Source organism: Minwuia sp. (assembly GCF_048263705.1).
GTDB lineage: Bacteria > Pseudomonadota > Alphaproteobacteria > Minwuiales > Minwuiaceae > Minwuia.
Genome location: NZ_JBLXDV010000008.1, coordinates 112,080 through 169,750, shown reverse-complemented (window position 1 = coordinate 169,750; position 57,671 = coordinate 112,080). Strand labels below are relative to the sequence as shown.

Sequence of the window (57,671 nt, the reverse complement as noted above, 5' to 3'; positions counted from 1 at the left end):
AGGCGCTTCATGGTCTGGCAATGAACTACTGGAGAAATCCAGAAAGGCACGTTGTGCAAGCTGTACCTGACAGTCGTCAGGTCGCTTGCTCACTCACCTCACGGTTCGTTCGAGGGGGACGCTAGGCGCTCCCCCGTTTTACCCCCTCGCGGTTGCCGCTTCGCGTCAATAGATCGTCTTGCCGATCAATCACGTTTCCCACAGCTCACCAAGCCCATCAACAACTACACGATCTGGCATACAATCTCTTGGTGAACCATCGGCCATTGAGCGCTAGCACGGCATCCTCCCTACGCTAGCGAGCAGCATCCGAGGACATTGCTTTGGCCTATACCGTTAGTCGAGGTAGGTTTAAAGTCAGGGTGGATTCTAACCGTCAGTTCGATAAGTCAGATTAAATCATGCCAGATATAGTCACCCCAACCGCTGCTTCCATCTTAGAGCAATATGAAAACCTCATATTGCACGATGCGAATGAAGCTGACACACGCGTAAAACTAATCACCGACATCCTCTATCATACTCTCGGTTGGACGCACGCAGATGTTCACAATGAAGAAAGGGTGTCCGAGGATGGAAAAACGACTTGGGCTGATTATACAATTCGAACAGGAATGACTGCGCTTGTCGTGGAAGCCAAACGAGTCGGCGCGGCCTTTCACGAGGTCCCTGATGCCCGAAGGACTCGGCTACAAGGCAAAATTATGTCCGGCGCAACCGGTGAAGCAATTATCCAAGCACGCGACTATGCCCGCAAGCTGTCTCTTCCGTTCGCGATAGTGACCAATGGGAATAGCTGGATAATTTTCCCAGCCAATCGCATTGATCAAGTGCGCTTTTCTGACTCTTCCGCAGTGATATTTCCAGATCTGAAATCTGTTTTGGACACGGATTTCGCCGAGTTTGTCGATCTTTTATCACGCGATGCGGTTATCAATGGCAGCCTGGAAAATGAATTGTTGGGTCGCATAGAAAATCAAATAGAAGATCGAAGGCTCAACCGATTTTTTCCAACTGGATTTTCCAAAATCACACGACATAGCCTTTATCCATTAATAGAGGATGCGATAGTAACAGCATTTACAGAAGATATTGTTAACTCTGATGCCGATCTATTGTCAAAAATGTATGTACAGACGCCAGACCGCAGACGCTTCGATAATCGTGTGCGCATCCATATTTCGAAGCGTGAAGCGGTTTCCAGAAAAGCACCTGTTCGTGCGATGCGCGCCCAGGAAGCAAAAAGAGTGGCGACGATTATCACTGAAGCAGGGAACCGTGCACGCCCGATCGCTATGCTTGTTCTGGGTCAAGTGGGCGCCGGCAAAACCACATTTCTCAATCATACTCGCCAAGTTAGCGCAGCTTCGATATTTGAGCCCAAGCCTGATCGCCCCTACCCTCATTGGTTTCAAGTAGATTTCAGGCCATTCTCGCCACAAGAGTCCCCACTCGAATTCATCATCGCACGCCTACTTGAAGGAATAAACGCAGATCCTTTCCTGTCCGATTTTGAGCGATGCGTGAGGCATGCCTACAAGGATGAGATTGATGCCCTTTTTCGAGGTCCATTGTTTTTGCTTCGTGACGATGAGGGAGAAAGAAAACGGCGCATAAGTCAACTGCTAATGGACGACTTTAGTAAGGGCCTTCCATATGTGGAGAAACTACTGGCATATGCTGCGAGAACAAGAGGTGTGTTTCTGGTGATCGATAACATCGATCAGTTTGAAAATTCAAACACTCAATCAAATATTTTTTCGGATAGCATGGCTTTAGCTCAGAAAGTTGGTGCCAGCTTAATTTGTTCAATGCGCGAAGCGACATACATTCAACACAAGCACAGTCCAGTGTTTGATGCGTTCGATTTCGACCCAATTAGCATCGAACCACCGGTGGTAGAAGCGGTACTGGCCCGGCGCTTCTTTGTCGCGCGGCAGTTATTGGAAGGCAAAAACGGCGAATTCACTGCAGAAAATGGTGCAGAAGTAAAAGTTGAGAATCTTTCCGTAATCATTGACCTTGTTCAAAATTCGGTGCTTGGTTCCGCTGTTGGCAATCTGATTGACGTTCTTGCAACATCAGATATTCGATTGGCGTTGCGTATGACTCGTGAATTCCTTCAGTCGGGGTGGACTGCATCGGGTAAAGCACTGCGCATTTATGAAAGTACCGGCAAGTATGTGATGCCACAACATGAGGCACTTCGTGCAATCATGATTGGAACTGAAAAGCAATATCACGAAGAATTTTCTGTTGTTGGGAATCCATTTGACAGTCGCCTTGCCAAAACTGAAGCGCAAATGCTTCGACTCTTTCTGCTTTCTGCTATTGTCAATATGAGTAGTGATAGCAGTTTCCGATATTTGGAAGGCACAGAAATTCAGGAAAACTTTCGTCAATTGGGCTTTGGCGATGAATTGACAGCGCGAGTTCTCGAAGATTTATGTCGATTTCGATTTATCCACACTACGTCACATACACCACCAACATTTGAGTCGAGCTACATTGTCAGCCGCTTAGGGGCGTACATCGTCCGTTACCTGACGTCAGATATGATGTTTCTTGAGAATGTAATGATGGATACTTTTGTGGCCGATACGGACACTTGGAAAACGCTTCGTGCCCAAACTGAAGAGGTTTACTCAACACGTAATATTGTTGAGCGTTTAGTGTTGCGGCGTAAAAGGGTGGAAGATTTTTTCGATTACATCACTAGTCTTTATACACCCTTGCGCGAAGAAGCAATTCGCCGTGGGCTCTCTTCTGCATGGTGCACTCATCCGCTTGAAAGTGCACGCAATCAACTAATTTCAAATCTCACACGCGCGACTCGTAGTGCCGAGAGAAACTACGGACCGACACCTGATACCAACCATAGCTGACCTCTAAGGCATTCTTCTATGACAGTAGACAACAGTGAATGAATTTGGGTCCAATTTCGTTTCATCAGAAGCCGTCCTTTTGCGCCCGTTCCTGGCCGGGCTTTCGTGAACCAAGCCCGCCAAGGCGGTCTCGGCCATTCGGCTTCAATCCCTCGCGCGAGACTTAGGGGACTCCCCCTCAGCGCACTTCGATAAAAATAGACGGTCTCCCGAGGCTCAGGCTACCGCCCTGCGCCCGCCGTCGATTTTTCTCTCCGCTTGCACACCCCGTTTTCGCCAAAGGGCAGAGGTTGCAGACGCAACCCTCAACCAAAGGAGAAAAGGGAAATGACAAACATCATGCTGTTCGCCCAGCCATACGACATATCGGCTACGGGCTTCTATTTCGAGACAGTCGAGCAATACGACGCACAAGCCGCAAAAGCGGTAAACGCCTACGGCCAGAGGGTCGAAGAATTTGAAATCCAGTTCATTGACGGTGAGCGTATCGACTTTGCGCTGTCGAGGGCTTGGGAACTCTGTCAGGTCAATTTTGCGGCGTTTTTGGAGGCTGCTCAATCGTGGGACGAGGAGAAAAAGCACCTATATATCATCGCGGTCGGGGATTGTGGTTATGGCCACTTCGATGTGGTTGATGATCCCGATGGTATCGAGATCGATCTGTATTCCGTCGAAAGCCTGCGCGAGCTTGCCGAAAATTTCGTGGACGAAGGGCTGTTCGGCGAAGTGCCGGACTCCCTTGCCAGTCATATCGATTACGACTCCATCGCCCGTGACCTCGCCGCCGATTTCTCCGAAACCGAGATCGCCGGAGAAAAGCTCGTCTATGCTTACCGCTGATATCAATCTGGTTGACCCACAGAGGTTCGAATCTGGACAATGGTGCGAGCGCAGGCAGCGCTATACTGGCGAAGGTGATATCGCCGCATCCTACAGCGGCGATTGTATCGCCTTGGGTAAACCCATATGCAAACCCTTCATCTGGCATGGCAAGAAGCTGGTGAACACGGGATGCCGGAACCAAGGCAAAGATCGGTTGGTTACGGCCTTTCAGGTGCTTCATCTCAGCCTGTTCGAAGGCAATACGTTCACCTATGCCGAGTTGGTCAAAGACGGCCATCGCGCCCGGAAAGACCCGATGGGCTTCTATCACGGCGTGAAGGTTCTTCATGCCGGAGAGACATTCGTTCTCAGTGGCAAGCCGATATTCTTTGCGCCTGGACAGACCGAACAACTCAGCCTGTTCTGATATCTGACGATGTTTCGTTCCGGCCAGCCGTCAGATATCCGGCATCGGCAGTTCTGGGCCGTCACGTAACTCCGTGTAGGCGTCGATATCCCGATCCAGTTGCCGAATGTCACGCTCAGCCTCTTGCGCGACTTCCAGCTTGAACACATCAAGGCGCTGACGCTCCTCCAGATGTTCAAAAGTCATGTCGTCTTTTTCAGACTGATCGCGCTTCAAGGCTTCCAGCACCTCAAGCTCATTGGCCTTGCGTAGTTTTGCATGACGCCCCCGCAAGCCGTCCCACAGGCCTTTCAGGCCAGTGCTGAACCGCGACTGACGGGTTGATACCTCTTCCCGCCATCGCGCTTTTTGGCGCTGATCCAGCGCGAGCCGTTCGCGCTTCTGCGCGCCAACGAGGCGCTGCCGTCGTTGTGCAAACTCTGACCGCGCTTCACGTTCCCGCTTGCCCGTTTGTTGTTTGAATTGTTGCAAGCAATCAACCATCAGCTTTGCCATATCGGCCTTGGCCTCTGTGACGCTGGAGAACAGCTCAGGGCTTTCGCGCTCATTACCAATTCTGGCGCGTACGTCCTTCACGCGCAGGCCGAGCGCCTGACGCAGCCCGTGGACTTCGCCGAACATGTCCACGCACACAAACCGCGCCCGATCCCCAAGGGCGAGCTTGAGGCCGCGCTCTTCGAGGGCGCTTGTGAAAGCCGCCCGCGAATCCGAGATCGCCCAAGCGGTTTGAATGGCGGCTTTCGCAGCCTTCGGGTTTCGGCCATGTCGCTTGGCCTGGTGATATTCCTTCAATGTGAAATTGCGCGGATCGCGGTTGCTCCGATCCATCAACCCCGCAGGCATGTCCCATCCGTGCTGGATGAACAGCCTCCGCGTGACGGGCTGCAACTTTTCGCGGTCAAAACGCAGGCGCACCGCCTTCATGACCTTGGCATCGATCAGCGACCAAACGACATGCGCATGCCTGCGCCCGTTCTTCTCGTGAAACACGATAGCGCGCGGCTGACCTTCGAGTTTCAAAGCTCTCTCGGATTGGGAAATTGCGTCTAGGATCGCGTCTGTGCTGACGCGTTCATTCGGCGGGGCGTTGACGGACAGCGAGTACATGAACATCTGGCAGCGCGTTGCCTTGCTCAACCCATAGGTCTCGTTCAACGCGCCCATCAGCGTGTCGCTGACGAATCCCTTGAGCTCGTGCAGCTCCACATGGTCGTTGTCGTCCTTCATGAGGTGCACGGCCAGGTCTTTCGCGCCACCGCGTCGATTGCCTTTCAGGATCACCGCGCCTTCACCCCCAGCGCCGCGATCAGGCGCTCCCGCATATCCATGATCGCCGCACAGGCATCGCCAACCGCCGCGAGATCATCGGCGGCAAGGGGAGCTGCCCCCGTCTCAGCGCCCTTGGCGATGCTGCGTAAGTTGGCGGCAATGTCAGACTCACCCAATGCGCCAAGCATCTTGCCGAGCATGACCAATTGCGACGACGGTGATGTCTTCTTGCGCGTATAGGCTTTGCGCGATGGCGGCGCTTCGCACTCACCGAACAGCTTCAGCCGGATATGTGCGGCCATCGCCATTGAGCCAGCGTCATTCCGTAGGCGGTCATATTCGTCCCAAGTCAGACGCACCGAAACAGGCGGTGGCGCTTTGCGTCGTGATGCAGGTACGGGCGCGGCATCGTTGAAGGCGTTGCGGCTCGAAAGCGCCCTCATGGCGAAGGCTCCTCAGGCGTTGTCACGCTCTGACTGGCATCAACGCCTTGGAGTTGTTGGAGCTGATTTTCCCAATCAGCAAGGGCATCGAAAACAGCGTTCAGGTCGGTCTCGGAGTTCGAACTATCTCCCTCCGTCTCCGCCAGCGTCGTTTCGCGAAGCGATAACGATGAGAACATGTTCTGAGGCGTACCCAACGCGGCAGGGGTTTGCGCAGCAAACGCCCGAGAGCGTTCAGGGTTCGAACTATTTCACTCCGTTTCCGCCACGAATTTTTGTCTCACGCTAAACTCGCTGCGCTCGCCCGCTCCGATGGGGCGGCGAACGGTCGCCGGGCCGCGGTCGCGACCTGTTGGAGAACTCGAGATATCTCCCTCCGTTTCCCTGTCCGCCAGAGCCTTTTCGCACAGCGAAACGGCTGAAATCTGCTCCGATTTCGATGTTGCGGCAGGGGGTTGCGCAGCAAGCGCCCGAGAGCAGCCAGGGTTCGGACTCTCCCGCCCCCTCTCCGCCGGCATCCATCAGGGTGGCAGCAGTGCCTTCAGGCTGTCGACGTCATCAATGCGAATTTCCCGACTGGATCGGCTCACCGAATGATCCGCAAGGCGGGCAAACGCGCGCGACAGGGTTTCCGGTGTCAGTCCCAGCTTCTTTGCGAGAATCCCCATGGCGAACGGCAGCCTGATCGTCGTCTGCTTGCAATCCGGCGGACAGCTTTGCAGCAGGAATGCAGCCAGCCGTTCGTGGGCGACGAGCAAGGTCGCATCCGCACTCCTGTTGACCAGATCCTCGAGATGGCGCGACGTCGATTCCGACAGCGCCTTCGCCAGATCGGGATCCCGTTGCAGGTCCTCGGCGATCCGGCTCCATCTGAAGCAGGCGATCTGGGCCGGCGTCATGGTTTGCGCATTGACCGGATAGCCCTGCATGTGCCGCGCGGCTTCGGCAAAGCTCTCCCTGGGGCCAAACACGCCGATTTCCACCCGCTTGCCCATGTGATCCTGCTTGAAGAGGCTGATCCAGCCCGACGCAATGATGAAGAAGGACTCCGGTGGATCCCCTTCGTGAAACAGGAACTGATTCTTGTCCAGGTTGATGATCGACGCAGATTTCAGAAGTGCATTCCGGCTCTCGTCCGCGAGCATCTGCAAAAGCGGCGCCTGGGAAACGGACATTCGCGGATCTGAATCCTGAAACATGACGGATGTTCACTTCCGATTTCATGGGCCTGTGCAGGCAACGCCACAGGGTAGCTGAAGGTTGATCAGCAGCCAGCGCCGTGTACCGGCAGTCTAGCAGCAAGTTCGACCTGCGGGCAATTTGGCCACAGCCTTCGATAGCCGGGCATGTTCCTTCCCGGCGCCACCAAGCGTCAGGGCATTCGACAAACTGCCTTCTCACGGCTCTTGACCCGGGTCAACGAACGGCGGCCCCCTTCTGCCTAGGGTTCAGGCCTTGAAGGGGAAGCCATGCAATCCTGCCGAATCCTGTTGGCCGTCATTTTCATTCTGTCGGGTGCAGCTCTCGCGCCGGCATCTGCGCAGGATGGCCCGCTGATTGACACCTATCTCACGGACGTTCAGCCAGCCGATCTGGTGCCGGGTGCAACATCGTTCGGTCCGGTGCGCGATGATGTCCCGGTGGCCGCCGTGTTCCGGGGTAGCGAAACCGTCGGCTGGGCATTCCTGACGTCGGATTTCGTCGGCACCACCGGGTATTCCGGAAAACCCATTCACATCGTTGCCGCAATCTCGCCGGAAGCCGTCATCACCGGCGTCAAGCTGGTGAAGCATTCAGAACCGATCGTGCTGATCGGCATACCGGATTCGAAAGTCCAGGCGCTGACCGGCAGCTATGCCGGAATTGACCTTCGGGCGGAGGCCGAAAGCAGTGGCTCGGCGCACGAACTGGACATCATTTCCGGCGCGACTGTCACCATCATGGTGATCGACGATTCCATCATTCGCGCGGGATTGAAAGTCGCCAGAGCACTTGGCCTGGGCGGCCTTGAAGCACGGGTCGCGTCGGGACCCCGACGGCAGATCGATATGGCGCGGGTCACCGAATCCGACTGGCAGACACTGGCCGGAAACGGTGCCGTTCGAAGCCTGACACTAGATGTCGGGCAGGTGAATGCGGCCTATGAAGCGGCCGGTGACGCCAGGGCGATCGCACGCCCGGAACGGGGAGAGCCGGCAGACACCTTCATCGACATGAAGGCAGCCCTCGTGAGCGTTCCGTCCATCGGCATCAGCCTGTTGGGCGAAGCGGAATATGCCAATCTGAAAAGCTGGCTGAAGGACGGTGAACACGCCATCCTGGTTGCCGGGCGCGGCCGATATTCGTTCAAGGGATCGGGCTATGTCCGGGGCGGCATATTCGACCGGATCCAGCTCATTCAGGGTGACAGTTCTGTCCGGTTTTTCGATCGGGATCACCAGCGGCTGGGTCATATCGCGGCCGAAGGTGCGCCGAGTTTCGCCGAACTCGACCTGTTCAGAATTCCCGCAGATGCCGAATTCGATCCTGCCGCACCCTGGCGGCTGCAACTGCTTGTCCAGCGCTCTGTCGGTGCCATCGACAAGAGTTTCCTGACGTTCGATCTCGGCTATCAGTTGCCGGACTCATATCTGGTGCCGCAGGCACCGCCTGTCCTGCACGATGATGAGGAAGAAGCAAACGCCAAGTCCGCGCTGTGGCAGCGCATCTGGTATGACCGGCGCTTCGAGATCGGCGGGCTGGCTGTCATGCTGCTGGTGCTCACGGCGATCTTCTTTTTCCAGAAACAGTTCACCCGCAACGAACGCGTGTTCGGCTGGATCCGGATCGGCTATCTGACCGTCACGCTGGTCTTCCTGGGATGGTTCGCCAACGCACAATTGTCCGTCGTCAACCTGATGGCCCTGGGCGGTGCCCTGAAAGAGGGCTTCACCTGGGACGCATTCCTGCTGGACCCGATGGTGTTCATCCTCTGGTTCTCGGTCGCGACATCCCTGATCTTCTGGGGTCGCGGTGCCTATTGCGGGTGGCTGTGCCCGTTCGGTGCCCTGCAGGAACTGACAAACAAGATCGCCCGTGCATTGAAAGTCCCGCAATGGACCCTGCCGTGGGGCCTGCATGAACGACTCTGGCCGCTGAAATACATCATCTTTCTCGGGCTGTTCGGCATATCGCTCGCCTCGATTCCGCTGGCGGAAACCTTTGCCGAGGTCGAACCCTTCAAGACCGCGATCATTCTGAAATTCGCCCGCGAATGGTGGTTCGTGCTGTTCGCGCTGTCGATCCTGACCGCCGGGCTTTTCATCGAGCGCTTCTACTGTCGCTACATGTGCCCGCTTGGCGGTGCGCTGGCCATCCCCGCGCGGATGCGGATGTTCAACTGGCTGAAAAGATATCACGAGTGCGGGAACCCCTGTCACCTGTGCGCCAAGGAATGCCCTGTCCAGGCCATCCACCCGACCGGCGAGATCAATCCCAATGAATGTGTGAACTGCCTGCATTGCCAGGTGCTCTACCAGTCCGGCGACCGTTGTCCTGTCGTCATCAAGAAACTGAAGCGCCGGGAAAAGCTGGCGCGCAGCGCGCAGGGGCTGGCCGCGGCGCTGGCGAAGCGTGAGTCCGAGCCCAAAACAAACATCTGATCAGGGAGAGAGAAAATGTCCGATGATGTAAAGAACGACGGCAAACAGTTTGCGGTGACGCGACGCGGCCTTCTGGGTGCGACGGCCACCGGCGTGGTCGCGGCCGCTGCCGGCGGCGGTGCGGTTCTGACGGGCAGTCGGCCCGCTGTGGCGGCAGCGTCGGATGCGGCGCTGGCACCAGGTGAACTGGACGACTACTACGGCTTCTGGTCGTCGGGTCAGGCCGGTGAACTGCGCATCATGGGCTTTCCCTCGATGCGTGAACTGATGCGCGTTCCGGTCTTCAACCGCTGCTCGGCAACCGGCTGGGGGCAGACGAACGAGAGCCTGAAGGTCCTGAACGAGAACCTGCTTCCGGAAACGAAGCGCTTTCTGGCCGCCCGGGGCATGAAGACATACGACAACGGCGATCTGCATCATCCGCACATGTCCTTCACCGACGGTACCTACGATGGCCGCTATCTCTTCATGAACGACAAGGCCAACACCCGTGTCGCCCGCGTCCGGTGCGACGTCATGAAATGCGACAAGATCATCGAGGTGCCGAACGCTTCAGATATCCACGGTCTCAGGCCGCAGAAGTATCCCCGCACCGGCTATGTCTTCTGCAATGGCGAGCACGAAACGCCGCTGGTCAACGACGGCAAGATTCTGGATGAGCCGGACAAGTACGTGAACATCTTCACGGCCATCGACGGCGACACGATGGATGTTGCCTGGCAGGTCATCGTGTCCGGCAACCTGGACAATTGCGATGCCGACTATCAGGGCAAATATGCGTTCTCGACCAGCTACAACTCCGAGATGGGCATGAACCTGGCGGAGATGACCGAGAGCGAGACCGACCATGTCGTGATCTTCAACATCAAGGAAATCGAAGCGGGCGTCGCAGCCGGCGACGGTCAGATGCTGAACGGCGTGCGCGTGCTCGACGGGCGCAAGGGTTCGAAATACACCCGCTACGTCCCCATCCCGAACAGCCCGCACGGCTGCAACACCGCGCCTGACAAGCGGCACGTGGTGATCAGCGGGAAGCTGTCGCCCACCGTCTCGATCATCGACGTCGAAAAGGTCGATGCGCTGTTTGCCAGCAACGCCGACCCGCGCAGCTGCATCGTCGGCGAACCGCAGCTGGGTCTCGGTCCGCTGCACACGGCCTTCGACGGCAAGGGCAATGCCTTCACCACGCTGTTTCTGGACAGCCAGGTGGTGAAATGGGACATCGCAAAGGCCCTTCGGTCCTATGCGGGTGAGGATGTGGATCCGATCATCTCGAAGGTCGATGTACATTATCAGCCGGGACACAATCACACGTCCATGGGCGAGACCGCCGAAGCCGACGGCAACTGGCTGATCTCGATGAACAAGTTCTCAAAGGACCGGTTCATCAATGTCGGACCGCTGAAGCCCGAGAACGAGCAGCTGATCGACATTTCCTCCGATGACATGAAAGTCGTGCACGACGGTCCAACCTTCGCCGAACCGCATGACTGCATCATCGTCCGCCGCGACATCGTCAACCCGAGGAACGTATGGGATCGCAATGATCCGATGTGGGAGGATGCCCGAAAGCAGGCCGCTGCTGACGGCGTCAACCTGGACGACGGTGCGGACGAACCGATCCGGGACGGCAACAAGGTCAGGGTCTACATGTGGTCCGTGGCACCGGCGTTCAGCATGGAGAAGTTCACGGTCAGGGAAGGTGATGAGGTCACCATCTACGTCACCAATCTGGATGATGTGGATGACGTGACCCATGGCTTCTGCCTGTCGAACTACGGGGTCGCGATGGAAGTGGCTCCGCAGGCAACGGCGTCCGTCACCTTCACGGCGGACCGGCCGGGTGTGCACTGGTTCTATTGCCAGTGGTTCTGTCACGCGCTGCACATGGAGATGCGTGGCCGGATGCTCGTCGAGCCGCGGGTGACCTGAGCCATGCTTCTGCGCGCCGGGGTATTGCTGGTGCTGCTTTCGTCGTCTCTCGGGGCGGCAGAAATAACAGTGCCTGCGAAACCCGGTGCGTTGAAGGCGGCCGTCGGGCGGGCCGCAGACGGAGATGTCCTGCGACTCGCCCCCGGCACGCACTTCGGACCGATCACCATCCGGCACCGGATCGTGCTGGAAGGCGACGGTGCTGTGGTCGACGGCAGGGAAACGGGAAGCGTGATCACGGTGGAAGTGCCGGACGTCATCGTCCGGGGTCTGACCATCCGCGGCTCGGGCTCTTCTCATGAAACCAGAGACGCAGGCGTCAGATTGGGCAAGAAGGCGACGCGGGCGCGCGTCGAGAACAACCGCCTCGTCGGAAATCTGTATGGTGTCGACGTCCACGGCACGCATGACGCGCTAGTGACGGGGAACGTGATCGAGGGGCGCCGGGATCACCGCGTCAACGATCGCGGCAACGGCGTGTATGTCTGGAACGCGCCGGGAAGCGCGGTCGAAGGCAATGATATCCGTTGGGGCCGCGACGGAATCTTCGTCAACACGTCCCGCAGGAACACCTTCAGAGGCAACCGGTTCCGCGATCTCAGATTTGCGGTTCACTACATGTACGCCAACGACAGCGAGGTATCCGGGAACCTGTCGGTGGGCAACGATCTTGGCTATGCGGTCATGTATTCGAAGAAGGTTCGCGTGATCGGCAATGTATCGATCAACGACCGCGAACATGGCGTGATGCTGAACTACACAAACCAGTCCGTGGTTCAGGGCAACCTGGTTCAGGACGGCGGCAATCGCTGCACCTTTCTGTACAACGCCCACAAGAACCGGATCGAGGGCAATCGGTTCGAACGCTGTGACATCGGTATCCATTTCACGGCGGGATCCGAACGGAACCGGATCACGGGGAATGCCTTTGTCGGCAATCGCACACAGGTCAAATACGTCGGTTCGCGCTGGCTCGACTGGTCGGTCGATGGCCGGGGGAACTACTGGAGCGACTTCGCGGCCTATGACATCGACGGCGACGGAATAGCGGATGCGACCTACCGCCCGAATGACAGCATGGATCATGTGCTGTGGAGTCAGCCCGCGGCAAAGCTGCTGCTGGGATCACCTGCGGTACAGCTGATGCGCTGGGCGCAGTCGGAGTTCCCTGCCCTGCTTCCCGGTGGCGTGATTGACCGGCATCCATTGATGCAGCCGGCGGAAATTCCGGCGACCGGCTGGGAAGGGTCCTGAGATGACCGGGGTCCTCGCAATCGAGCGGATCGGGAAATCCTACGGGAAGCATGTGGCACTGGAAGACGTGTCGCTGGGCGCCGGTGTCGGAGAGCGTATCGCCCTGCTGGGACACAATGGTGCCGGCAAGAGTACCCTGATGAAGCTGGTGCTGGGTCTCAGCCAGCCATCGTCGGGACGTATTTCCGTTCTCGGTTCGCTACCCGGCACTGACGTCGCCAGGTCCGTGACTGCCTATCTGCCGGAATCCGTATCGTTTCACCGGTCCCTGACCGGCCGCGAGCAGTTGGGCCTCTTCTCCCGCCTGGCTGGCACGCCGGACAGCGATGTCGCCGACCTGCTGGACCGTGTCGGCCTGAAGGATGCCGCCGACCGCCGCATCGGAACTTGGTCGAAGGGAATGCGTCAGCGCCTTGGCCTGGCGCAGGTTCTTCTCGGATGCCCGAAGCTGGCGTTGCTGGACGAACCTGCGAGTGGTCTGGACCCGATCTCCAGAGCCGAACTCTACGGTATCATCGATGAGATGGCGGCAAAAGGCACGACGGTCCTGATCGCCAGCCACGCCCTGACCGAGGTCGAAGCCCGCACCGACCGGATCGCGATCCTGAACAGGGGTCGCCTGATCGCCGACGACAGCTTGTCCAACCTCAGGAAACAGGCCGGTTTGCCGATCCGGATCACGGTGACGACGACCGGCGACACGGCGGGAGAAATTCACCTGAAGATGGGCGGGCGCCGGATCAATGGCGCGTCGCTCGAACTCACCTGCGAACCGGCCCGGAAAATGGCCACGCTCGCCCGGATCACCAGTTTTGCCGACCGGGTATCCGACATCGAAATGCACGAACCCAGTCTTGAGGAAGTCTACCGGCATTATTCGGGAGACGCCCTGACATGATCGCGCGCATCCTTGCCATCTCATCCATCGAATACCGTATCGCCATGCGGAACCGCTGGGCGCTGATGGCAATCCTGATCATGATGCTCTTCTCGCTGGCGCTCACCTTCGCAGGGGCGGGTCCCACGGGCGCGTTGGGTGTCGACCTGCTGACGGTATCGGTCGCGTCGATGACCACACTGGCGGTCTATCTGACACCCCTGCTGGCGTTGCTGATCGCCTTCGACGCGATTTCGGGCGAGGTGGAGCGCGGCAGTCTTGCCCTCCTGCTCACCTACCCCGTGCGACGCAGCGAGATCCTGCTCGGCAAGTTCGTTGCCCATCTGGCAGTCCTGTCCGTGGCCATGCTGATCGGCTTCGGTGCTGCTGGCATGGCCGCATTCGCTTTCGGCGGCGCGGGTTACGAAAGCCTCATCGCCCTCGGCAGACTTGTCATCGGGTCGATCTTGCTCGGCGCGACCTTCCTGGCCATCGGATATGCCGTCTCCGCCCTGTCCAGAAGTGTCGCCGGTGCCGCGGGAACGGCGATCGGTGTCTGGCTGGTTCTGGTGGTGCTCTACGATCTCGGGTTGCTTGGTGCCGTGGTCTTCGATGACGGGGGCACCTTCACCCGGGACATCTTTCCCTGGCTTCTGGCATTCAATCCGGCGGATGCCTTCCGGCTCTGGAGCATTTCCGCATCGGCCGATGTCGCACTGGCCACCGGCATGACCGGCGCAGGTGCCGCCCTGCCTTCGTGGGTCGCACCGCTCTCACTCGTCTCATGGCCCGTCGCGGCACTAGTGGCGGCGCAACAGATTTTCAGGCGGATCGATCCATGAGAGTGCTTCTGCTCATGGCGCTCATCGTGCTGTCAGCCTGCCAGGAAGATGACGCCGAAATACCCGGTCCGGCAGCCCTGACCGAAGAAACGCTCAGCCATTTCTGCCGGATGCAGGTCATCGACCACGGAGGACCGAAGGCACAGATCCATCTTGAGGGCTACTCCTATCCGATCTTCTTCGCCCAGGTCCGCGACGGACTGGCCTTTCTGAAGGGACCCGAAAAGTTTGCGCCGGTGGTGGCGATCTACGTTTCGGATATGGGGACCGCGCCAAGCTGGGAAAATCCGGGCGCTGACAACTGGATAGATGCGAGGGACGCGTTCTTCGTCGTCGGTGCGCGTGTCACCGGCGGAATGGGAGCCCCTGAGGTCACCCCGTTCCTGACACGCGATGCGGCCAGCGCCTTTGCTGCAACGAAAGGCGGCACGATCATGACTCTGGAGCAGATTCCTGACGAAGCCGTGCTGTCGCCCGTCGAGATATCCCTGCCTGGAAAGGATGCGTCATGACCGTGACCCGAAGGAGATTCATCGCGATTTCCGCTGCCGCGATGGTGGCGCCCCTGGGCGGTATCGCTGCATCGGCAGCCACTGAAACAGTGACGTGGCGCGGTATAGCGCTCGGCGCGCAGGCTTCCATAACCTTGAAGGGATCGCACCTCGCAAAACTGGATCACGTCGTGAAATCGGTGGAGAGCGAGATTTCACGGCTGGAGGATATATTCAGCCTCTATCGGTCGAATTCGGTGATCAGCCGCCTGAATCGGGAGGGCCAGATTGCCACCCCGCCACCGGAACTGCTCCAGGTGATCAGTCTTGTCAGTTCCGTTCACCGACAGTCATCAGGTGCGTTCGACCCCACGGTGCAGCGGCTGTGGCGGCTTCACGCCAGGGCCGGACAGGAAGGACGGCAACCGGATACGGGCGAGTTGGATCAGGTGCGGCAACTGACGGGCTGGCAGCATGTTCGATATTCAACAACCTCGGTCCGCTTTCGACGTCCGGGCATGGAAATGACCCTCAACGGCATTGCACAGGGGTTCGTGGCGGATCGTGTGGCGGACCTTTTGCGACGTGAGGGCTTTGCCGATGTGCTGATCGACATGGGCGAGATCAGCGCGCAGGGACAGCGTCCGTCAGGAGGTCCATGGCGGGTAGGCGTTGCCGATCCCGCCGGTCGCGTCGTGACGGATATCGACCTCTCCAACCGGGCGCTTGCGACCTCCTCCCCCGGAGGCGGCCTGCCGGAAGACAAGCTTCACAGTCGGCATATGATCGACCCGCGGACCGGCGCGCCGGGCGGCGAATGGAACCTGGTTTCCGTTTCGGACGCGCAGGCGGCGGTTGCAGATGCGCTGTCGACGGCGATCAGTCTGCTGGATCGCAGGGCCGCTGAGGCTCTGATGCATGGATTCCCCGGAGCGCGATTGGAACTGCTCTCCTGATCTCCGCGAATGCGACAGATGCTCTCCCAGCAAGATTGAAAGCGCAGGAATATCGGCCTGCGTTCGATGCTTGCCCACTGCTCGCCGAACTCACATCATGACGGTCGCGCATTCGCCTTCGTCATCGGGAGTCCTTCATGAAACAGGTGCGGCTGGATACATACGAAACGCTGGACCTGAGCGAGATTCCGGGCACTGTCGGCGCGATCCTGACGGACGGTGCCCGCGATCGTCGCGGGGTGGCGCATACACCGACGGTCGCTTCCGTCGGGGCCGATGGTGCGCCCGCCATCCGCACGGTGGTGTTGCGCGACTGCGACTGGCCCGAACGCCTGCTTCGATTTCATACCGACCGGCGCTCGCCCAAGGTGACGGATTACTCGACGAACCCCGAAGTCGCATTCCACCTCTATGACGCGGAGCGAAAGCTGCAGTTGCGGCTGCACGGGCAGGCCCGGATCGAAACCGCCGGCCCGCTGTTCGATCTGGCCTGGAAGATGACCCAGAAAATGAGCCGCGAGTGCTATCAGATGACCGTCGCACCGGGTGCCGCCGTGCCCGACCCCGGCGCGGTACCGTATGACGCGGCCGGCAGTGCGGAAGGCCGCCGGAATTTCGCGATCGTGCTGACCCGGATCGAACGCTTCGACTGGCTGTATCTGTCCGCGTCCGATCACCGCCGCGCCCGCTTTGAATGGCAGCAAGGCCAATGGAGCGGCGGATGGTGCGCGCCGTAGACGACCCCTATGTGAAGATCCTGTCGAATTCCCTGCGCAGCACCCGATCCAGATCATCCATGCCTGCATCGACCCCCAGATCGGCCAGTGACGTCACGCCATGTTCCTGAATGCCGCAAGGCACGATACCGTCGAAATGCGTCAGATCGGGGTTCAGGTTGATGGAGATGCCGTGGAAACTGACCCATCGGCGCAGGCGGATGCCCAGCGCCGCGATCTTCTTCTCGCTGCCATCCGGCATCACCACCCAGACGCCGACGCGGCCGTCCCGGCGCTCCCCCGTGACATCAAAGGCTTTCAGTGTGTGGATGATCCAGGCTTCGAGATCCCGAACGAAGCGGCGGACGTCGGGTTCCCGCGCCTTCAGGTCCAGCATCACATAGCCAACGCGCTGACCGGGTCCGTGGTAGGTGTATTCGCCACCCCTGCCCGTCTCATAGACCGGAAAGCGATCCGGCGTCAGCAGGTCCGCGGCGTCGGCGGACGTTCCGGCCGAATAGAGCGGCGGATGCTCCAGCAGCCAGACACATTCGCTCGCACGGTCCTGGCGAATGGCCGCCACGCGGTCCTCCATCCAGCCGACCGCATCCGGATAACCGACCGGTTCCGGGCTGTGCCGCCATTCAACTGACATTTCGGTTCTGTTTACACTCCGCTAACCCTGTTCCCCTTAGATAGCGTTCATGAGCACTGACGAAAACAGCACAGACGCCCAATCCGGTCCCGGCGGCATCGAAAAGGCCGTCGGCGAAGTGGATGTCGAAATCTCGGTCGTCCTGGGCCGGGCCCAGATGGCCATTCACCAGCTGCTGAAGATGGGACGCGGCGCCGTGATCGAACTCGATTCCGGCGTTGACGACCTGGCCTGGATCCTGGCCAACAACCAGATCATCGCCCGCGGCGAGATCGTGGTCACCGGCGAACATGTCGGCATCTCGGTCGTCGAGACCTATACGGGCTTACAATCCTGACCTGAGCGGATAGGCTTCGAACCTCAACCGGGAGGATCGAAACATGTCCGACAAGCTGATGCAGATGGTCAAGGAACGGATGACGCCGTTCGGGGCGACGCTCGGCATCGAATTCACCACCGTGGAACCCGATCTGGTCGAGGCGGAAATGCTGGTGAAGCCGGAATTCTGCACAAACCCGTCGATCATGCATGGCGGCGCGATCATGGCGCTGGCCGACAATGTCGGCGCAGTCGCGACCGTGGTGAATCTGCCGCCGGACACCACGACGACCACACTGGAAAGCAAGACCAATTTCCTCGCCGGCATTCCGGTCAACCAGAAGGCCCGCGCCCGTTGCGAACCGGTTCACAAGGGCCGCACCACCATGGTCTGGACGACGACCATCACCCGCGAGGACGGGCGCAAGGCGGCCGTCGTGACGCAGACCCAGATGGTCATGCCGGTCCGGAAATAGCTGCACCTCCCTGCTCAGGCGCGCTCATCCTTTGGCGAATCCAGCACCACATAGGTCGTGATCGCATTCACCTGGGGCAGCGCACCGAGCACCTGCGTGTGGAAGTACTTGTAGGCCGTCAGATCGCGCGCCTCCACACGCAGCAGGTATTCCACCGTGCCCGTGATATTGTGACATTCCAGAACCTCAGGTGCGGTCGAGATCGATCGTTCGAACGATTCCTGCGACTGTTTCGAATGATCCGACAGGCCGACAGCGACGAATGCGACGAAGCCGACCCCCAGCCTGCTGCGGTCGATGACGGCCCGGTAGCCCTGAATGACACCGGCGCGCTCAAGTTCCTGAACCCGGCGCAGACAGGCCGATGGTGACAGCCCGACACGGTCCGCCAGTTCCAGATTGCTGATGCGTCCCTCTGTCGAGAGAGTTCGCAATATCCTGTCGTTGATCTGATCGATAGGCTTCATTGATTGCAATTTTGCGCAGCGATTCGCCCAGTACGCAATCCATGGCCGGAAAAGATCGCGCATCATTGCGCCATGAGCATCGATCATCTTCTCGCGCTGGCGGCCTTCGCCCTGGTCACATCCATCACCCCCGGACCGAACAATCTGATGCTGATGGCGTCGGGCGCGAATTTCGGCTTCCGCCTCACCGTGCCGCACATGCTGGGCGTGGCGCTGGGCTTCGTCTTCATGCTGGTGATCGTCGGGATGGGCATTGCCGGGATCTTCACCGCCTATCCGCGCGCCTACGACGTGCTGACCGTTCTGAGCGTGATCTACCTGGTCTATCTGGCCTGGAAGATCGCGCGCGCAGGTGAACCGGCAAAAGCGGGTGCGACCGTCAGGCCGATGACCTTCCTTCAGGCCGCCCTGTTCCAGTGGGTCAACCCGAAGGCCTGGGCAATGGCTTTGAGCGCCGTCACGGTCTACGCACCGTCACAGGATCTTTCCACCATCGTCATGGTTGGGGTCATCTTCGGCGCAATCAATCTGCCGGCGGTCAGCTCCTGGACGGTTCTTGGTCAGCAGATGCGCCGGTTTCTGACGAACCCGGTGCGTCTGAGGACCTTCAACATCGTGATGGCGCTGCTGCTGATCGCGACGCTCTATCCGCTGGTCGCGGGGTGAAGGTCAGTCGGTCGACTTCACTTTCACGTATGATCCCGGCGCGTCCTCGATCGCTTTCAGCCCCCCCTCGCCCGGTATGCGCGCGGGGACCTTCTTGCCGGACAGCTTCTGCATCCACTTGATCCAGTCCGGCCACCACGAGCCGGGCGTCTCGGTCGCATCGGCCAGCCAGTCATCGGGATTGTCGTACTTCTTGCGCTTGTTGTTGGTCCAGTACTGGTACTTTTTCGCCGAAGGCGGATTGACCACGCCCGCGATGTGGCCCGAACCGGCCAGCATGAACTTGGTCGGACCGGAGAAATACTGCGTCGCCTTGAAGACTGACCGGTAGGGCGCGATGTGGTCTTCCTTGCCCGCCTGCAGATAGACCGGGACCTTCACCATGGTCAGGTCGATCGGCTGGCCGTTGAACTCCAGACCGCCGGGCTGAACCAGCAGGTTTTGCTGATACATCTTGCGCAGGTAGTAGGTGTGCATGACCTTGGGCAGACGGGTCGCGTCGGAATTCCAGTACAGGAGATCGAACGGGAACGGGTCCTTGCCCATCAGGTAGTTGTTCACGACGAACGACCAGATCAGATCGTTCGAACGCAGCATGTTGAAGGTCGATGCCATCTCCGCTCCGTCGAGGTAGCCGCGTTCTTCCATCAGGCTTTCGATGTGCGCGATGCTCTCGTCGTCGATGAAGACGCCGAGCTCGCCGGGTTCGGAGAAATCCACCTGCGCGGTGAAGAAGGTCGTGCCCTTGATCCGGTCATCGCCGATCGCCGCCATGTAGGCGAGCGTGGCCGCCATCAGCGTTCCGCCCAGGCAATAGCCGATGGTCGTGACTTCCTTCACGCCGATGGCTTTCTCGATGGCGTCGAGCGAGGCCAGGATGCCCTCGTTCATGTAGTCTTCGAAGCTCTTGTTGGCCAGCTTGCCGTCGGGGTTGACCCACGAGATGACGAACACGGTCAGACCCTGCTCCGTCGCCCATTTGATGAACGAATTCTCGGGGCGCAGATCGAGGATGTAGAACTTGTTGATCCATGGCGGACAGATCAGCAGCGGACGCTCGTAGACCTGCTCGGTCGTCGGCTCGTACTGGATCAGCTGCATCAGATCGTTCTGATACACCACCTTGCCCGGCGTCGTCGCAACGTTGCCGCCAACCTCGAAGGCGGTGTCATCGGTCATCCTGATGGCCAGCTTGCCCTTGCCGCGTTCCAGATCCTCCAGCACGTGGTCCAGACCCTTCACCAGGTTCTGGCCATTGGTCGCCAGCGTTTCCCGCAGAACCGTCGGATTGGTCATCACGAAGTTCGACGGCGACAGCGCATCGACGAACTGACGGGTGTAGAAGTCCAGCTTCTCGGCGGTGTGCTTGTCGACGCCTTCGACATCATGCACCGTGTCCAGCATCCACTTGGACGTCAGCAGATACGACTGCTTGATGAAGTCGAAGACATGATTTTCCTGCCAGGCCGGGTCCTTGAAGCGTTTGTCGCCCTTCGCGGGCGGCGCGGCATCCTCGGACTCCTGCCCCATCATCTTCTGGGACTGCGACTGCCACAGCGACATGTAGCTGTTGAACAGATCCACCTGCGCTTCCATGATCTTGGCCGGGTTGGTCATCATGGCGGTGGTCATCTCCATGAACGCCTGACCGACACTCAGGGGATCGACGGGACCGGAGACATCCTCCGCACTCTGCCGCTCAAGAAAATCCGCAATGAGTTTCTGGCTCTGCGCCGCGACCTTCTGCATGTTCTGCGCGAACTCGGCCATGTCGGGCATCGGGAAATCTTCAGGATCGGTTTGAGTCGGTTTCTCGGCCATGCATTCCTCCTGCAGTCATCTCGTGAGGTTGGTCCTCAACGCGTTTGACGTCGCATCGTTCACTATGAGCGTTCCACCTGAAATATGCGAACCCGTTCTATGTTGCACTGCATAAATTGACGCAACGTCAGGGCATCGGGCGGGCTCGCAAATCCGCTTGACCCGATCCGCCGATTTGCTTAATCGACGGTCCCAGCAGTCGCGGCGATGGCGTCGCCGCATCAGGATTGCGCGGTCGAGGAAATCGGCCAAGGGAATTCAACCTCCTGCACGCCCGGAACTTCTGTCGGGCCCAGCACATCGGTCCGGCAGGACTCGATGGAGTTGGCCATGACTAATGTTGCAAATCGCCCCCGATTTTTTTCCTACGACATCGCGCAGCAGAAGCGACTGCCGTTTCCGGACGCTGAGTACGAGGCACGCCTGACCGGCCTGCGCCGCATCATGTCGAGGAACGGTCTGGATGCCGTCCTGCTCACCTCGATGCACAATATCGCCTATCACACCGGCTTCCTGTATTGCAGCTTCGGTCGCCCGTACGGCTGTGTGGTGACGCAGACATCATGCACGACGATCTCGGCGAACATCGACGGGGGCCAACCGGCACGCCGGTGCTTCGGCGACAATCTGATCTTCACCGACTGGCAGCGCGGGAATTTCTGGCGCGCCGTCGCGGAACGGATCGGCGATGCCGCGACCGTCGGTATCGAGGAAGATCACATGTCCATCGCGTCGCACAGAGCGCTGCGCGAGGCCTGTCCTGCAGCAACATTCTCGGAGATTGCGACCGATACCGCCCACGCCCGCATGTTCAAGTCATCGGCCGAGATCGACCTGATCAGGGAGGGTGCCCGGATTGCTGACCATGGCGGCTGTGCGATCCGCGATGCCATTGCGCCCGGCGTCAGGGAAATCGACGTCGCGATGGCCGGGCGCAATGCGATGGAACTGGAAATCGCTCGCTCCTTCCCCGACAGCGAGATCCGCGACAGCTGGGTCTGGTTCCAGTCGGGCCCGAACACCGACGGAGCGCACAACCCGGTCACGACACGGGCACTGGTGAACGGCGATATTCTCAGCCTGAATACCTTCCCGATGATCTCGGGATATTACACGGCGCTTGAGCGCACGCTGTTTCTGGGCGAGCCGGATCGCGAGTCGCTCAGGATATGGGAAGCGAATGTCGCCGCGCACGAACTCGGGCTTTCCCTGATCCGCCCTGGGGTGACCTGCGCCGCGATCTGCGAAGAACTCAACCGTTTCTTCGCCGATCAGGGCCTGCTGCAGTATCGCTCCTTCGGATACGGTCACTCGTTCGGCGTGCTGTCGCACTACTACGGTCGGGAAGCGGGCCTGGAACTGCGCGAGGACATCGCCACCGTGCTGGAAGCCGGCATGGTCATCTCGATGGAGCCGATGCTGTGGATACCGGAAGGCGTACCCGGAGCCGGCGGATATCGCGAGCACGACATCCTGGTGGTGGGCGAGGACGGTGCCGAGAACATCACGAAGTTTCCCTATGGCCCCGAACACAACATCGTCCGGGCCTGATATGCTTCCGGGAGCGTGTCGCGGGCGGATCATCCTGCGTCGCGGTGCGCCCTTCCCTCGCCGCCGCACAGATGGCACTTGTCCGGCAGCATTCGGCAACGTCTCAGAAATGGACCCGCGATGAAGCGCTATTCCGTGACAGAACTGATCCGGCAGGGCCTGCGGGGCCATACGGGATGGGAGCGCGCCTGGCGCAAGGTCGAGCAGCCGAAAGACAGCTATGACGCCGTGATCATCGGCGGCGGCGGACATGGCCTGGCAACGGCCTACTATCTGGCCAGAGAGCACGGGATGACCAACATTGCCGTGATCGAGAAGGGCTGGATCGGCGGCGGCAACTCGGGGCGCAACACCTCCATCATCCGCTCGAACTACCTGTTTGACGAAAGCGCGGCGCTCTACAACCATGCCCTGAACCTGTGGAAGGGTCTGGGCAAGGAACTCAACTTCAACATCATGATGAGCCATCGCGGCGTGCTCAACCTGGCGCACGACGAAGGCGAGATGCGGCAGTTGAAACGCCGCGTGGAGGCAAACCGCCTGAACGGTGTCGATGCCGAGTGGCTGGATGCCAGGGAGGTCAAGGGCTTCTGCCCGATCATCAACATTTCCGGCGACGTGCGTTACCCGGTTCTGGGAGGCACGCTGCAGCGCTCAGGCGGTGTGAACCGCCATGACGCGGTCGTCTGGGGCTATGCCCGTGCCGCCAGCGATCTGGGGGTGGATATCATCCAGCAGACCGAGGTCACCAACATCCTGACCGAGAACGGCCAGGTCACGGGTGTCGAGACCAGCCGCGGCACGATCCGCACGCCGAAGATCGCTTCGGCCACCGCGGGTCACACGTCCACGGTCGCGCAGATGGTGGATGTGCAACTGCCGATCGAGAGCCACCCCCTGCAGGCCCTCGTCTCGGAGCCGATCAAGCCGATCATCGACTGCGTCGTCATGTCGAACGCGGTGCATGTCTACTGCAGCCAGTCCGACAAGGGCGAACTGGTCATCGGCGCCGGGATCGACGCGCAGCTTTCCTACACACAGCGGGGCAACCTGGACATCATCGAACACCAGATGGCGTCACTGATGGAACTGTTCCCGATGTTCTCTCGGCTGCGGATGATGCGTCAGTGGGGCGGCATCGTGGACGTCTGTCCCGATGCCAGCCCGATCATCACGAAGACGCCTGTCAAAGGCTTCTATGTGAACGGCGGCTGGGGCACGGGCGGCTGGAAGGCGACGCCGGGTTCGGGACATGTCTATGCCGACCTGATCGCGCGCGACGAACCCAATGCCATCGCCGCCCCCTTCACCATGGACCGCTTCGTGACCGGCGCGCTGGTGGCGGAGCACGGCGCTGCCGCCGTTGCGCATTAGGGAGAACCACGCATGTTTGTGATCGACTGTCCCCATTGCGGCAAGCGCGACCAGTCCGAGTTTGCCTATGCGGGTGAGGCCCATATCGCGCGTCCGACCGACACCGCCGAAATGAATGATCAGGACTGGGCGACGTTCGTCTTCATTCGCAAGAACACCAAGGGCCTGTATGCCGAGCGCTGGTGGCATGCCGCCGGATGCCGGAAGTTCTTCAACATGCTGCGCAACACCGCGACCGACGAGATTCACGCCGTCTACCGGATCGGCGAAACGCCGCCCGAAGTCGAAGCGGATTTGCCCGCAACGCCTTCCGGAGAGGCTTCCATCGGTTCCGGCAATGACGCCGTGAAGATCATGCGCGATGACGAGGTGGTTTCCCGATGAGTCAGTCTCACCGCATTGAAGGCCGCGGCCTCGTCGACCGGAGCCGTGCGGCCTATTTCAGGTTCGCGGGCAAGGAATATCGCGGTTTCGTGGGCGATACGATCGCCTCCGCGCTGCTGGCCAACGGCGAGATCATGGTCGGCCGCAGCTTCAAGTATCATCGGCCGCGGGGCATCGTCGGTGCCGGGGTCGAGGATCCGGCCGCCATGGTGCAGCTGGGCGCGGGCAATGCCACCGATCCCAATGTGCTGGTCGCCGATCAGGAGATTCATGACGGTCTTTCGGCGGCACCGCAGAACTGCTGGCCCGGCCTGAAGTTCGATGTGGGCGCGATGAACGACGGCCTCAGCCGGTTCTTCCCCGCCGGGTTCTATTACAAGACCTTCATGGGCGGTCTGGGCTGGATGCGCTACGAGCCTTTCATCCGTCGTGCCGCCGGACTCGGCAAGGCGCCCGAAGGCCGTGATCCCGATCATTATGAATCCACCAACCGCCACGTCGATGTGCTGGTCGTCGGCGGCGGGCCTGCCGGACTGATGGCGGCATTGTCGGCGGCACGCAGCGGCGCGCGCGTGATCCTGGCGGAGAACACCCCTCAACCGGGTGGCAGCCTGCTCAGCGCCGCCCCGGATAGCGTGTCTCTGGACGGCAAGCCGGCACAGGAATGGGTTGCCCACGTCATCGCGGAACTGGAAAGCCATCCCGAAGTGACGATCCTGACCCGCACCACGGCGTTCGGATATTACGCGCAGAACTTCGTCGGGCTGCTTGAGAAGGTGCAGGATCACCTGCCCGGACGCGACCGGGAAGAGGTCGTGCCGCGTCAGCGCGTATGGCGCATCCGGGCGCAGCAGGTCGTGCTGGCGACGGGTGCCGTCGAACGTCCCCTGGTCTTCCACCAGAACGACCGGCCGGGGATCATGCTGGCGGGTGCGGCGCGCACCTATCTGAATCGCTACGGCGTGCTTGCCGGCAAGCGGGTACTGGCCTTTACCAACAACGACAGCGCCTGGCAGACCGTGTTCGACATGAAGGCCGCGGGGGCCGAGATCGTGGCCATTGTCGACTCCCGCCCGGTCCTGAACGAGAAACTGGCGCTGTCAGCGCTGAAACAGGGCATCACCGTGATGCCGTCCCGGGCGATCGTGGGCACCACGGGGCGCACGCGGGTCACGTCGGCCAGCATCTGCAGTCTGGGCGGCGACGGAAAGCTGACCGGCACGCCGTCGGAGATCGCCTGCGATCTGATCGCCGTTTCCGGAGGCTGGAACCCGAACGTCGCCCTGTTCGCACAATCGCGCGGCAAGCTGAAATGGGACGAGAACCTGACATCCTTCCGGCCCGGCATGTCGTGGCAGGCGGAGCGGTCTGCCGGTGCGTCCAATGGCACCTTCCGTCTCTCGGAGGCACTGACGGAGGGCGCCACGGCGGGAGCGGAGGCTGCCAGAGCCGCCGGTTTCGAAGCAGAGAGCGCATCGGTGCCGGCGGTCGAGACCGGCAATGTCGAGACCCTGAACATCAAGGCGCTTTGGGAAGTGCCGTCCGCCCTGCCACCTCACAAGACGAAAGCCTTCGTCGATCTTCAGGACGATGTGAAATCGTCGGACCTCAAGCTGGCGATTGCCGAGGGCTATGACAGCGTCGAGCACGCAAAACGCTATACGACGCAGGGCATGGGCACCGATCAGGGCAAGACGTCCAACGTCAACGCCTTCGGCATCATGGCCGAGGCCCGCGGCATCCGCGTCCCTGACGTCGGCACCACGACCTTCCGGCAACCTTACCGTCCGGTGACCATCGGGGCGCTGGGCGGCCAGCATGTCGGACAGCATTTCACGCCGCGGCGCACGACGCCGATGCACGAATGGCACGTGGACTGGAAGGCGGTCTTCGAACCCGTCGGCGACTGGCTGCGCGCCCGCGCCTATCCCGGACCCGGCGAAAGTTTCGAGGATGCCGTGCAGCGCGAGTCACTGGCTGCGCGCACCAGCGCCGGAATTCTCGACGCCTCGACGCTCGGCAAGATCGATATTCGCGGCAGGGATGCCGCCACCTTTCTGAACCGGGTCTACACGAACGCCTGGAAGGGTTTGAAGGTCGGCCATTGCCGCTACGGTCTGATGCTGGGCGAGGACGGCATGGTCACGGATGACGGCGTGACGGCACGCCTGGCCGAGGATCATTTCCACATGACGACCACGACCGGCGGCGCGGCCAATGTGCTCAGGACCCTGGAGGACTATCTTCAGACCGAATGGCCGGATCTGGAGGTCTGGCTGACCACGACGACCGAGCAGTGGGCCGTCGCGGCCATTGCCGGTCCGAACGCCCGGGCGATCTGCGCCGAGGTGCTGGATGATATCGATCTTTCGGAAGATGCCTTTCCCTTCATGACCTGGCGGGACGCGAAGATGGGCGACATCCCGGTCCGCGTTTTCCGGATCTCCTTCTCGGGCGAGACATCGTTCGAGATCAACATCCCCGCGACCTACGGCCTGTGGATGTGGGAGCGACTGATCGAAGCCGGTAGATCTCACGACCTGGTGCCGTACGGGACCGAGGCCATGCATCTGCTGCGCGCCGAACGGGGCTTCATCATCGTCGGACAGGAAACCGACGGCACGGTCACGCCGGGCGACCTGCGCATGGACTGGGCCGTGGCGCTCAAGAAGGGCGACTTCATCGGCAAACGCTCGCTGACGCGGCCCGACACCGTACGCCCGGACAGGAAGCAGCTCATCGGGCTGCTGATGAGCGACCCCGAGTTCGTCGCGATGGAAGGCGCGCATCTGATCGACACGGCGGAAGAACCGAAACCGCCCGTTCCGATGCTCGGTCACATCACGTCCAGCTATTTCAGCCCGAACCTGAAGCGTTCGATCGCGATGGCACTGGTGAAGTCGGGCGGATCGCGCATGGGCGATACCGTCTATGTCAGCCGCAAGGACGACGATCCGATGCCGGCGACAATCGTCGAGTATGATTTCATGGCTCAGCAGGAGGCCGGACAATGAACGCCCCCGTGCGCCGTTCCCCCCTCGCCCATCGCGAACCGATCTCCTGCGATGCGCTCAGGCTCAGGGAGAACCCCTTCGAAGCCAAACTGATCCTGCGTGCCCAGGCAGATGCCTGTGCCAATGCGGTCAAGGCCGTCACCGGCGCAGCTCTGCCCGTGACGTGCCGCCTGTCCCAGCATGAGGACATCACCGTCGCCTGGCTGTCGCCGGACGAGTTCCTGATCCTGGGAGCGGAAGGATCGGAACAGACGCTGCATGCCCGGCTGACTGCGGAACTCGGTGACAGCCATCATCTGATTTCGAACGTCACCGATTATTACACGACACTCACCTATTCCGGCGCGCGCGCCCGTGAAGCGCTGATGAAACTTTCGACGCTGGACCTGCATCCCCGGGGGTTCACGGCTGGTGATGTGAAAGGTTCGGTCTTCATGCACGCCAACGCATGGCTGATGCAGCGGCTTGTCGACGATGCGCCCGATGGTCCCTCGTTCGATCTGATCGTGCGCTGGTCGTTCGCAGACTACCTGTGGTGCGCGCTGGCTCATGCCGGGCGTGAATGGGGCCTGCCGGAGCAGAACCTTCGTAGCGGAGAAACGCTGGTCATCTGACTCCACGCTTGGCAGACTCGCCAACGGGGAGGATCAACACATGCGCGCTGCCATTTTTCGCAAGCCGGGCCAAGCGCTCGACATCGATACGATCGACGATCCGGTGCCGGCCCGAGGCGAATTCATCCTGAAGGTCGAGGCCTGCGGAATCTGCGGTTCCGACCTTCATATTTCCGACAATCACGACGGGTCCGGCGGGATGCCGCCCCTGAAACCGGATTCGGTCATGGGGCACGAATTCTGCGGTGAGATCGTCGCCATCGGTCCGGATACGCCGACCGACCTGAGGGAAGGTCAGCGTGTGACCGCGCTGCCGACCATTGGCTGCGGGACCTGTGCCCAGTGCCTGAGCGGCGACGTGCGCCGGTGCCGGACCGCGAAAGGCATCGGGTTGGGTGACGTTCCGGGCGGATACGCCGAATATGTGAGGGTCGGTGCGGCAGAATCGATGCCGCTGCCTGCCCACTTCGGCAAGGCAGATGGTGCCCTGATCGAACCGCTGGCGGTCGGCCTGCGGGCCGCCGTGCGGGCGCGACTGCAGCCGGGCGACAGCGTGCTGATCATCGGCGCGGGCCCGGTCGGGCTGGCCACCGCTATCTGGTGCCGGCATTTTGGCGCGCGCCACGTGGTCGTGTCGGACCTGAACGCCAACCGCGCGGCCATGGCGGCGAAGTTCGGTGCGACCGACGCCATCGACGCCCGCAAGGAAAATGTCGTCGAACGCTTCAAGGCCATCGCGGGCGGGCGGCCCGATGTCACCTTCGACTGCGTGGGCGTGCCGGGATCAATGCAACTCGCCATCGACTACGCCGCCTTCGACAGCAAGGTTGTGATCGTCGGCGTCTGCATGCATCTGGATCAGGTGCTGCCGGTGAAGCCCGTGACCAAGGAACTGGACCTGATCTTTGCCTACTGTTATCTGCGCCAGGAGTTCCAGCTGTGCATCGACATGCTGGATCAGGGCCGCATAGAGGCTGCGGGTCTGATCACCGACAGGGTCGGGTTCGGCACCTTCGCGGAGGCGTTCGAAGCGCTGAAGACACCCAACACGCAGGTCAAGGTGATGCTTGAACCGGACAGGATCTGAATGAAGGTAAATGGTATTCACTGGCGTCCGATCCAGCTAGCCGACGATGGCTGGCGCGTCACCATCATCGACCAGACGAAGCTGCCCCACCATTTCGAGACGGTCGATCTGGAAACGATGGATCAGGCGGCGCATGCAATCCGCGCCATGCTGGTGCGGGGTGCGCCGCTGATCGGGGCCACGGCGGCCTATGGCGTGGCCCTGGCGATGCGTTCGGATGCTTCCGATTCCAGCCTCGATGCCGCCATCGATACGCTGGCTCGGACGCGCCCGACGGCGGTGAACCTGTTCTGGGCGCTGGAGCGCATGCGCACTGCGCTGCACAACCGCCCGCCCTCGGACCGCGCGGAGATTGCCTATCAGACCGCTTCGGAGATCGCCGAGGAGGACGTCCGCATCTGCGAAGCCATCGGGGACAACGGCCTGCCGCTGCTGAAAGAGATTTCGGAACGCAAGGCGGGCAACAGGGTCAATGTGCTGACGCACTGCAACGCGGGCTGGCTGGCGACCGTGGACTGGGGCACGGCGCTCAGCCCGATCTACAAGGCGCACGATGCGGGGATCGATGTCCATGTCTGGGTCGACGAGACCCGCCCCCGAAACCAGGGTGCCTCGCTCACCGCCTGGGAACTGGGCGCGCATGGCGTGCCCCATACGGTGATCGTCGACAACGCGGGCGGGCACCTGATGCAGCACGGCCAGGTCGACATCTGCATCACGGGCACGGACCGTACGACACGCACCGGCGACGTCTGCAACAAGATCGGCACCTATCTGAAGGCACTCGCGGCGCATGACAATGGCATTCCCTTCCACGTCGCCCTGCCCGGCCCGACCATCGACTGGTCCGTGCGTGATGGCGTCTCGGAGATCCCCATAGAGGAACGGTCCGGCGATGAGGTCGGCATCCTGTCCGGTCGCGCAGAGGACGGCTCCGTGGTCTCGATCAGCGTGCTGCCCGAAGGCTCGCCGGCTGGCAATCCGGCCTTCGATGTGACTCCGGCGCGTCTGGTGACGGGGCTGATCACCGAGCGCGGGCGCTGTGCCGCATCCGAAGCGGGTTTGCAGGGGCTCTACCCGGAGAAGGCCGATGGCTGACGCGCGCACGGAACTGCTGGCGGCCTGTCAGGCCATGAATGCCGTCCGCCTGTCGCCCGGCACCTCGGGCAACCTGAGCGTGCGCGACGGCGAGGGTTACTGGATCACACCGTCCGGCGTCGCCTATGACACGCTGTCCGCCGACATGATGGTGTTCATGGACATGGACGGCAAGGCAGAGGGCGACCTGAAGCCGTCCAGCGAATGGCGTTTTCATCTCGACATCTATCGCGCGCGGGACGACGCAGGCGGCATCTGCCACACCCATTCGACGCACGCGACAGCTCTCGCCTGTCGCGGCGAGGGGATTCCGGCGTTTCACTACATGGTCGCCGCCGCCGGTGGACGCGACATCCGCTGCGCGCCCTACCGTACCTTCGCGACGCAGGATCTTTCAGACGTGGCGCTGGAAGCACTGCAGGACCGCCGCGCCTGCCTGCTGTCCAACCATGGCGTGATCGCCCTCGGGGCCAGCGTGGCAAAGGCGCTGAAACTGGCCCAGGAGGTCGAGACCCTTGCCGAGCAATATATCCTGAGCCGCCAGATCGGCGGTCCGACCATCCTTTCGGACGCTGAGATGGACGTGGTGCTGGAGAAATTCGGCACTTACGGACAGCAGCCGAAATAGCGTCAGTCCTTCGGGCGCGCCGCCTTGAAGGTCGCGTTTGCACGGGCGATTTCCGTGCCGTCCGCCCGCACGAAACACTGTGCGAAGGCAATCGAGCGACCCGGCTTTACGAACTCGGTCTCGAACGTCAGCCACTGGCCCTGCTGCCCGCTGGACAGGTAATCGACGGTCAGGTTCACCGTGACCAGACGCGTGCCCTCCGGCAGGTGCAACCGGCACGAATACCCCATCGCGTTGTCCGCCAGCGATGCAATCAGCCCGCCGTGAATGAAGCCACGCGCGTTGCAGTGCTGTTCGGCAGCGCGCAGGCCCAGGATATGCGCGGTATCCGTCATTTTCTCGTAGATCGGCTGCCACGGCTCGGTGAGACCGCTGGTGCGCGTGACCTGACTGAAGCCGTCCGGAACATCGGTCACGATGCGACCCCGGCCTGCAAAACGTGAACGCTGAACAGGTCATTCGGATCGACCAGCGTCTGCAACACACGGAACCCGCCTCGTGCGGCCAGACCCCGGAAGCTGTCGACGGTATACTTGTATGAGCTTTCCGTATGGAGGGCTTCGCCTGCACTGAAAGCAAAGCTCTCACCTGCGACTGTAACCATCTGATCTTCCTTACTGACCAGATGCATCTCGACGCGGCTCTGTGCGGCATTCCAGACCGCGCGGTGCGCGAACGCATCGACGCGGAAGGTGCCATCCAGTTCCCGGTTGATCCGATGCAGCAGGTTCAGGTTGAACGCTGCGGTGACACCTGCCGCATCGTCATAGGCCGCTTCCAGTAGCGCCCCATCCTTCACCAGATCGACGCCGATCACCATGTGGGCCGCGCTCCCGAGGGTGCGGGCCGCATCGCGCAGGAAATCCGCTGCCTCGTCCGGTGTGAGGTTGCCGATTGTCGAGCCAGGGAAGAAACCGACACGCGGACCACCCGTGTCAATGCCGTCGAGATCGATTGCCGTGGTGAAGTCGGCACACACCGGAACGACACTGATTTCAGGATTGTCCGCCGCGAAGCTTTCGGCATTGTGCAGCAGATGCTCGCGGGAAATATCGATGGGCACATAGGTCGCGGGATCGTTCAGACCCGCCAGCAACAGCCGGATCTTGTCGGCCGATCCGCTGCCGAATTCGACCACCGTCGCGCCAGCCGGCAGCAGGGATCGGAGCTCGTCCGCATGATCGCGCAGGATTCCGCATTCCGTCCGGGTCGGATAGTATTCGGGCAGTTCGCAGATCTGTTCGAACAGCGCCGCACCGGACTCGTCATAGAAGAACTTGGCTGGCGTCCATTTCGGTGTCGTTGCCAGCCCTGCCTGCACCGCCGTGCGGAAATCCGCTGTCTGCGGTTCCAGGTCGATGAATTTGTGAATCTGAGCGGTCATCAGGCGTCCTCTGCCAGGCGCAGTCCAGCGAACTGCCAGCGTTGATGGGGGTAGAAGAAGTTGCGATAGCTGGCGCGGACATGGCCCTCCGGCGTAACGCACGAACCGCCGCGCAGTACCATCTGCCCACTCATGAACTTGCCGTTGTATTCGCCGACGGCACCTTCGGGGGCACGGAAGCCCGGATAGCCCACATAGGGGCTGGCCGTCCATTCCCAGACGTCGCCGAACATCTGGCGCAGGCCTTCACCGCCCTGCGCGGGCTTCGGGGCGAAGGTGCCGGTACCCAGGCTGTTGCCTTCGGGCGCGATGCCTTCTGAAGCGACCTCCCATTCGGCTTCCGTCGGCAGGCGTTTGCCCGCCCAGCGCGCGAAGGCGTCGGCCTCGTAATAGCTGATGTGACGCACAGGTGCCGCCGGATCGATGTCGATCAGCCCGTGCAGCCCGAACGCCCGCCATGCGCCCTCGCCCTCCGCGCGTTGCCAGTACAACGGTGCCTGCCAGTTCTCGCGCTGCACCGTCGCCCAGCCGTCCGACAGCCAGAGATCGTGCTGCCCGTAACCGCCGTCTGCCATGAATTCCAGCCACTCGCCATTGGTGACAGCGCGGTTCGCGAGCCGATAGGGCTGCAGCAGCACGTCGTGGCGCGGCCCCTCGTTGTCATAGGCGAAGCCCGCCTGATGGCCGATCTGCCGGATGCCGCCGTCGAAGGAAATCCAGTCCAAAGGAATCGCTGCATCGCCCGTGTCCGGCGTGTCACTGCTGTAGGCCGGCGACATAGGGTTGCAGGAGAACAGATAGAGCAGATCGGTCATGATCAGCTCCTGATGCTGCTGCTCGTGGTTGATGCCCAGTTCGGTCAGGGTCGCGATATCCGCATTGGCCTGCTCTGGCAGCTTTTCGAGCAGGCCCGCCATCGCCCGATCGACATGCGCGCGATAGGCGCTGATCTCCGCCACCGTCGGGCGAGTCAGCAGGCCGCGATGCGGGCGCGGATGCCGCTCTCCCGCGCCCTCGTAGTAGGAATTGAACAGATAGGCATAGTGCGGGTCGAACGGTTCATAGTCCGGCGCAAAGGGCGTCAGGATGAAGGTCTCGTAGAACCAGGTCGTGTGCGCCAGATGCCACTTGGTCGGGCTGGCATCGTCCATTGGCTGGACCACCTGATCCTCGGGCGCGAGCGGTTCGGCCAGCGCAGTGGTCTGCGCGCGCGTCTGGCGGAAGCGCCGTGCGAGTTCTGCGGTTGCATAGGAGAGACTGCCACCTTGCGGCAGCGGCTGGGCGTCGTCTGGCATGAGAAGCCTCACTTAACTTCTGTGCTTGAAGGCGCACGCCCCTGTCAAAGGCCGCCGCGCAATCCCTCAATTCGTCCGGTCTGGCGGCGTTCCCCGATCCTCGATGAGAACAAAGGTAGGGTGCGGCGCGCTGGAAATAACATGACAGGACGCCGCAGGTAGACCTTGGAAGCGACGCATAAGAGCCCTGTTTGTCATCCCGGCCTTGTGCCGGGATCCGGGAGCGGAACGATGCTCAGGATCCGGACGCCTGAACTCGTTTCTGAATCCGGTCCCCGGCACAAGGCCGGGGTGACAGCGGAGTTCGCGTCGCCCGTTCGACCAGATCGTCCGGCTCCTATCTACGCCTCACCAAACCCGCCCCCGCTCGGTGTCGAAATGATCATGGCGTCGCCGGGGTCCAGGTCGGCGGAGGCGCGGCCGCCGATTTCCTCGCGGGTGCCGTCGGCGCGTTCGACCCAGTTCTGGCCGGTTTCTCCGTTCTCGCCGCCTTCCAGGCCGAAGGGCGGCACGATCCGGTGGGAGGACAGCATGGTCGCAGTCATGGTCTCGCGGAACTGCATCTTGCGCCAGGTGCCGTCGCCGCCCTTGTGCCTTCCCTTGCCCCCGGACCCGCGGCGTATGTGGAAATCCTCCAGCAGCACGGGAAAGCGGAATTCCAGCACCTCCGGGTCGGTCAGGCGGGTGTTGGTCATGTGGGTGTGCACGGCGCTGGTGCCGTCGAAATCCGGCCCGGCCCCGGCCCCGCCGCAGATGGTCTCATAATACTGATAGCGCGCATTGCCGAAAGTAAAATTGTTCATCGTCCCCTGCGCCGCCGCCATCACGCCCAGCGCGCCGAACAGCGCGTCGGTGATGCACTGGCTGGTCTCGACATTGCCCGCGACCACCGCCGCCGGATAGACCGGGCGCAGCATGCACTTTTCCGGGATGATGACCTTCAGCGGCTTCAGACAGCCGGAGTTCAGCGGGATCTCGGCATCCACCAAACAGCGGAAGACATACAGCACCGCCGCATAGGCCACCGCCGTCGGCGCGTTGTAGTTGGTCGGATGCATCTCGGAGGTACCGGTGAAGTCGATGGTCGCCGAACGGTCGGCATGGTCGATCGAGACCGTCACCTTGATCTGATAGCCATCGTCGAGCGCATAGGTGAAGGTGCCGTCCTTCAGCACGTCGATCACGCGGCGCACCGATTCCTCGGCATTGTCCTGCACGTGCTTCATGTAGGCGCGCACGACGTCCAGCCCGAAGTCGGCGACGATGCGCTTCAGTTCCGACGCGCCCTTCTCGCAGGCGGCGATCTGCGCGGCCAGGTCGGCCATGTTCTGGTGCGGGTTGCGTGACGGATACTTGCCCGACAGCAGAATCTCGGTGACTTCCTTCTCGCGCAGGCGACCGCCGTCGACCAGCAGCACATTGTCCAGCAGCACGCCCTCTTCCTCGACGGTCTTCGAGTCGGGCGGCATGGATCCCGGCGTCTTGCCGCCGATGTCGGCGTGATGACCCCGGCTGGCCGTGTAGAACAGCACTTCCTCGCCCGCATCGTCATAGACCGGCGCGATCACGGTCACGTCGGGCAGGTGCGTGCCGCCGTTGTAGGGCGCGTTCAGCATGTAGACATCACCCGGCTTCATGGTGGCCGCGTTCTCGCGCACGACGGTCTTGATGCTTTCGGACATGGAGCCGAGATGCACGGGCATGTGCGGCGCGTTGGCGATCAACTCGCCGGTCTCGTCGAACAGCGCGCAGGAGAAATCCAGCCGCTCCTTGATATTCACCGAATAGGCGGTACGGGCCAGCACGACGCCCATCTGTTCGGCGATGTTCATGTAGAGGTTGTTGAAGATCTCCATCATCACCGGATCGGCCTCGGTCCCGATGGCGCGTTCGGTCTTGCGTTCGGCGACCCGGCGCAAGACCAGATAACGCTTCGACGTCATCTCCGCCCGCCAGCCGGGTTCCACCACATTGGTGCCGGTGCTTTCGGTGATGATCGCTGGGCCGTCGATGGTGCTGCCGGGCTGCATGTCGTCGCGGGCAAAGATGTCGGTGTCGCGCCATTTGTCTTCCATCCATGCGGAAACCTCAGCGACCCGGCGCGGGCGCGATCCGTCGCCGTCGCTTTCGGGGTCGTCGATCACGTCGCCAGGCGCGACAGCCTCGACCGTGGCGGCCTCCACGATGATGGTCTTCTCGGGACTGATGAAGCCGAACTGCGCCCGATGCGCCTCTTCGAAGGCGGCCTGCACCGCATCGCGGCTGCCGAAGGGTGTCGGGATCGACGTGTCGGAGCCGTCATAGCGGATCAGCGCGCCGAGTCGCACCTCGATGTCCGCCTCGGGCACGTCCTGACCGGACAGTTCGTCCCTTGCCGCCGCTGCAAGTTCGGCGTGAATGTCGGCGACGGCGTCCATGTTCTCGTCCGACAGGCTCAGTTCGACGGTCTTTTCCCGCAGCGCCCGTGTATCGGCCAGCCCCATGCCATAGGCCGACAGGACGCCAGCATGAGGGTGCAGCAGCACGGTCTCGATCCCCAACTTGTCGGCCACCAGACAGGCGTGCTGCCCGCCTGCCCCGCCGAAACAGTTCAGCGCGTATTTCGTCACGTCATAGCCGCGCTGGATCGAGATCTTCTTGATCGCGTTGGCCATGTTCTCGACGGCGATATCCAGAAAGCCGTCCGCGACCTGCTCGGGACTGCGGCTGTCGCCGGTCTCGGTGTTGATGCGCAGCGCCAGTTCGGCGAACTTCTGGCGCACGACCTCGGCGTCCAGCTTTGCATCGCCGTTCGGACCGAACACGGGCGGGAAATGATCGGGCTGCAGCTTGCCCAGCATCACGTTGCAGTCGGTGACTGCCAGCGGCCCGCCATTGCGGTAACAGGCAGGCCCCGGATGTGCCCCCGCGCTGTCCGGACCGACCTGATAGCGGCCGTCCTGAAAATGCAGGATCGATCCGCCGCCCGCCGCGACCGTGTGGATCAGCATCATCGGCGCGCGCATCCGCACGCCGGCGACCTCGGTTTCGAAGGCACGTTCGTAGGAGCCGTTGTAGTGGCTGACGTCCGTCGAGGTGCCGCCCATGTCGAAGCCGATCACCTTGTCGAAACCGGCCATTTCCGCGGTTCGGACCATGCCGACCACGCCCCCCGCCGGGCCGGAGAGAATGGCATCCTTGCCCTGGAACAGGCGCGCGTCGGTCAGGCCGCCGTTCGACTGCATGAACATCAGCCGCACATCGCCCAGTTCGTCCGCGACCTGCTCGACATAGCGGCGCAGGATCGGTGACAGATAGGCATCGACGACCGTGGTATCGCCGCGGCTGACGATCTTCATCAGCGGACTGGTGCCGTGGCTGGTCGAAATCTGCGTGAAACCGATTTCCCGCGCGATCTCGGCCACGCGGTTCTCGTGGTCGCGATAGCGATAGCCGTGCATGAAGACGATCGCGACCGCGCGGATACCTTCATCACTGGCCGCCTGCAGCGCCGCCCGTGCGGCGGGTTCGTTCAGGGGTTCCAGTTCCTCGCCATGGGTGTCCACCCGGCCGGGCACCTCGGAGACACGCTCGTACAGCATCTCCGGCAGTTCGATATTGAGTGCGAACAGCTTGGGTCTGTTCTGATATCCGATGCGAAGAACGTCCGCGAAGCCCTTGTTCGTCAACAGTAGACAGCGATCTCCCTTGCGCTCCAGCAGCGCGTTGGTGGCGACGGTCGTGCCCATTTTCACGGCTTCGATATCCGCATCGGGAATCGCGTCGTCGGCCTCCAGCCCCAGCAGATCGCGAATGCCCTGCAGCGCGGCGTCCTTGTAGCGGTCGGGATTCTCCGACAACACCTTGTGCGTGACCACCGTTCCGTCCGGTTTACGGCCGACGATATCGGTGAAGGTCCCGCCCCGGTCGATCCAGAACTGCCAGCGGTCCGCGTTCGCCATCTCGTTCATCTGGTGCTCCTGCGCCTGTTCCGTCAAAACTGACGCGCGCGCCTGCCGCAATCAAGCCGCTATTGCCTCCGTGCAGCAGCGCGCAAGATGAAGGGCAGAAACGAACGCAGGGAGAGACGAGAAATGGATATCAAGCGCGCACTCATCGTGGGTACCGGACCCGGTATTTCAGCCAGCTTCGCACGGGGCCTCGCTGATCGCGGCGTCAAGCTGATGCTGTCGGCCCGCAACACCGACAAGATCGCCGATCTGGCGAAGGAAACCGGGGCCGCCACGGTCTCCTGCGACGCGGGCGACGAAGCCTCGGTCGCGGAGATGTTTGTGAAGGCAGACGCGGATCTCGGCGGGGTGGATCTGGTGCTCTACAATCCCAGTGCGCGGGCGCGCGGACCGTTGGTCGATCTGGTGCCGCATGAGGTCGCGAACGTGCTGCGCATCTCGGCGTTCGGCGGGTTTCTGGTGGCACAGCAGGCCGCGAAACGCATGCTGGATCAGGGGCATGGCGCGATCTTCTTCACCGGTGCCTCGGCCAGCGTGAAGGGCTATCCCAACTCCTCCAGTTTCGCGATGGGCAAGTTCGCCCTGCGCGGGCTGGCCCAGTCCATGGCGCGGGAACTCAGTCCGAAGAACATCCACGTCGCGCATTTCGTGATTGATGGCGGTGTGCGTTCCGAAACGCGGAAAGAGCCGGAGGGCAAACCCGACTCTCTCCTCGATCCCGACGGTATCGCGCAGACCTATCTCGCTGTGCTGGATCAGCCGCGCAACGCCTGGTCCTGGGAGGTGGAACTCAGGCCGTTCGTCGAGAATTTCTAACCGGTCTCAGGCCGCGTTGCAGGCGTGCCGTTCGCGAAAGGAGGCTGCGGGACGGGCGCAGACCTCGCTGAACCGGATGGTGACCTGTGCGACATGGCCGTTCGCGCGTGCATGGGCGTACCAGAAGTTCGCCGCACGAAGGTGCGTGTCGAATGCCTCCGCCAGGGCCGACTGGCAGCGCGCGCCGAATGTCTCCCGGTTGACGATCATCGTGAAGCTGCCCGGACAGTCGCCCGAGAACAGCCGGACGAAGGGGGTGCCGATGTCCAGATCCTTCAGGGCCTCGCGGGCGGCGGTGAGTGCCTGTGCGTGTGACGGGACCGGGTCGCTCTCGGCCAGGACGACAGTTCCCGTACGCCGGAACCCCAGCAGCGGACAGGCCTGGTGCCAACCCGTGACGGTGGCCACTCCATCCAGCTGATAACGATAAAGGCCGGAGCCGTTGGTGATGTGAACCCGGTAGTCGGTCCCCTGCTCCAACTCGTGGAGCCGGACCATCTCCTGCGTGCCGGGCTGACGGAACTCAAGGAAGCTGTCGTGCAGCATCGGCACACCGGAGATCCCGGCATCCTGACCCGGCATCGTGAGCGGTGCTTCGGGCAGCCAGCAGCCGATATCGAACGCGGCAACGCCGTCGGGCAGGGCCGGAAAGTCACCGAAGCTGACATCCACGGCCACGGTCCGGAGCGCGGGGCAGATGTCGCGGATCGAAAGGCTTCCGTTCTCAAACACCAGGCGCTTCAGTTCGTGCAGCCTGTCGGGCGATGCGGTCATGAACAGTTTCACCAGCTTCCGGAGTTCGGGGCTGACCCTGTCGGCAACGCCAATCGTCTGCTGTTCGATGTCGAAGACCAGATCGGCACTGTGGCGGGCGAGAACACGCTCGAAGATGCCGAAGGCCGCGCGGTCCGGGCTGAAGATGCCCGACACGTCGCCCGACGCCATCGCCATCAGTGCGAGCAGATAGCCCCGGACCTCGATATCGCCGGCACTGCGGACGTCCGGCAAGGCCTTCTCACCCGTCAGGTGAACCGCTTCCTCGGCCAGCCAGCCGCTTTCGGTCAGGCTGGACAGATCGAGGGTCTGCGCGCGGTAGAAACCGGTCGCTTGCTTCATCGCATCAGCCGTTTCGTCCAGACGCCGTGCGCGCAGCGCCCGGTCCGACGGACTCACCGGGACGAGGCGGCCTGTGCCTGAGCGACCGATCACCTTCTTGTAGAAGACCGGCGTCTCGGGCGTCAGGATCGCCTCGCCCGTCAGGCGCTGCATCTCGATCATCGATCGCAGCGTGTGATGGCGGTTGACCGGCACCGTGGCGGCGAACTGCGCGGCACTGCCTGTTCCGGCGAAATCGTGGCGCCTTCCGTAGTCGGTCTCGCTGGCCGCATGAAGGATGCGCAGAAGCCTGTTTTCCTGCAGCGTCCCGATATCGTCGAAGTCGGTGTGGCTGGTGTCCGTCGTGCGTGTCATGGCTTATCCCCCCGGATAATGATCAATGTTCAAAACGGAAGATAATGAATTTTGATCAGTGTTCAATACTTTTTTTGAACATTGTTCATTTTAGGCTTTCACCAAGGGTGCGAAACAGGAACAATGGGCACCGCAACCACAGGAGGCACCCTTGGCCCGACGCGCAGACCATACCCATGACGAGATACGAGAGATGGCCGTCGCGGCGGCTGCCCGGATGATCGAGGCCAACGGTCTCGATGGCCTGAAGATCAGGGCGATCGCGCGGGAAATCGGCTATGTGCCCGGCACGCTCTACAATGTGTTCGACGGCTTCGATGAACTGATGATGCGCGTGAACGGGCAAACCGTTGATGCCCTGGTGGCAGAACTGGTCGCCGTCGAGCAGACCGACGCGGAACCGGATCTGCTGCAGTTGCTGGAGGTCTATGGCGGTTTCGCCCAGCGGCACCCGAATCGCTGGAAAGCGGTTTTCGACTACTCACTGACCGACCCCGAGAACGCGCCGGACTGGTACGTGCAGAAGATCAACGGCGGCCTGGCCATCGTCGAGCGGGCGGTGCGGCGCCTGTCGGGCGACGATCCGAAATATGCGCCTGCTGACGCCGCCCGCATTCTCTGGGCCGGGCTGCACGGCATCTTTTCGCTGGGTGCGGAAGGCAATCTGCGCATGGTCACCGAACGCGATGCCTCACACCTGGCGCGCACGTTCGTCGAGATGATGACGGCATCCATTCGAAGCTGACGCGACGTCATGACGGTTTTTGGTTGTCATTCCGGTCGCGAACGCATGGGATAGCGCCCAATCGCAGTTCATCAACCTGGACTGCCCGATGCACAACATGAAAGGACCCGAGAATGAAAAAGATACTGGCCCTGGCAGCCATTGCCGCCTTCTCCCTTGCCGCCGGATCGGCGCAGGCGGGCAGCCATACCCTGAAGATCGGAACCGAGGGTGCCTATCCTCCGTTCAACAACCTGACGGCGGACGGGAAGCTGGTCGGCTTCGACATCGATATCGCCAAGGCGCTGTGCGCCGAAATGAAGGTGGAATGCACGTTCGTCACCCAGGACTGGGACGGCATCATCCCTGCCCTTCAGGCCGGCAAGTTCGATGCGATCATCGCGTCCATGTCGATCACCGACGAACGGAAGAAGAAGGTCGATTTCACCGACAAGTATTACAACACCCCGCCCGCCGTGGCGGTTCGCAAGGATTCGGACCTGACCATGGGCAACTTCGCGGACAAGGCCATCGGCGCTCAGGCGTCGACCACCCACTCCAACTACGCCGAGGCGACCTGGACGGATGCCGACGTGCGCCTCTATCCGACCGCAGATGAATACAAGCTGGACCTGTCGAACGGTCGCCTGGATGCCGTGGTCGACGATGTGACGGTGCTGCAGGAATGGATCGAATCCGACGACGGTGCCTGTTGCAAGATCCTGGGTACCATCAAGCCGGTGCCGGAAATCCACGGCCTGGGTGCCGGTATCGCCGTCCGCAAGGGCGAGACCGAGCTCACCGAGAAGTTCAATGCCGCCATTCAGGCCATTCGCGCCAACGGCACCTACAAGACCATCAACGACAAGTACTTCACGTTCGACGCCTACGGTGGCTGATCGTGTGACAAGGACGCGGGGCGGTCTGAGCGACCGCCCCGACTCCCTGCCGGGCACTGCCCCCTCCCATGCCTGAATCCCTGTCGCAACTGGCCTTCGGCTCGGCCGGCTGGGGTGACGAAATCCTGGCCGGTGTCGGCGTGACGGCCAGTCTGGCGCTCGCCACCCTGCCCCTCGGGCTGATGCTCGGCTTTCTGGTCGCGCTGGCGCGCCAGTCCGACGAAAAGTCATTGCGGCTTGCGGGCAGCATCTACACCACGGTCTTTCGCGGCCTGCCGGAACTGCTCACGCTGTTTCTGGTCTATTACGGCGCGCAGATCGGTATCCAGCAAGCCGCGCAGTTCATGGGTGCCGAGACCGCCATCGAGATCAACAGCTTCGTCGCCGGCATGGTCGCGCTGGGCATGGTGTTCTCGGCCTTCGCCTCGGAAGTCTTCCTGTCGGCTTTCCGGGCCATTCCGCGCGGCCAGTATGAAGGCGCCTATGCCCTGGGCCTCGGGCGGATCAGCACCATGCGTCTCGTGATCCTGCCGCAACTGATCCGCATCGCGTTGCCCGGCCTGTCGAACCTCTGGATGATCCTGCTGAAGGAAACGGCACTGGTCTCGGTCATCGGCCTGTCCGATATCCTGCGCCAGTCCGGTATCGCCGCGCGCGTCACCAAGGATGCCTTCCTGTTCTTCGGCACCGCCTGCCTGCTCTATCTGGCGCTCGCGCTGATCTCTTCGGTCGCCCTCGGCGGCATCAACCGCTGGGCGCAACGTGGCGAGGCGGCACGATGACCGGACAGGTGTATGATCCCGTTCCCGCCCAGCCGCCCCCTGCAAAACGCCGGATCGCCCTGAACGGCGAACGTGTCGCCGGGTACGTCATCACCGCCTTCATGGCGGTTCTGGGCTTCGGCATCGTCTGGTTTCTCTATGACAGCTGGGATTTCGAATTCATCGAGAAATACGGTCCGAAATATCTCAGCGGCCTGTGGGTAACGATCCAGCTCGTGTCGATTTCGATCGTGCTCGGCGCGATCCTGTCCCTGCCGATTGCGATGGGGCGCATGTCCGCCAACCCGCTGATCCGGCCCGTCGCGTTCTCCTACGTCTACTTCTTCCGCGGAACGCCGCTGCTGGCGCAGATCTTTCTCGTCTACTACGGCGCAGGCGTCTTCGTGGAGGAACTGCGCGACATCGAGCTCTGGGCCTTCTTCCGCGATCCCTGGAACTGTGCGGTCTTCACCTTCGCGCTGAACACCGCCGCCTATCAGGCTGAAATCCTGCGCGGCGCGGTCCAGAGCGTGACGAAGGGCCAGTGGGAAGCCGCAGAGGCGCTGGGCCTGAAACGGCTGCAGACGTTCCGGAAAGTGATCCTGCCGCAGGCGTTGATCGTGGCGCTGCGGCCCTACGGCAACGAGATCATCCTGATGATCAAGGGCTCGGCCATCGTCGCGATCATCACCGTGCTGGACCTGATGGGCGAGACCCGGCGTGCCTTCTCGCGCTCCTACGATTTCCAGACCTACATCTGGGCCGCGATCTTCTATCTGATCATTGTCGAGATGCTCAGGAACGGATGGGACCGGCTGGAGGCACGGCTGACGCGGCACCTCAAGCGGGAAGACTGATCCTCTTCCCGCCTACGCCTCCTCCTCGGGACGCGGCAGACGGCCCAGCCGCTTGCGCATCGCCGTGATCCGCGCGTTCTCGATCTGACGTTTCGCCTCGTGCGCGACGATCAGGCCGGGCCGATCCCGAAGCACCGGGGCAGGCGGCCGGTCGTCCATCCTGTCGTAGCCGCGCCCTGCCCACGCATCGTAGATCGCCTGATCCAGCGCGCATTCGTCCAGGATGCGGTCGCGCATGGCTGCCGACACCGTGTCGACGGTCAGCAGCTTCTTTTCCAGCACATTGGCGCGGGGTGCCTGATCCGGAATGCCGAATTCCACGCTGATCCGCCCGATCAGGGAATCGCACTGCCGGTAGTCGCCGACGAACCAGAAATCGGCCAGTCGTTCCGACAACCGCTCGAACTTCTCGGCGCGCGGCATCCGCGCCAGACGGGTCCACGACAGCTCCAGATAGTTCACCAGCAGGAAGGTGCTCATCGGGTTGACGTGGCGGCTCTGATAGAAGCGCTCGAAGCTGACGTGGGGCCAGCCCTCGACCGTGAAGCGGCTCATCCTGAAATTGTAGAACGAGACCAGCATGCTGAGCGGATCACGCAGCAGCACGGATTCGCGGATTTCGCGCCCCTTGAAATGCGATGCCATCGAACGCCCCAGCGCGTGTCCGGAAACCGCATCGGTCCCGGCCGGATCGAAACGCTGCGGCAGACGGTAGATCTCGCTGGAAAGATGCCGTTTCAGTCCCCGCTTGCGCCGCAGGTACAGAAACCGCTCGCCCAGATACTTCTCAAGATGCAGCTCGATGCTGCGTCCCGCGCATTTGGGGACATGGACGAAGAAATGGACGGGCCGGTCAGTCATGGATGTGGGAACTATGACCATCCACCGCCCCTGTCAACGCGGCGTGGCAGGGTCACGAAATCATTTGCTGCATGTTAGCAATTGCTGATCTAGGCTTTGGATCATGAAGCGCGTCCAGATTCCGTTGAGGCATTTTTTCGCCACGCCACCGACTCCGTGCCCGTATCTTGATGGCAAGATGGAACGGAAGGTGGTGACGCTTCTGTCCGGTGACGAACCCGATCATCTGCACAGTGTGCTGTCGACCGCCGGTTTCCGCCGCAGTCAGGATCTGGCCTACCGCCCGGCGTGCGACAACTGCAACGCCTGCGTTCCGGTCCGCATCCCGGTGGAACGCTTCCAACCGAGCCGGACGCAACGCAAAACCTGGCGCCGCAACGAGGATCTGACCTCGCGGATCGTGCCCGCGATCGCGACCCGCGAGCATTACATCCTGTTCCGTCAGTATCTGTCTTCACGTCATGCCGACGGGGGCATGGCCGACATGCGCTTCGGGGACTACCGGGCCATGATCGAGGACACGCCCGTCGAGAGTTTCCTGGTCGAATTCCGGGACGCGGAGGGTGAACTTCAGGCCGTCTGCCTGACCGACCGCATGCAGGACGGATTCTCGCTGGTCTACAGTTTCTTTCTGCCCGCCGCCGCCGCCCGCAGCCTGGGTGTCTATGTCGTCCAGTGGCATGTCGAACATGCCCGCAGGGAGGACCTGGAGAACGTCTATCTGGGCTACTGGATCGGGGAAAGCCGCAAGATGGCCTACAAGGCGAGCTTCCGTCCGCTGGAGGAACTGACACCCGAAGGCTGGCTGGATCTGGATCCGGACCAGTCGACCTCGGACATTGGCACTACCTGATCAGCAGGATCGGCGCATCCACCGTCCGGATCATCGTGGTGGTGGTGCTGCCGACGATCAGACGCCTGAGCGGCGAATGGCCGTACGCTCCCATCACCAGCATGCCCGCCGGCAGGTCTGCCACATAGTCGCGGATCGCCCGGTCCGCCTGCCCGTCCAGCATCTTCGTCACGATCTCTCCACGCCGTCCCGTCAGCCGGGCTGCGGCCTGTTCCAGCTTGCTGCGCTGACTGGCGTGATCCGGCCCGGCACTGACCAGATGGACAGCCATGCCGTCGAACAGATCGGATGACGCCACGATCTCGATGGCCTTCAGCGAAAGCGCGCTGCCGTCATAGGCGATGACCGCCGTATCCGGCGGACGGAAGGCAAGCGGCGCGACGATCACCGGCTTCGCGCTGGACCGCACGACCCGTTCGACCTTGGAGCCGAGATGATCGGCGGCGAATTCGCCCGACGCGCCGCGCTTGCCGATCACCACGACGACCGAATCCTGTTCCCGCTCGATGATGGTCTCGACGATGCCGCCGTGACGATGCAGGGGCATCACCTCGGCAATCCCGGCATCACGCAGGCGCTTCACGCTGGCATCCAGCAGCAACCGTCCGCGTTCGATAGCCAGCCTGGCCTCCGCCTCGTCGATGCGGGTGAGTTCTTCCAGCAGGTCCGACTTGACGCCGAGACCGATGGCGCCGCTGAGATCCTTGCGCGCGGCGACGGCGTCCTTGCGCTGGACGACGTGCAGGACCTCGACACTTGCCGAGAGCCTGTCCGCCGCCCAGGCCGCGAGATCGCTGACGCTGGTGGCATAGGCCGATGCGTCGATGCACGCCAGAATGCGCTTGGCATGCCCCGCTTCGTGCTGCTGATTCACGCTTCCGTCCCCGGCTTGTCATGGGTGGCGAAACGATCGACCATCGCGGTACTGGCCTGGTTCATGCCGGTGACCTCGACGGTCGCGCCCTCGCGCCGAAACTTCAGGATAGCCTTGTCGAGCACACCGATGGCGGAAATATCCCAGAAATGCGCATCCGACACGTCGATCACGACCCGGTCGATGACTTCCCGGAAGTCGAAAGCCTCGGTGAAACGCTCGGTCGAGGCGAAGAAGACCTGACCGGTGAATCGGTAGGTGCGCGTCCGCCCGTCGTCGGACAATTCGGAAATGACGGTGAAAAGGCCCTTCACCTTGCTGGCGAAGAACAGGCCGCTGAGCACGACACCGGCCAGCACGCCCTGCGCCAGATCATGGGTCCAGACCACCACGATCACGGTCACGACCATCACCACGGACGACTGCCACGGATGGGTCCGCAGGTCCTTCACCGACCGCCAGCTGAAGGTGCCGATGGAAACCATGATCATCACCGCCACCAGTGACGGCATCGGGATCTGGCTGACCAGCGGTCCCAGCACCACGATCAGGAACAGCAGGAAACAGCCGGCGACCATGGTGGACAGGCGCGTGCTGCCGCCGGACTTCACGTTGATCACGGACTGCCCGATCATCGCACAGCCACCCATGCCGCCGAAGAATCCGGTCACGAAGTTGGCGACGCCCTGCCCGCCGCATTCGCGCTGTTTGTTGCTGTTGGTGTCGGTCAGGTCATCGACGATCTGGGCGGTCATCATGGATTCCAGCAGGCCGACGGCGGCCATGGTCAGGGAATACGGCAGGATGATCTGCAGTGTCTCCAGCGTCAGCGGCACATTGGGCAGCGCGAAGAACGGCAGGGCGTCCGGCAACTGGCCCATGTCGCCTACCGTGTTGACCTCAAGCTCGCCGAAGATCGAGATCAGCGACAACACCACGATGGCGATGAGGGGGGACGGAATGACTTTCGTGATCAGCGGAAACAGGTAGATGATCGCCAGTCCGCCCGCGACCATCGCATAGGTGACCCAGGTGACATCGATCAGTTGCGGCAGTTGCGCGATGAAGATCAGGATCGCGAGCGCATTGACGAACCCGGTGATCACCGAACGGGACACATACTGCATCAGCAGATCGAGACGCAGCACGCCGGCGATGACCTGAAACACGCCCATCAGAATGGTTGCCGCGAACAGATATTCGACACCGTGGTCGCGGATCAAAGGCACCACCAGAACGGCGATGGCCGCCGTTGCGGCCGAGATCATACCCGGCCGTCCGCCGACCAGGGCCGTGATCACGGCAATCGAGAAGGAGGCGTAGAGACCGACTTTCGGATCGACCCCCGCAATGATCGAGAACCCGATCGCTTCCGGGATCAGGGCAAGCGCGACGACGATACCCGCAAGGATATCGCCGCGCGGATTGGAGAGCCATTCGCGCTGCAGCGCAGAAAAATTCAGCAAGTCATTTCCGTTCCGAGGAACAGCAACACCCGCCCCTTTGGCAAGGAGCGCGAGATACTGATCGTTGTCCGAGGGATAAGTCGCCCGGTCGAGCCACCCGTGCCGCCAGAATGCGCCGGGTCGAGTTGATGCGGGTATCCCTACCCGACTTGGGTTTTATGCTGCAAGTGCTAACAGAGCATCAAGGTCCGACCGTGCACCGACCAACATCGCTGCGGACCGGATCAGGCGGGGAGATACGGCGTGATATTGCCGAGCGCACGTTCGACGAACGCGTCCTTCTCACCGACCGGCGCGAAATAATGCAATGCACGCGTCGCCGTATCGATGCCGTCGAGCATCGCCACCACCCACGCCGTCAGATAGGCGGAAGACAGACACCCCCCTGCCGTTGCGACCCTGCCGCTGGCGTAGAGCGGCTGGTTCAGCACTTCGATCCCCGCGTCCTGCACCCAGGGCTTGGTGAACGAATCCGTACACGCCGGAACACCGCCGAGCAATCCGAGCCGGGCCAGCATGAGCGTGCCCGAACATTGCGCCGCAATGACCTGCTTTGCCGGGTCCAGCGCGATCCGGTCCATGATGGATCGATCCTCGACGATGTCGCGCGTCTGGCTGCCGCTTCCGACGATGACGGCGTCCGCATGCGCCGCGTCCTCCAGCATGGACTGCGAACGGACGGCCAGCCCACCCATGGACGTGATTTCGGCTTCGGGGGCGCAAACCTTGATCTCCCAGCCGTCCATGCCGAGCCAGTGCAGCATCCGGAAGGCGACCAGCGAGTCGATCTCGTTGAAGCCCTGGAACGTCAGGATCGATATCTTCATGATGCGCGCCTCTTGTCCGCTCTGGTCACAACGTCAGAGAGGCCCATGAAGAACATGCTCTTGTTCGAATTATGACCGCCAGGCAACCTGAACTTCCACCCGGCACATTGGTGTCCGTCAGGTCCGCTTGTTACGCGTTTCCTTACGCGACAACGGGTTTATGCTGCAAGCGCTAACAGCATTCTAAAAGGCGATGTTTTCAATCAGGTCGCTCGACGGATGCGACATAATTCTAACGATTGCGAGTGAAAACCTGTGCAGAGGTGCGAATTTGCCTATCACAATCTAACTCCACTCTAATAAGCAAGCTTTTCAGAATAAGATCATCTTTCGAAATCCAGTCGCCAAAAACTAACGCTCTTTCGTCAATATCTTTTTGCGGTTTAATTCTTACTGTCCAGTTCTTAATTCCATAGTTAGTAGGCAGAACATTTGATAATTTGCAGTATGAACCTGCAGCTATGTCAGCAATCGCTGCCAGATCTTCAGACCAAGCAGGGGCGTTTTTCATCTCGGTAGTGCCAAGAAAAATCCCCGATTCATCTATTTCACCCGTTATTCCATAATGCATATATGTCGCTAGTTTACAAAACCCTTCTCTCTTTTCAAATGTATCGAATGCCTCATCTTCATCGCTGATCCAAAACGCCCGTTGTTCTTTTTTCCTAAGAGCGCTCAGAAATAGTGAAATAAAGTTGGCAAGACGAATCATTTTCTCCACCGTTCCCAACTTCGCAGCGTTTGGGAAGCACTCGGGAAGAATTTCCTTTATTGCAGAAGGCCCTCCATCGACAAAGGTTCCCACCTGCTTATGGATCAATACCGTGATGAGATTAGCGTTTAACTTACCGGCTATATCTAGAAAATGTGGAAATGCACTCCATCGAACTGGCTCCCTAATTTTTTTAAATGACAAATTTCGTCCGTCAGGTAAGAATTTTTCCCGAAATTCAATTAGACTAGGCATCCAACTGCATAAGTTATTGCTGGTAGTAATAAAAAATGAAAACGCTTCATATTCACTTTCTTTGTGTTGTCCAGAATAATCACTAGCAATAATTAAATTAGACTGATCAACGGTATTCAGAAAATATGGAAACTTACTCTGCAATCTTATTACTGACTGGTTTATGGAATGCAAATACCCAAATTCAATAGGTGGATCAGCGTTCCATACTTGATCTGATTTCAGCAAGAATCACTCCCACTCGATCGTGCCCGGCGGTTTGGAGGTCACGTCATAGACCACCCGGTTCACGCCGCGCACTTCGTTGATGATGCGGGTGGCTGTCTTCGACAGGAAGTCGTGCGGAAACGGGTAGTAGTCCGCGGTCATGCCGTCCGTGGAATTGACCGCGCGCAGCGCCAGCACGCTGTCATAGGTCCGCTCGTCGCCCATCACACCCACGGTCCGCACCGGCAGCAGCACCGAGAAGGCCTGCCAGATGTCGTCGTAGAAGCCGGCCTTGCGGATCTCGTCGAGATAGATCGCGTCGGCGATCCTGAGCGTATCGGCGCGTTCCTTGGTGACTTCGCCGGGGATGCGGATGGCCAGACCCGGCCCCGGAAACGGATGGCGGCCGATGAAGGCATCCGGCATGCCCAGTTCGTGACCCAGACGACGGACCTCGTCCTTGAACAGTTCGCGCAGGGGTTCGACCAGCTTCATGTTCATCCGCTCGGGCAGGCCGCCGACATTGTGGTGGGACTTGATGGTGACGCTGGGCCCCCCGGAGAAGGAGACGGATTCGATCACATCCGGATAGAGCGTGCCCTGCGCCAGGAAGTCGGCCCCGCCGATCTTGCGGGCCTCCTCCTCGAACACGTCGATGAACAGGCCGCCGATGGCTTTCCGTTTGGCTTCCGGATCGGTGACGCCTGCCAGCGCGTTCATGAAGGTGTCGCCGGCATCCACATGGACCAGCGGGATGTTGTAGTGGTCGCGGAACAGGGTCACGACCTCTTCGGCCTCGTTCAGACGCATCAGGCCGGTATCGACGAAGACGCAGGTCAACTGATCGCCGATGGCTTCGTGGACCAGAACGGCGGTGACGGCGGAATCGACACCGCCTGACAGGCCGCAGATCACCTTGCCGTCACCGACCTGCTCCTGAATGCGTTCGATCTCACGTTCGCGGAAGGCGGTCATGGTCCAGTCGCCGACGCAACCGCAGACCCGGTGACAGAAATTGCCCAGCAGCGCCGCGCCGTCCGGCGTATGCATCACCTCAGGATGGAACTGTACGCCGTAACGCTTTGATTCTTCGTCAGCAATCGCGGCATAGGGGGCATTGGCCGACTTGCCGACGATGCGAAAACCTTCCGGCAGCCGGGTCACGGAATCGCCGTGGCTCATCCAGACGCGATAGGCATTGCCGACCGACCAGACCCCGTCGAACAGGGCGCAGCCATCGACGACCTCCAGATCGGCCCGCCCGAACTCCTTGGCTTCGGACGGCGCAACCTCTCCGCCGAGCTGCGCCGCCATGGTCTGCTGGCCATAGCAGATCGCCAGCACGGGAAGTCCCGATTCGAACAGTTCCGCCGGGGCCCGCGGCGTGGCCTCGAACGTCACGCTGGCCGGGCCGCCGGACAGGATGATCCCGCTCGGCTGCATGCGATCGAGCGCCTCGACCGACTTGTCGAAAGGAACGATTTCGGAATAGACGCCGGATTCACGGATGCGGCGCGCGATCAACTGGGTCACCTGAGACCCGAAGTCGACGATAAGGATGCTGTCTGTCATGGAAGGCCCGCTAGATGAACAAACCTTCGTCTAGCGGGCCGGTCATGTCTTGTCCAGCGGGGCTGGAACAGATGGCTCAGCTGGTGCCCTTGGCCTTCGATACCGCCTTCTTCAGCGACGTGTATTCGGCGCACCCGAAGGTGCAGATGGAATCGAGCTGCTGCAGATGCTCCTCGGCCTTTTCGACATTGCCGATCTCGAGATAGGCCTGCCCGATATATTCGTGGGCACCCTTGTGTTCGGGATTGATATCCAGCGCCACACGATAGGCCTTCAGCGCACCCAGGTGATCTCCGGACTTGCGCTTGGCATAGCCAAGATAGTTGAAAGCGTCGGCATTCTGCGGATCGGCATCGATCGCGGCCGACATGTGCGTGATCGCCTTGTCCCAGTCCTGGGCCTCGACCGCCGCCACACCCATCTTGTAGTCGCTCGGCTTGGCCGCAGCCGCCGGCTTGGACGACGAGGACGAGGACGAACTCGAATCGTCCGACGAACTCGACCCCATGGCGAAAGCGCCGACCGGCGAAAGCGCGATGGCGGCGACGGCCATCACCGAAGCCATGCCGCGAATTGATCTCATCATTTTCGTACTCCTGGTATCTCTTACCATTGCCAGACCGAGCCTTCGGCGATGCTAGCGCAACGCGCGGGTCAATACAGCCGCAAAAAAGCTGTCAACACCGTGATCATGTGGTGACAGACTGAACCACGGATGAATGCCCGGCTCGGCGAACGCCGCGGGAATACTGACATCGCGCGCCAGTTCCTCTCGCGACACCGGATGAAACTGCGGCGTCCGTTCAAGGAACTCTGTGACTGCCGTCTCATTCTCGGCCCTGAGGAACGAGCAGGTCACATACAGCAGCCGCCCGCCCGGCCTGACCAGTTCACAAGCCCTGTCCAGCACAGCCGACTGAATGCCGCAGAGTTCCGTGAGCCGCTCCTGCGTGAATTTCCATCGCTGGTCGGGCTGCCGCCGCCAGGTGCCTGTGCCACTGCAGGGCGCATCGATCAGAACGCGGTCCATGCGCCCGATCCACTCTGCGGGCCAGGGCGCGTCAGCGGCAACATGGTGCGTTTCAACGCAGGTCGCGCCCGCCCGCGCGGCACGTGCTTCAAGGCGGCTGAGCCGCTTCGGATCGACGTCCGACGCGATCAGCCTTCCATCGTTCTGCATTCCCGCCGCGATCAGCAGCGTCTTGCCGCCCGCGCCGGCGCAGATGTCCGCGACCGTCTCTCCGGCCCGGGCACCCAGCAGATGTCCGACGAACTGGCTGCCCGCGTCCTGGATCTCGATGACGCCCGACCGGTAGAGCGGGTGGTCTTCCAGACGGACCGGTTTCTGCAGGCGGATCGCATCCGGAGCGAGCCAGAAGGGTTCGGCCTCGATCCCGTCGGCGCACAGATGATCAAGTACGCTGTCGCGATCCTGCTTCAGCCTGTTCACCCGAAGGTCGGTTGCGGCCCGCCCGGCCAGCGCGGCCCCTGCCCTCGCTTGCCAGTCCGGTCCGAAGCTGTCCGCCAGCTGCGGCTCCAGCCAGGCGGGGAAATTCAGTCGCGCGGAGGGTGGAGCCGTGTCGAGATCAAGCCCGGCGCTCTGGGTCAGCTTCTCTTGCTCTTCCGAGGATGGTTGTTCGGGATCGTGCGGTCCGCCGAAGCTGGTCGCGACATCGTTCATCCGGGCGAACAGCAAAACCCTCAGCCGGTTGAAGGCTTCCAGACCCGCCGACGCCAGCCGCCAGTCGAGTTCACCCCGCCGCCGCAGAACGCCGAAGACAAGTTCACCGACGGCACGGCGATCCTTCGAACCGGCATAGCGTCGCGACTTGAAGTAGTCCCTGACGATCAGGTCCGCAGGCCGGCCTTCGCCGTCAATCGCATCGAGCACCTCGATCGCGGCCGCCAGCCGTGCCCCCGGTCTCATGTCAGATCAGCCGGAATAGTTCGGCGCTTCGCGGCTGATCTCGACATCATGAACGTGGCTTTCCCGAAGACCGGCATTTGTAATCCGCAGGAACTCGCATTCGGTTCGCATGGAATCAATGTCCGCGCACCCGGTATAGCCCATCGCCGCGCGCAAGCCGCCAACAAGCTGATGCAGGACCGGTTCGGCGGCTCCCTTATAGCCGATGCGGCCCTCGATGCCTTCGGGCACGAGCTTCAGTTCGGACGACACGTCTTCCTGGAAATAGCGGTCGGCGGAGCCGCGTGCCATGGCACCGACAGACCCCATGCCACGATAGGATTTGTAGGAGCGTCCCTGATAGAGAAAAACCTCGCCGGGCGCTTCGTCCGTGCCCGCCAACAGCGACCCGACCATGGCGCAGGAGGCACCGGCGGCAATCGCCTTCGCCAGATCGCCCGAATATTTGATGCCGCCGTCGGCAATCGCCGGCGTGTTTGATTTTTGACAGCGCTCCACGACGTCCATGATCGCCGTAAGCTGCGGAACGCCGACACCGGCGACGATCCGTGTCGTGCAGATGGAACCCGGTCCGATACCCACCTTGACCGCATCCGCGCCGGCGTCGATCAGCGCCTGCGCCGCGTCGCCGGTCGCGATGTTACCGGCGATGACCTGCGTGAAGTTGGACTGCTTCTTGATGCGGCTGACCGCTTCCAGCACGCGCGCCGAATGTCCGTGCGCGGTATCCACGACGACCAGATCCACGCCCGCATCCAGAAGGGCTTCGGTCCGGCGGAAGCCGTCGTCGCCAACCCCGGTCGCGGCGGCCACGCGCAGACGCCCCTGTTCGTCCTTGGACGCGTAGGGATGCGTTTCGGCCTTCTCGATGTCCTTGACCGTGATCAGGCCAACGCAACGGTAATCATTGTCCACGACCAGCAGTTTCTCGATGCGGCGCTTGTGAAGCAGCCGCCTGACCTCACCCTGATCGATGTTGCCTTCCTCGATCGTGGCGAGATTTTCCCGCGTCATCAGTTCGGACACCGGCTGACGCATGTCGTTGGCGAACCGCACATCGCGGTTGGTGATGATACCGACCAGCTTGCGGCTGCGCCGCTCGACAACGGGGATGCCGGAAATGTGGCGCGTCGACATCAGGGCGAGCGCATTGGCCAGGGGTTCGTCCGGATAGATCGTCACCGGATTGACGACCATCCCGCTTTCGAAGCGCTTGACCTTGCGCACTTCCTCGGCCTGTTCCTCGGCGGTCAGGTTCTTGTGGATCACGCCGATCCCGCCGACCTGGGCCATGGCGATCGCCATGTTGGATTCGGTGACCGTATCCATGGCGGCCGAAATCAACGGGATGCCGAGCATGATTTCCCTGGTGACGCGCGTTCTGGTGGTCACTTCGGCGGGCATCACGGACGACGCCCTGGGTGCCAGCAGCACATCATCGAACGTGAGTGCTTCGCGAATCTTGATCACGGCAGTTTCCTTATGGCCTCAGAGGTGAGCGATATAGAGCATGCGGGACAGATTCCCAACCCCGCCAAACCGTCACATCACGATTGGCTCTCCTGCGCGGCCTCGGCTGCGAAGTCGGCACCGCCGGATCCGTCTTCGTCGAACATGTAGGGATAGATTTCGCGGAAGCAGTCGCTGATCTCCTGAAACGGCATATCGTTCCGACTGCCCCTGTCGGTCACATATTCCATGTGCTTCGCCCCGTCCGCGGTGAACGGATGGAACACCGAATCCGTCTCACCATCGAACTCCAGCGGCAGAACACCGAATTTCTCGCAGAGTTCCAGATTGAAGGCGGGGGTCGCCTTGACCCATTTGCCGTCGATGAACAGTTCGGTGAAGCCGTGATAGCAGAACAGGTCCGTGCCCATCTTCTCGCGCATCCGCTCGGTCGACAGATGATTGCGGACGTCGGCAAAACCCAGCCGCGCCGGAATGCCCGACGCCCGCGCCACCGCTGCCAGGAACCCGGCCTTGGTGATGCAGAAACCGTAGCCACGCTCCATGCACGCGCTCGCCCGGAAATGATCTTCGGTCATGTCGACGCTGTAGGGATCGTAGCGGAAGTCATCGCGCACCGCGTAGTAGAGATTGATGGCGCGCTGCTTTGGATCCGGTTCGCCCTTTCCCGCCTTTTCGGCATAGGCGATGACGTCGGGATGGTCGCTGTCGATGAGATCCGTCGGTTTCAGGCATATGTCGGTCATATCGTCCTCCAGACCTGCGAAATTGCCCAGCGGCAGCGTGAGGTAACGGCGGCCATTCGACTGGACGGGCGGCAGCGCCCCTGCCCTGATGTTGACCTGCACGGCGGGCAGGATCAGGCGCGGCAATGACAGATCCGAATCCCGCCGGTTCCGCATTTCCACAAATGCGTCCTCGGTCACGCCGTCCCTCACGTGGACATTGCTGCGGCGCTGTTCGGCGACAGTGGTTTCGAACGCCAGTTCACGCCCGCCGGGCTGATAATCGTGGCAGGTGAACAGCCGGGTTTCGGGCGGCAGATCGAGGATGCGGCGCACCGACCTGTAGAGCGTTCGCGCGTCGCCGCCGGGAAAATCGCACCGCGCCGAGCCGAAATCGGGCATGAACAGGCAATCGCCCACGAAGGCGGCATCGCCGATCACGTAGGTCACGCAGCCGGGTGTATGTCCCGGTGTCGCCATGACTGTCGCATTCAGCTCACCGATGGAAAAAACATCACCGTCTCGGAACAGCATATCGAACTGCGCGCCATCCACATCAACATCCCGCGCGTCATAGAGGTCCCTGAACAGCGGCAGGTTCTTCCGGACCCCCTCGCCAATACAGACCGGCACGTCAAAACGGTCGCGCAGCCGCCGCGAAGCGGTGGCGTGATCGGCGTGAAGATGCGTTTCCAGGACGCGGGTAACCTTCAGGCCCCGCTTTGCCACCGCTTCCAGGACCGGCTTGATCGCATCATCGTCAAATGAGGCATGGACGAGGTCGAGCGACAGAACCGGATCGATGATCACGGCCGAGCCCGTTGCAGGGTCGGCAACCAGGTAGGTCAGCGTGTTGGTCTCCTGATCATAGAATCCCGAAACATCAGGCCGCTGCATCGTCTGCTCCATCCTCTTCTTTCCCGCCCCGGAAGCCTGTTGCGACGAGATAGCTCTCGGCCGAATCCTTTCGGCTCGCGTCCGGCTTGGCGAAACGCACCTTCTGGAAATCGCGCTTGATCATCTTCAGAAAGTCGTCCTGCGCACCGCCCTGCAGCAGCTTGACCGCGAAGGCTCCCCCCGGACGCAGGACCTGTCTGGCGAAATCATAGGCCAGTTCCGCCATCGCCATGATCCTGAGGTGATCGGTCTGGCGATGGCCCGTCGCTGGCTGAGCCATGTCGGACAGCACCGTGTCGGCACGCCCGCCGATGGCCTCGATCACCTTTGTATCGGCACCCTCCTCGGTGAAGTCGAGCTGCATGGTCTCGACGCCGGCCAGCCCCTCCATCTCCAGGATGTCGACGGCCAGCACGAATCCGGCCTCGCCGACGCGTTGCCGCGCGACCTGAGACCAGCCGCCCGGTGCCGCCCCCAGATCGACGACCCGGTCCCGCTTGCGCAGCAGGCTGTAGCGATCATCCAGCTGTATCAGCTTGAAGGCGGCGCGGGAACGCAGGCCCAGCGCCTTCGCTTCGGCGACATACGGATCGTTGAGCTGACGTTCCAGCCAGCGCTTCGACGAGAGTTTCCGGCCTCTGGCGGTCTTGACCTTCTGGGTGAGGTGGCGTCCGCCGCCGCCGGGACCTGTGGCACGGGCCATCCGTTCAGTCCCCCGCCGCGGAAAACAGTGCATCGTCATTCATCAGCTGCAGCAGGATACCTTCCCGCAGCCCACGGTCGGCGACGGTGATCTGTTCCACAGGCCACAGGTTCAGGATCGCCTGCAGGATCGCGCATCCCCCGACGACCAGATCGGCGCGGCCCGGGCCGACACAGGGATGCGCCGCGCGCTCGACTAGGTTCAGGCACCGCAGGTGCTCCGAAATCTCGGTCATGCGATTGGCAGGCATGGTCAGGCCGTCCACCGCACGCCGGTCGTAGCGGACAAGATCCAGATACACACCGGCCAGCGTGGTCACCGTGCCGGACGTGCCCAGCAGCCGGTACCCCTTCGACAGCGCCGCCTCGTGCGCGGTCCGGAACGGTGCCATGATCTCCATCGCGGCGGCGACCATCTGCTGGTAGCTGGCCTCGTCCACATCGACACCGCCGAAGCGTTCGGCGAAGTTCACCACACCCACCGGGAACGACCGGTAGGTCGAAAGCGCGTGCTCTCCCGAAGCTGTCATTTCCGCCAGGGCGATTTCCGTGCTGCCGCCACCGATATCGAAAACCAGCGTTGTCTCGGATGATTCCGAAATCAGGGAGCGGCATCCGGCCAGTGCAAGTGCCGCCTCCTCGGCGGCGTCGATCACTTCCATGCGCAGGCCGGTCTCGGCGCGGATCCGCTCGACGAAGGGGGGGGCGTTGGCTGCGGACCGGCAGGCGGCGGTGGCCACGCAGCGAACATCCCAGCAGTGATGGCGGGCGATCTTGTCGGCGCACATCTTCAAGGCATCGATCGTCCGGTCCATGGCCTCCTGGGCCAGCAGACCGCTGTCGGCAACGCCTTCGCCCAGCCGTACGATGCGTGAATAGGCGTCAATCACCCGGAAACTGTCGCCGTCAGGGCGGGCGATCAACAGGCGGCAATTGTTCGTGCCAAGGTCGATCGCAGCATAGCTTCGGCGTCTGAAACGATCGTCTGCCACGCTGCTCCCTTCCTTTTCGATAGCCCGATGCGGTCCACCAGAAGATAGCAAGGCGCGAGCCGTTTTGTTAACCCGCGATGCGCATGGTTGACCCTTGTTGACAGATCGAACGGCGAACCCTAGAAAGCGGGCCGCCGTTGGGGGATCGTCTAATGGTAGGACAGCGGACTCTGACTCCGTCAATCTAGGTTCGAATCCTAGTCCCCCAGCCAGCCCTCCGGCAGACGCATCATATCGGCAGACGCCCCGCGCTCTGGGCCTCGACCACGGCGAGCGCGGTCATGTTCACGACCCCGCGGGCGGTCACGGACGGCGTCAGGATATGTGCGGGCCTGGCGGCACCGACCAGGATCGGCCCGACCGGCAACGCGTCCGCCATATATTTGATCAACTGATAGGAAATGTTCGCCGCGTCCAGATTCGGCATGATCAGGATGTTTGCAGCACCCGTCAGTTCGGACAGCGGA

Annotated in this window: 52 protein-coding genes and 1 tRNA gene (1 of these 53 only partly in view); 29 read left to right on the top strand and 24 right to left on the bottom strand. The window is 61.5% G+C overall.

The features are described from left to right. Nucleotides 1-401: 401 nt before the first annotated feature. The 3 genes from ACN0X7_RS13250 to ACN0X7_RS13240 all read left to right on the top strand — a co-directional run bounded on the left by ACN0X7_RS13250 (nt 402) and on the right by ACN0X7_RS13240 (nt 4,134). Nucleotides 402-2,885, top strand: coding sequence for a hypothetical protein (locus tag ACN0X7_RS13250; RefSeq protein WP_417517990.1), 2,484 nt, complete (start codon nt 402-404; stop codon nt 2,883-2,885). A gap of 327 nt (nt 2,886-3,212) precedes the next feature. Further along, nucleotides 3,213-3,725, top strand: coding sequence for an antirestriction protein ArdA (locus ACN0X7_RS13245; RefSeq protein ID WP_417517988.1), 513 nt, complete (start codon nt 3,213-3,215; stop codon nt 3,723-3,725). Next, nucleotides 3,712-4,134, top strand: coding sequence for a hypothetical protein (locus tag ACN0X7_RS13240; protein WP_417517986.1), 423 nt, complete (start codon nt 3,712-3,714; stop codon nt 4,132-4,134). Before ACN0X7_RS13245 ends, ACN0X7_RS13240 begins: the two co-directional genes overlap by 14 nt. 30 nt (nt 4,135-4,164) lie before the next feature. Here ACN0X7_RS13240 and ACN0X7_RS13235 read toward each other — a convergent pair whose 3' ends face one another. From ACN0X7_RS13235 to ACN0X7_RS13225, 3 genes are all read right to left on the bottom strand, one after another. Further along, a complete protein-coding gene (locus tag ACN0X7_RS13235; RefSeq protein WP_417517984.1) occupies nt 4,165-5,415 on the bottom strand; it encodes a relaxase/mobilization nuclease domain-containing protein in 1,251 nt (416 codons plus the stop codon). Further along, the gene (locus ACN0X7_RS13230; RefSeq protein WP_417517982.1) at nt 5,412-5,846 is read right to left on the bottom strand and encodes a hypothetical protein; all 435 of its coding nucleotides are present in this window, start codon (nt 5,844-5,846) and stop codon (nt 5,412-5,414) included. Before ACN0X7_RS13230 ends, ACN0X7_RS13235 begins: the two co-directional genes overlap by 4 nt. Nucleotides 5,847-6,367: 521 nt before the next feature. After that, nucleotides 6,368-7,021 carry a Crp/Fnr family transcriptional regulator gene (locus ACN0X7_RS13225; protein ID WP_417517980.1) on the bottom strand — a complete coding sequence of 218 codons (654 nt, stop codon included), beginning with the start codon at nt 7,019-7,021 and terminating at the stop codon, nt 6,368-6,370. A 294-nt stretch (nt 7,022-7,315) separates the two neighbouring features. Between ACN0X7_RS13225 and ACN0X7_RS13220 the strand changes: the two genes are divergently transcribed. From ACN0X7_RS13220 to ACN0X7_RS13185, 8 genes are all read left to right on the top strand, one after another. Next, nucleotides 7,316-9,487: a 4Fe-4S binding protein gene (locus ACN0X7_RS13220; RefSeq protein WP_417517978.1), complete on the top strand. Its 2,172-nt coding sequence runs from the start codon at nt 7,316-7,318 to the stop codon at nt 9,485-9,487. 15 nt (nt 9,488-9,502) lie between these two features. Next, nucleotides 9,503-11,419 carry a TAT-dependent nitrous-oxide reductase gene (nosZ, locus tag ACN0X7_RS13215; protein WP_417517976.1) on the top strand — a complete coding sequence of 639 codons (1,917 nt, stop codon included), beginning with the start codon at nt 9,503-9,505 and terminating at the stop codon, nt 11,417-11,419. Between the two features lie 3 nt (nt 11,420-11,422). Next, nucleotides 11,423-12,673, top strand: coding sequence for a nitrous oxide reductase family maturation protein NosD (locus ACN0X7_RS13210; protein ID WP_417517974.1), 1,251 nt, complete (start codon nt 11,423-11,425; stop codon nt 12,671-12,673). A gap of 1 nt (nt 12,674) precedes the next feature. Continuing rightward, nucleotides 12,675-13,571, top strand: a complete 897-nt coding sequence (locus tag ACN0X7_RS13205; protein ID WP_417517972.1) for an ABC transporter ATP-binding protein — start codon at nt 12,675-12,677, stop codon at nt 13,569-13,571. After that, the gene (locus tag ACN0X7_RS13200; protein ID WP_417518047.1) at nt 13,571-14,392 is read left to right on the top strand and encodes an ABC transporter permease; all 822 of its coding nucleotides are present in this window, start codon (nt 13,571-13,573) and stop codon (nt 14,390-14,392) included. The genes ACN0X7_RS13205 and ACN0X7_RS13200 overlap by 1 nt, the downstream gene beginning before the upstream one ends. Continuing rightward, entirely contained in the window at nt 14,389-14,904 is a 516-nt protein-coding gene (locus tag ACN0X7_RS13195; RefSeq protein ID WP_417517970.1) for a nitrous oxide reductase accessory protein NosL, read from the top strand. Before ACN0X7_RS13200 ends, ACN0X7_RS13195 begins: the two co-directional genes overlap by 4 nt. Beyond that, nucleotides 14,901-15,839, top strand: coding sequence for an FAD:protein FMN transferase (locus tag ACN0X7_RS13190; protein WP_417517968.1), 939 nt, complete (start codon nt 14,901-14,903; stop codon nt 15,837-15,839). Before ACN0X7_RS13195 ends, ACN0X7_RS13190 begins: the two co-directional genes overlap by 4 nt. A gap of 137 nt (nt 15,840-15,976) precedes the next feature. Next, nucleotides 15,977-16,576 carry a pyridoxamine 5'-phosphate oxidase family protein gene (locus ACN0X7_RS13185; RefSeq protein ID WP_417517966.1) on the top strand — a complete coding sequence of 200 codons (600 nt, stop codon included), beginning with the start codon at nt 15,977-15,979 and terminating at the stop codon, nt 16,574-16,576. Between the two features lie 7 nt (nt 16,577-16,583). On the opposite strand, the gene lipB is transcribed toward ACN0X7_RS13185, so the two are convergent. Next, the gene (gene lipB / locus ACN0X7_RS13180) at nt 16,584-17,210 is read right to left on the bottom strand and encodes a lipoyl(octanoyl) transferase LipB (RefSeq protein WP_417517964.1); all 627 of its coding nucleotides are present in this window, start codon (nt 17,208-17,210) and stop codon (nt 16,584-16,586) included. Between the two features lie 49 nt (nt 17,211-17,259). On the opposite strand from lipB, the gene ACN0X7_RS13175 reads away from it, so the two are divergent. Both ACN0X7_RS13175 and ACN0X7_RS13170 read left to right on the top strand, forming a co-directional pair. Then, on the top strand, nt 17,260-17,547 hold the full coding sequence (locus ACN0X7_RS13175; protein ID WP_417517962.1) for a FliM/FliN family flagellar motor switch protein: 288 nt from the start codon (nt 17,260-17,262) through the stop codon (nt 17,545-17,547). A gap of 43 nt (nt 17,548-17,590) precedes the next feature. Then, a complete protein-coding gene (locus tag ACN0X7_RS13170) occupies nt 17,591-18,004 on the top strand; it encodes a PaaI family thioesterase (protein WP_417517958.1) in 414 nt (137 codons plus the stop codon). 14 nt (nt 18,005-18,018) lie between these two features. On the opposite strand, the gene ACN0X7_RS13165 is transcribed toward ACN0X7_RS13170, so the two are convergent. Beyond that, nucleotides 18,019-18,471 (bottom strand): Lrp/AsnC family transcriptional regulator, encoded by a 453-nt coding sequence (locus ACN0X7_RS13165; RefSeq protein ID WP_417517956.1) that lies wholly within the window; start codon nt 18,469-18,471, stop codon nt 18,019-18,021. Nucleotides 18,472-18,543: 72 nt separating this feature from the next. On the opposite strand from ACN0X7_RS13165, the gene ACN0X7_RS13160 reads away from it, so the two are divergent. Then, complete coding sequence (locus tag ACN0X7_RS13160; RefSeq protein ID WP_417517954.1) at nt 18,544-19,137, top strand: LysE family translocator; 594 nt, start codon at nt 18,544-18,546, stop codon at nt 19,135-19,137. A 3-nt stretch (nt 19,138-19,140) separates the two neighbouring features. On the opposite strand, the gene ACN0X7_RS13155 is transcribed toward ACN0X7_RS13160, so the two are convergent. Then, entirely contained in the window at nt 19,141-20,958 is a 1,818-nt protein-coding gene (locus tag ACN0X7_RS13155; RefSeq protein ID WP_417517952.1) for a PHA/PHB synthase family protein, read from the bottom strand. A 330-nt stretch (nt 20,959-21,288) separates the two neighbouring features. Between ACN0X7_RS13155 and ACN0X7_RS13150 the strand changes: the two genes are divergently transcribed. From ACN0X7_RS13150 to ACN0X7_RS13115, 8 genes are all read left to right on the top strand, one after another. Then, the gene (locus tag ACN0X7_RS13150) at nt 21,289-22,509 is read left to right on the top strand and encodes an aminopeptidase P family protein (protein ID WP_417517950.1); all 1,221 of its coding nucleotides are present in this window, start codon (nt 21,289-21,291) and stop codon (nt 22,507-22,509) included. A gap of 120 nt (nt 22,510-22,629) precedes the next feature. Continuing rightward, complete coding sequence (locus tag ACN0X7_RS13145) at nt 22,630-23,883, top strand: sarcosine oxidase subunit beta family protein (RefSeq protein WP_417517948.1); 1,254 nt, start codon at nt 22,630-22,632, stop codon at nt 23,881-23,883. A gap of 12 nt (nt 23,884-23,895) precedes the next feature. Further along, the gene (locus ACN0X7_RS13140; RefSeq protein ID WP_417517946.1) at nt 23,896-24,267 is read left to right on the top strand and encodes a sarcosine oxidase subunit delta; all 372 of its coding nucleotides are present in this window, start codon (nt 23,896-23,898) and stop codon (nt 24,265-24,267) included. Next, complete coding sequence (locus ACN0X7_RS13135; RefSeq protein ID WP_417517944.1) at nt 24,264-27,281, top strand: sarcosine oxidase subunit alpha family protein; 3,018 nt, start codon at nt 24,264-24,266, stop codon at nt 27,279-27,281. Before ACN0X7_RS13140 ends, ACN0X7_RS13135 begins: the two co-directional genes overlap by 4 nt. Then, entirely contained in the window at nt 27,278-27,895 is a 618-nt protein-coding gene (locus tag ACN0X7_RS13130; RefSeq protein WP_417517942.1) for a sarcosine oxidase subunit gamma, read from the top strand. Before ACN0X7_RS13135 ends, ACN0X7_RS13130 begins: the two co-directional genes overlap by 4 nt. Before the next feature lie 40 nt (nt 27,896-27,935). Beyond that, nucleotides 27,936-28,982, top strand: a complete 1,047-nt coding sequence (locus ACN0X7_RS13125) for a zinc-dependent alcohol dehydrogenase (RefSeq protein ID WP_417517940.1) — start codon at nt 27,936-27,938, stop codon at nt 28,980-28,982. Next, a complete protein-coding gene (gene mtnA / locus ACN0X7_RS13120; RefSeq protein ID WP_417517938.1) occupies nt 28,983-30,080 on the top strand; it encodes an S-methyl-5-thioribose-1-phosphate isomerase in 1,098 nt (365 codons plus the stop codon). Continuing rightward, complete coding sequence (locus tag ACN0X7_RS13115) at nt 30,073-30,708, top strand: class II aldolase/adducin family protein (protein ID WP_417517936.1); 636 nt, start codon at nt 30,073-30,075, stop codon at nt 30,706-30,708. The genes mtnA and ACN0X7_RS13115 overlap by 8 nt, the downstream gene beginning before the upstream one ends. A 2-nt stretch (nt 30,709-30,710) precedes the next feature. Here the strand turns inward: ACN0X7_RS13115 and ACN0X7_RS13110 are convergent, their stop codons facing one another. The 4 genes from ACN0X7_RS13110 to ACN0X7_RS13095 form a co-directional block, all read right to left on the bottom strand. Further along, entirely contained in the window at nt 30,711-31,124 is a 414-nt protein-coding gene (locus ACN0X7_RS13110; RefSeq protein WP_417517934.1) for a PaaI family thioesterase, read from the bottom strand. After that, on the bottom strand, nt 31,121-32,092 hold the full coding sequence (gene egtD / locus ACN0X7_RS13105; protein ID WP_417517932.1) for an L-histidine N(alpha)-methyltransferase: 972 nt from the start codon (nt 32,090-32,092) through the stop codon (nt 31,121-31,123). The genes ACN0X7_RS13110 and egtD overlap by 4 nt, the downstream gene beginning before the upstream one ends. After that, nucleotides 32,092-33,387 carry an ergothioneine biosynthesis protein EgtB gene (egtB, locus tag ACN0X7_RS13100; RefSeq protein ID WP_417517930.1) on the bottom strand — a complete coding sequence of 432 codons (1,296 nt, stop codon included), beginning with the start codon at nt 33,385-33,387 and terminating at the stop codon, nt 32,092-32,094. The genes egtD and egtB overlap by 1 nt, the downstream gene beginning before the upstream one ends. A 341-nt stretch (nt 33,388-33,728) precedes the next feature. Beyond that, nucleotides 33,729-37,337 carry a hydantoinase B/oxoprolinase family protein gene (locus tag ACN0X7_RS13095; RefSeq protein ID WP_417517928.1) on the bottom strand — a complete coding sequence of 1,203 codons (3,609 nt, stop codon included), beginning with the start codon at nt 37,335-37,337 and terminating at the stop codon, nt 33,729-33,731. 123 nt (nt 37,338-37,460) lie between these two features. Between ACN0X7_RS13095 and ACN0X7_RS13090 the strand changes: the two genes are divergently transcribed. Then, nucleotides 37,461-38,153, top strand: coding sequence for an SDR family NAD(P)-dependent oxidoreductase (locus ACN0X7_RS13090; RefSeq protein WP_417517926.1), 693 nt, complete (start codon nt 37,461-37,463; stop codon nt 38,151-38,153). A 6-nt stretch (nt 38,154-38,159) separates the two neighbouring features. Here ACN0X7_RS13090 and ACN0X7_RS13085 read toward each other — a convergent pair whose 3' ends face one another. Continuing rightward, complete coding sequence (locus ACN0X7_RS13085; protein ID WP_417517924.1) at nt 38,160-39,623, bottom strand: GH3 family domain-containing protein; 1,464 nt, start codon at nt 39,621-39,623, stop codon at nt 38,160-38,162. Nucleotides 39,624-39,774: 151 nt separating this feature from the next. On the opposite strand from ACN0X7_RS13085, the gene ACN0X7_RS13080 reads away from it, so the two are divergent. The 4 genes from ACN0X7_RS13080 (at nt 39,775) to ACN0X7_RS13065 (ending at nt 42,864) form a co-directional block, all read left to right on the top strand. Continuing rightward, entirely contained in the window at nt 39,775-40,368 is a 594-nt protein-coding gene (locus ACN0X7_RS13080) for a TetR/AcrR family transcriptional regulator (protein WP_417517922.1), read from the top strand. Between the two features lie 113 nt (nt 40,369-40,481). Then, a complete protein-coding gene (locus ACN0X7_RS13075; protein ID WP_417517920.1) occupies nt 40,482-41,246 on the top strand; it encodes an ABC transporter substrate-binding protein in 765 nt (254 codons plus the stop codon). A gap of 68 nt (nt 41,247-41,314) precedes the next feature. After that, on the top strand, nt 41,315-42,028 hold the full coding sequence (locus tag ACN0X7_RS13070; RefSeq protein ID WP_417517918.1) for an ABC transporter permease: 714 nt from the start codon (nt 41,315-41,317) through the stop codon (nt 42,026-42,028). Then, nucleotides 42,025-42,864: an ABC transporter permease gene (locus ACN0X7_RS13065; protein WP_417517916.1), complete on the top strand. Its 840-nt coding sequence runs from the start codon at nt 42,025-42,027 to the stop codon at nt 42,862-42,864. Before ACN0X7_RS13070 ends, ACN0X7_RS13065 begins: the two co-directional genes overlap by 4 nt. A 12-nt stretch (nt 42,865-42,876) precedes the next feature. On the opposite strand, the gene ACN0X7_RS13060 is transcribed toward ACN0X7_RS13065, so the two are convergent. Beyond that, nucleotides 42,877-43,746 (bottom strand): hypothetical protein, encoded by an 870-nt coding sequence (locus ACN0X7_RS13060; RefSeq protein ID WP_417517914.1) that lies wholly within the window; start codon nt 43,744-43,746, stop codon nt 42,877-42,879. Nucleotides 43,747-43,828: 82 nt separating this feature from the next. Between ACN0X7_RS13060 and ACN0X7_RS13055 the strand changes: the two genes are divergently transcribed. Further along, entirely contained in the window at nt 43,829-44,578 is a 750-nt protein-coding gene (locus tag ACN0X7_RS13055; protein WP_417517912.1) for an arginyltransferase, read from the top strand. Here ACN0X7_RS13055 and ACN0X7_RS13050 read toward each other — a convergent pair. The 11 genes from ACN0X7_RS13050 to ACN0X7_RS13000 all read right to left on the bottom strand — a co-directional run bounded on the left by ACN0X7_RS13050 (nt 44,571) and on the right by ACN0X7_RS13000 (nt 57,204). After that, entirely contained in the window at nt 44,571-45,452 is an 882-nt protein-coding gene (locus ACN0X7_RS13050) for a universal stress protein (protein ID WP_417517910.1), read from the bottom strand. The genes ACN0X7_RS13055 and ACN0X7_RS13050 overlap by 8 nt on opposite strands. Further along, complete coding sequence (locus ACN0X7_RS13045) at nt 45,449-46,918, bottom strand: SulP family inorganic anion transporter (protein WP_417517908.1); 1,470 nt, start codon at nt 46,916-46,918, stop codon at nt 45,449-45,451. The genes ACN0X7_RS13050 and ACN0X7_RS13045 overlap by 4 nt, the downstream gene beginning before the upstream one ends. Before the next feature lie 224 nt (nt 46,919-47,142). Beyond that, on the bottom strand, nt 47,143-47,745 hold the full coding sequence (locus tag ACN0X7_RS13040; RefSeq protein WP_417517906.1) for a DJ-1/PfpI family protein: 603 nt from the start codon (nt 47,743-47,745) through the stop codon (nt 47,143-47,145). A gap of 232 nt (nt 47,746-47,977) precedes the next feature. Next, nucleotides 47,978-48,940 carry a hypothetical protein gene (locus ACN0X7_RS13035; protein ID WP_417517904.1) on the bottom strand — a complete coding sequence of 321 codons (963 nt, stop codon included), beginning with the start codon at nt 48,938-48,940 and terminating at the stop codon, nt 47,978-47,980. 3 nt (nt 48,941-48,943) lie between these two features. After that, on the bottom strand, nt 48,944-50,491 hold the full coding sequence (guaA, locus tag ACN0X7_RS13030; RefSeq protein WP_417517902.1) for a glutamine-hydrolyzing GMP synthase: 1,548 nt from the start codon (nt 50,489-50,491) through the stop codon (nt 48,944-48,946). A gap of 76 nt (nt 50,492-50,567) precedes the next feature. Further along, a complete protein-coding gene (locus tag ACN0X7_RS13025; protein ID WP_417517900.1) occupies nt 50,568-51,077 on the bottom strand; it encodes a tetratricopeptide repeat protein in 510 nt (169 codons plus the stop codon). A 51-nt stretch (nt 51,078-51,128) separates the two neighbouring features. Further along, on the bottom strand, nt 51,129-52,418 hold the full coding sequence (locus tag ACN0X7_RS13020; protein WP_417517898.1) for an RsmB/NOP family class I SAM-dependent RNA methyltransferase: 1,290 nt from the start codon (nt 52,416-52,418) through the stop codon (nt 51,129-51,131). Nucleotides 52,419-52,424: 6 nt separating this feature from the next. Beyond that, on the bottom strand, nt 52,425-53,885 hold the full coding sequence (gene guaB / locus ACN0X7_RS13015; protein ID WP_417518045.1) for an IMP dehydrogenase: 1,461 nt from the start codon (nt 53,883-53,885) through the stop codon (nt 52,425-52,427). A gap of 80 nt (nt 53,886-53,965) precedes the next feature. After that, nucleotides 53,966-55,510: an MBL fold metallo-hydrolase gene (locus tag ACN0X7_RS13010; RefSeq protein ID WP_417517896.1), complete on the bottom strand. Its 1,545-nt coding sequence runs from the start codon at nt 55,508-55,510 to the stop codon at nt 53,966-53,968. After that, nucleotides 55,497-56,213 (bottom strand): RlmE family RNA methyltransferase, encoded by a 717-nt coding sequence (locus ACN0X7_RS13005; RefSeq protein ID WP_417517894.1) that lies wholly within the window; start codon nt 56,211-56,213, stop codon nt 55,497-55,499. The genes ACN0X7_RS13010 and ACN0X7_RS13005 overlap by 14 nt, the downstream gene beginning before the upstream one ends. A 4-nt stretch (nt 56,214-56,217) precedes the next feature. After that, a complete protein-coding gene (locus ACN0X7_RS13000) occupies nt 56,218-57,204 on the bottom strand; it encodes a Ppx/GppA phosphatase family protein (RefSeq protein WP_417517892.1) in 987 nt (328 codons plus the stop codon). A gap of 138 nt (nt 57,205-57,342) precedes the next feature. On the opposite strand from ACN0X7_RS13000, the gene ACN0X7_RS12995 reads away from it, so the two are divergent. Continuing rightward, nucleotides 57,343-57,416: transfer RNA gene (locus ACN0X7_RS12995), tRNA-Gln, on the top strand. A gap of 17 nt (nt 57,417-57,433) precedes the next feature. On the opposite strand, the gene ACN0X7_RS12990 is transcribed toward ACN0X7_RS12995, so the two are convergent. Then, nucleotides 57,434-57,671, bottom strand: the 3' portion of a protein-coding gene (locus tag ACN0X7_RS12990) for an NADP-dependent malic enzyme (RefSeq protein WP_417517890.1). It continues 2,057 nt past the right edge of the window; 238 of the gene's 2,295 nt are visible here — the last part of the coding sequence; its start codon lies beyond the right edge, outside the window — the gene reads right to left on this strand; its stop codon occupies nt 57,434-57,436.

Coding starts and splice junctions, on each gene's coding strand:
- ACN0X7_RS13130 (WP_417517942.1), top strand. CDS start 27,278: ATGAACGCCCCCGTGCGCCGTTCCCCCCTCGCCCATCGCGAACCGATC.
- ACN0X7_RS13025 (WP_417517900.1), bottom strand. CDS start 51,077: ATGATGAGATCAATTCGCGGCATGGCTTCGGTGATGGCCGTCGCCGCC.
- ACN0X7_RS13140 (WP_417517946.1), top strand. CDS start 23,896: ATGTTTGTGATCGACTGTCCCCATTGCGGCAAGCGCGACCAGTCCGAG.
- ACN0X7_RS13230 (WP_417517982.1), bottom strand. CDS start 5,846: ATGAGGGCGCTTTCGAGCCGCAACGCCTTCAACGATGCCGCGCCCGTA.
- egtB (WP_417517930.1), bottom strand. CDS start 33,387: ATGCCAGACGACGCCCAGCCGCTGCCGCAAGGTGGCAGTCTCTCCTAT.
- ACN0X7_RS13125 (WP_417517940.1), top strand. CDS start 27,936: ATGCGCGCTGCCATTTTTCGCAAGCCGGGCCAAGCGCTCGACATCGAT.
- ACN0X7_RS13070 (WP_417517918.1), top strand. CDS start 41,315: ATGCCTGAATCCCTGTCGCAACTGGCCTTCGGCTCGGCCGGCTGGGGT.
- ACN0X7_RS13005 (WP_417517894.1), bottom strand. CDS start 56,213: ATGGCCCGTGCCACAGGTCCCGGCGGCGGCGGACGCCACCTCACCCAG.
- ACN0X7_RS13135 (WP_417517944.1), top strand. CDS start 24,264: ATGAGTCAGTCTCACCGCATTGAAGGCCGCGGCCTCGTCGACCGGAGC.
- guaA (WP_417517902.1), bottom strand. CDS start 50,491: ATGACAGACAGCATCCTTATCGTCGACTTCGGGTCTCAGGTGACCCAG.
- ACN0X7_RS13250 (WP_417517990.1), top strand. CDS start 402: ATGCCAGATATAGTCACCCCAACCGCTGCTTCCATCTTAGAGCAATAT.
- ACN0X7_RS13175 (WP_417517962.1), top strand. CDS start 17,260: ATGAGCACTGACGAAAACAGCACAGACGCCCAATCCGGTCCCGGCGGC.
- ACN0X7_RS13245 (WP_417517988.1), top strand. CDS start 3,213: ATGACAAACATCATGCTGTTCGCCCAGCCATACGACATATCGGCTACG.
- ACN0X7_RS13145 (WP_417517948.1), top strand. CDS start 22,630: ATGAAGCGCTATTCCGTGACAGAACTGATCCGGCAGGGCCTGCGGGGC.
- ACN0X7_RS13115 (WP_417517936.1), top strand. CDS start 30,073: ATGGCTGACGCGCGCACGGAACTGCTGGCGGCCTGTCAGGCCATGAAT.
- ACN0X7_RS13155 (WP_417517952.1), bottom strand. CDS start 20,958: ATGGCCGAGAAACCGACTCAAACCGATCCTGAAGATTTCCCGATGCCC.
- ACN0X7_RS13220 (WP_417517978.1), top strand. CDS start 7,316: ATGCAATCCTGCCGAATCCTGTTGGCCGTCATTTTCATTCTGTCGGGT.
- ACN0X7_RS13010 (WP_417517896.1), bottom strand. CDS start 55,510: ATGCAGCGGCCTGATGTTTCGGGATTCTATGATCAGGAGACCAACACG.
- lipB (WP_417517964.1), bottom strand. CDS start 17,210: ATGTCAGTTGAATGGCGGCACAGCCCGGAACCGGTCGGTTATCCGGAT.
- ACN0X7_RS13060 (WP_417517914.1), bottom strand. CDS start 43,746: ATGGTCATAGTTCCCACATCCATGACTGACCGGCCCGTCCATTTCTTC.
- ACN0X7_RS13240 (WP_417517986.1), top strand. CDS start 3,712: ATGCTTACCGCTGATATCAATCTGGTTGACCCACAGAGGTTCGAATCT.
- ACN0X7_RS13055 (WP_417517912.1), top strand. CDS start 43,829: ATGAAGCGCGTCCAGATTCCGTTGAGGCATTTTTTCGCCACGCCACCG.
- ACN0X7_RS13065 (WP_417517916.1), top strand. CDS start 42,025: ATGACCGGACAGGTGTATGATCCCGTTCCCGCCCAGCCGCCCCCTGCA.
- mtnA (WP_417517938.1), top strand. CDS start 28,983: ATGAAGGTAAATGGTATTCACTGGCGTCCGATCCAGCTAGCCGACGAT.
- ACN0X7_RS13095 (WP_417517928.1), bottom strand. CDS start 37,337: ATGAACGAGATGGCGAACGCGGACCGCTGGCAGTTCTGGATCGACCGG.
- ACN0X7_RS13170 (WP_417517958.1), top strand. CDS start 17,591: ATGTCCGACAAGCTGATGCAGATGGTCAAGGAACGGATGACGCCGTTC.
- ACN0X7_RS13040 (WP_417517906.1), bottom strand. CDS start 47,745: ATGAAGATATCGATCCTGACGTTCCAGGGCTTCAACGAGATCGACTCG.
- ACN0X7_RS13190 (WP_417517968.1), top strand. CDS start 14,901: ATGACCGTGACCCGAAGGAGATTCATCGCGATTTCCGCTGCCGCGATG.
- ACN0X7_RS13225 (WP_417517980.1), bottom strand. CDS start 7,021: ATGTCCGTTTCCCAGGCGCCGCTTTTGCAGATGCTCGCGGACGAGAGC.
- ACN0X7_RS13205 (WP_417517972.1), top strand. CDS start 12,675: ATGACCGGGGTCCTCGCAATCGAGCGGATCGGGAAATCCTACGGGAAG.
- ACN0X7_RS13150 (WP_417517950.1), top strand. CDS start 21,289: ATGACTAATGTTGCAAATCGCCCCCGATTTTTTTCCTACGACATCGCG.
- ACN0X7_RS13090 (WP_417517926.1), top strand. CDS start 37,461: ATGGATATCAAGCGCGCACTCATCGTGGGTACCGGACCCGGTATTTCA.
- ACN0X7_RS13195 (WP_417517970.1), top strand. CDS start 14,389: ATGAGAGTGCTTCTGCTCATGGCGCTCATCGTGCTGTCAGCCTGCCAG.
- ACN0X7_RS13185 (WP_417517966.1), top strand. CDS start 15,977: ATGAAACAGGTGCGGCTGGATACATACGAAACGCTGGACCTGAGCGAG.
- ACN0X7_RS13085 (WP_417517924.1), bottom strand. CDS start 39,623: ATGACACGCACGACGGACACCAGCCACACCGACTTCGACGATATCGGG.
- ACN0X7_RS13210 (WP_417517974.1), top strand. CDS start 11,423: ATGCTTCTGCGCGCCGGGGTATTGCTGGTGCTGCTTTCGTCGTCTCTC.
- ACN0X7_RS13020 (WP_417517898.1), bottom strand. CDS start 52,418: ATGAGACCGGGGGCACGGCTGGCGGCCGCGATCGAGGTGCTCGATGCG.
- egtD (WP_417517932.1), bottom strand. CDS start 32,092: ATGACCGCTCAGATTCACAAATTCATCGACCTGGAACCGCAGACAGCG.
- ACN0X7_RS13075 (WP_417517920.1), top strand. CDS start 40,482: ATGAAAAAGATACTGGCCCTGGCAGCCATTGCCGCCTTCTCCCTTGCC.
- nosZ (WP_417517976.1), top strand. CDS start 9,503: ATGTCCGATGATGTAAAGAACGACGGCAAACAGTTTGCGGTGACGCGA.
- ACN0X7_RS13160 (WP_417517954.1), top strand. CDS start 18,544: ATGAGCATCGATCATCTTCTCGCGCTGGCGGCCTTCGCCCTGGTCACA.
- ACN0X7_RS13165 (WP_417517956.1), bottom strand. CDS start 18,471: ATGAAGCCTATCGATCAGATCAACGACAGGATATTGCGAACTCTCTCG.